Origin of the sequence: Nonomuraea polychroma, from assembly GCF_004011505.1 — a bacterium.
Taxonomy (GTDB): Bacteria; Actinomycetota; Actinomycetes; order Streptosporangiales; family Streptosporangiaceae; genus Nonomuraea; species Nonomuraea polychroma.
This window is the reverse complement of sequence record NZ_SAUN01000001.1, coordinates 5,058,133-5,113,507: the sequence shown is the minus strand read 5'-3', so window position 1 is coordinate 5,113,507 and position 55,375 is coordinate 5,058,133. Positions and strand designations below refer to the sequence as shown.

The following is a 55,375-nucleotide window of genomic DNA, read 5'->3' as shown; positions in this document are numbered from 1 at the left end:
GCCCAGCGTGGAGATGCCCTTCGACGGCTGGGTGGGATTCCGGGCGATCTTCGACCCGTCCACGTACATCACGGTCCGCCGCGCGTCGTTGACGACCGCGACGTGCGCCCACCGCCCGACCGGCAGGGAGTGGCTCCACGACGTGGGGTCGGCGTCCCGGTCGGCCGGATACACGACGTACTGCAGGAACCGCTCGGGCGACAGGTTGAGGCTGCACGTCGGCTCCTCGGGCGACCAGCCGCTGGTCTTGCCCGCGTCGCCGCTGCGGCCCTCCCAGCTCAGGATCCCCATCCACGCGTGGTCGCCGGCGAACGGGTCCGGCAGCTTGATGAACGCCTCGATCGTGTATCCCGACTCGAACCACATGCTGTTGATCGGCGCGGCGGCGGACGACCTGAGCACGGCGCCCCGATCCGGGTTCTTCCCGCCGTCGAAGCGCAGGCTGGCGTGGGCCGGCTGGCCCTTGTGGTGCTCGGCCGACCACTTCAGCACCTCGGGGGCGCTGGCGTGCAGCAACTCCATGGTCAGGTCGTTGCCGCCGCCGGTGAGGTCACGCACGACGGAGCCCGCGGGGACGACCGCGCCGTCCGCGCCCGCGCCGGCGAACCCCTCGCCGTCGAACCGCCAGTACGCCACCGTCCCCCTGGGCATCACGGCCTTCGCCGGCCGGGCCGGAGGCAGGGTGCGCGGGGCGAACCCGGCGAACCGCTCGTCGAAGTCGATCTCGATGCTGAACCGGTCCACGGGCCCGGTCAGCTCGAGGTTCTCCGCCTCCAGCGGCGTGCGGTCCTCCGGGTCGCGCTCCAGCAGCCACGGCGACAGCGTCTCCACGTCGATCACGTTCCGCACCAGGTCGAAGGCGTAGAGGCGGACCATGCCCGCGCCGCCGTAGTAGCGGTCCTGGTAGTTGGCGATGTGCACGTGCACGTCGTGTCCCGCGTCGTTCTTGAGCACCGTGCGCCCGGGCGGCCAGTAGTGACCGTTGAGCGTCAGGAAGATCTGGTCGTTGCGCCGGATCAGCGTGTCCCACAGCCGCTGGCCGTACTGCGACAGCGCCGCCTTGCCCGACGCGTCGGCCCAGGCCAGGTCGTGCGTGGTGAGGATGGCGGGCAGCGTGCGGTTGGCGTCGATGACGCCCTGCGCCCACTGCAGGCCCTTGTCCGAGATCCGCCAGTCCAGCGCCAGCACCAGCCATTGCCTCCCGCCGGCCGCCAGCACGTGATAGCTGTTGTAGCCGTCGGGCGAGGCGCCACGGAACGTCGGCATCCCGGCATACCTGGCCGGGCCGAACACCCGCAGGTACGCGCTGTCGCCGCGCTGGTCGTCGGTGGAGGACCGGACGTCGTGGTTGCCGGCGAGCACGCTGTAGGACAGCTTGCCGTCGATGGCCTTGAACGCGTCGCCGGCCAGGCCGATCTCGTCCTCGGTGCCGTGCTCGGTCACGTCACCCAGGTGCGTCATGAACGCGATGTTCCTGCTCTCGCGCTCGTCCCCGGTGAGGAAGCGGAACGTCTGGCGCAGCGGGGCGGGATCGGAGCGGTCCTCGTCGAAGAGGTACTGCGTGTCGGGCAGCACGCCGATGGTGAACCGGGGGCTGTCCCGGTCGTACCTGCCGCTGCCGCCGCCGGTCGTGGCCTGGGCGGGGGTCGCGCTCATGCTCAACAGGGTGCCGGCGGGCGCGGCGACGGCCGCCTGGAGTAACGTGCGGCGGCCGAGCGAGGGGTGGGTCATGTGTTTCTCCTTTCAGGGTGCCGCGCAGCACCGTGATCGGCTCACATGGCCCGGTGGTGCCACCGGCGCTAACGCCCGCCCTCCGCCGGTGGAAATCTTCACCCGGCCGCGTGTTGCGCCGCCATGACGGCGCCGGATGCCGGCCGGTGTCCGTGAACACGGTGTCCGGACCAGGTAGGTTGGCCGACCATGGAGGAACGCCAACGCCAGCACCGCCCAGGACGCCCCGCCCGCGCCGTAGCCGTGGCAGCGGCTCTTGCCTGCCTCGCCTCCTGCGGCGACGCGGCCCCCGCGGGGGACGCCGCCGGCGGGTCCGGGAGCAGCCGATACGCGGCGTCGTCGCCGGCGACGCCCTCTCCCGGCACGACGGCGAGCCCGTCCGCAGCGGAGGACCTCCCCGCTGCCGACACGCCCGTCCCCAAGGACGCCACCCGGCTGGCCGCCGCCCTGCGCAAGACCACCACCGCGCTGCACGCCGCCATCGACCGCTGGTCCAAGAAGGGCGAGCCGCCTCAGGACGTCCAGCTCCTGGCCCTCTACCAGCAGCGCATCTACCGCCATGCCGCCCGCAACCCCGAGGTCGCCTCGCAAGCCTTCGCCCGCCTGCCCGCCGCGCTCGCCGCCCAGGCCAAGGACAACACGACCGCCATCCGCGGGCTGCTCGCCCTGGCCCACCCCGTCAAGCCGTCCGCCACGTTCAAGGTCGCCGCGCCCCGCCCCGCTGCCGAGCTGCTCGGCTACTTCAAGAAGGCCGAGCGCCGCTTCGGGGTGGAGTGGGAGGTGCTGGCGGCGGTGATGTTCGCCGAGACCAAGTTCGGCCGGGTGAAGTCCGCCAGCCACACCGGTGCCCAGGGCCCCATGCAGTTCATGCCGGGGACGTGGCGCGCGTACGGGATGGGCGGCGACGTCCACGATCACCAGGACGCCGTCATGGCGGCGGCCAACTACCTGCGCGCCAGCGGCGCCCCGGGCAATTACCGCCGGGCCCTGTACGCCTACAACCACTCGCAGGCGTACGTGGACGCCATCCTCCGTCACGCCCGCCAGATCAAGCGGGACGCGAGGAATTACTACGTGTACTACAACTGGCAGGTGTTCGTCCTCACCACGGCCGGCGAGCGCCGCCTGACCGGCCCGGGCAAGGCCGTCTGACGTCAGGTGCAGCCGCACAGGAGTGGGCCCCGGAAAACCGGCTTGATCGCATTTCCGGGGCGCTGCCACCATCCTCGGATGGACGAACAGGAACTGCAGCAGATCGAGGCGAACGTCCGTCTCGCGATCGACCAGCTCGGACCTCTCAGTGACGTGGACTTCGGTCTCAACCAGGCGTCCGTCGAGTGGGTCGAGGGCTTCATCGAGCGCCGGCGTTCCCGGCCGGACTTCGACCTGGAGCGGATCGACGGCCTGATCGGCGTGCTCGGCTCGTTCCTGGGCGCCTGCATCGTCGCCAACACGGGCGGCAGCTGGCACAGGCCGGGCGATGACGGATGGGGCGTGCTCCTTCCCGACGGGAGCACGGCCTTCCCGTTCGCGAAGGTGCACAAGCAGTTTCGCGACGGGGTGGAGGCCGGCGAATCGATCGTCAGCTTCTACCGGATCGCGGTGGACTTCATCGCCACGGGGAAGCTGCGGGAGGCACGCGAGGGCGGCGCCGGCCCGCGCTGACCTTAGGCACCGATCCCGTACACCGCCGTGCCCGCGATCGCGTCGGCGTCGCAGCCGAGCCCGTCGAACAGCTCGTCCGACAACCCCTTGGGCGGTCCCGGCAGGTCCCGGATCCCGTCCCCCGGCTCCGGCAGCCGCTCACGCAGCCGGTCCGGCACGTCCAACGGGGGCTCGGGGGCGGCGCCGTTCGTCAGGGTGTCCTGCTGGATCGACCGCGCCGACAGCGTCCCGTCGGCCTCCAGGACACCGACCGCCACCGTGTACTTGCCGGGCTCCAGCCCGCCCAGCGAGGTGCTCTCCTGCTTGAACAGCTGCGTGGCCGCCGTGGTGACGACCTCGATCGCGGGGTCGGTCGCCGAGCCCGCCGCGTCCGCCGGGACGAAATGCGTGCATCCGATGGCGTCGCCCGGCAGGCCGAGCACCCGTGCCACCGTGTGCAGCAGGTGCTCGGCCTCCTGAAGGGTTCGCGACCCCGCGTCGAAACCGAGGATCATCGGCGCGGCAGGACCCAGATCGGATTGCTGTAGAACCACAGGTCGTTCCACGGGTCGGCGTCGCCGTACACGTCGATCGCCGGCCCGTGCGGGTCCACCGCCGCGCCCAGCAGGCCCGGCGCGCTGCGCTTGCCGTCGGTGCCGCGCAGCCGCACGTACACCGGCCGGTCGATCGCGCCCAGCTGGTACGTGAACGTCACGGTCCCGCTGTTCTTGTTCACCTCGTACGACTGCACGACCTTCGTGTTCGGCGTGGTGAAGGCGTCCTTGTCGGCGGCCGGGCCGGTGACGTCGCCCTGGATGACGTCCACCCGGGCCAGCGTCGGCACGACCTGCGCCCAGTTCGGCCGCCCGGCGAGGGTGATCTCGATGGCCAGCTCGACCCGCGCCCCCTGCCGCACGTGCAGGGTGTCGCCGAGGGTGACCCCGCGCTGCCCGGTCCCGGCCGCCCGCGCCCGCACCACCAGCCCGCTGATCAGCCCGCCGTGGTCCACCCAGACCCGCCCGGCCCGCAGCCCGTCCATGACGGCCCGATAGGCGAAGCCCTGGCTGCCGACGTGCGTCCGGCTGTAGTAGCCGGGCCAGAAGTCGCCGGACCCGAAGTTCGCCACGCCCTTGTAGACGGGGTCCTTGTACTTGCCGTTGGCGTTGAAATTGCTGCCCGGACCGCGGTCGCTGGTGTCGGCGTGCACCCAGTGCGCGTCGGAGTCGGCGGTGATCCACCATGGCTTGCCCTCCGCCAGGAGGCTGTCCCACAACCTGCCCACGGTGGCGGTCATCCAGTCGAAGCCGCTGAAGGTCTTGTAGCTCTCGGCCGGGTACGCGGGGAAGGAGTCCGCGCCCGGGTTGCTGTCGTAGTAGCCGCGCCCGCCGCCCGGGCCGTTCGGCTTGGCGATGCCCGCCGCCTGGTGGCCGGGCGCGCCCTCCATGCCGACCGCGATCGACGGCTGGGCGTCCCGCCACCCGCGGATCTCGTGCGGCGAGTCCAGGCCCTTCCTGGACGGGTGGTTGGCGAGGAACAACGCATCGGGAATGCGCCGCCGCCTGACGGCCTCGGCCAGGAAGTTCAGCCCGGCGATCGCCAGGGCCTCGTTCTGCGGCGTGTTCGACCCGGCGCCCTTGACCGAGCCGTCGAAGGAGTTCTCGAACTCCTTGAGCGTGGAGACCTCGTTCTGGCCCGGGGCGACGAACACCGTGCCGTGCTCGGCGGCCGGGATGTTCCACTCCAGCCCCTGGAAGACCAGCGTGTCCTTGACGGCCTCGCGGGCGGCCACGATGTCCGGGTTGACCTTGTCCACGCCGATCTTCGCGTGCGTCGCGCCGCCGTGGTCGGTGATGACCATCCAGCCCAGCCCGTACGCGTTGCCGTGCCGTACCTGGTCGATGACGCGGTAGATGCCGTCGCTGCTGTACTGGGTGTGGATGTGGTGGTCGCCGGCCAGCCACAGGTACCCGTCCTTCGGCTCCCGCCCGCGCCCGAGGACCTGCTGGTCGTCGTCCGCCGCCGCGGCGCCCGGTGTGCCCAGCACGCCGGCGGCCGTGAGCCCGGCTCCGAGCAGCCCCGCCCGCCGGAACATCCGCCGCCGGGACAACTGCCCCGGCGACAGCTCACCGTCCGGAATCGAAAGGTCCCGCGCCGCCGCGGCATCCCCTTCGATCGGCTGCTCATGGCCGTGATCGTGATCGTGATCGTGATGGTGATGGCCGTGGCCCATGACTCCGTGTTCTCCGTCCCGCCGGAATGAGGGTGCTCCGGCTACGGCGGGAGCGTGGCGGAACCGGATGAAGCGGTCATGAACACCAAGAGATCAACGTATGCCTGTGAGCTGTGGAAATACGGCGGACATCGGCACGCGGGGGAGGCCTGGCGGCGGACGCTTGGCCTCCAGCCGGTCAGCCTCGCCGCGTGGCGAGGATCTCGCGCCCCCGCTCCGGCGTGATCAGGGCCGCGACCTCGGGATCGGCCAGCAGCGCGATCGGTGCGATGTGGTCCTCGTTCATCGGCCGCCACACCGTCAAGGCCTCGCGCAGCAGCGGCCACGGGTCGGCCCCGGGAGCGGCGACGGCGGCGCGTACCGCGGCGTCGAACTCCGCGTTGCCGAACCGGACGCGGAACCCGGGCTCGGCCGCCCGCTCAGGGAAGCCGGAGGTCAGCGGCCGCACCGTGTCGGACCCGAACTGGGCCAGGGCGTCGAGGGTGGAGAGACTGCAATGGCGCGCGGCGAGCTCATGCTCGGGCAGCAGCGCGGGCAGCACCTCGGCCGTCAGGAGATCCTCGTCCGGCCGCCAGGTGGGCTGTGTCTTGCCGTGCCGCAACGCCGACTGGATCGCCTGGCCCGCCTCGTGATCGCCCAGCAGGATCCGCATCTGGAAGAGCAGGAACATCGCCCGGCTCCGCCCGAACCGCGCGGCCTCCGCCAGCACCGCCAGCGGGCCGTCGACCTCGCCCGCCAGGCTCGCCAGCCGGGCCTGCTCGACCTTCTCGTCCCACTCGCGCTGGGTCTGGCACTGCGGGCGGTCCAGGGCGTGGAATCCGGCGTAGAGGTCGTACATCAGCTCATAGAAGGAGCCGTGCCGCTGCGGGCCCATGCCGGACCACGAGAACAGCTCGTAGGCGGCCCATTCGCCGTGCTCGTCCACGTCGTCCGGGTCGAGGAACAACACGCCGGCGTCCGCGTCCCGCGAGATCATCAGCGCCCGGCCCAATAGTCCCGCCTCCTCGTCGTCGTCCTCGTCGTCCGGGTCCGCGTCCTCGTCCTCGTCGTCCTCCCACTCGTCGGGCTCCTCGTAGGCCTGGCACCACATCGGCTCCAGGTCGCGTAACCAGCCGAGGTCTTCGGCGGGGACCAGGTGACCGCCGAAGACGCCGGCCCGGCGCCAGCCGTCGGTGGTCAGCAGGAACTCCCGGAACGACGGCGGCAGCGTGCGCCCCAGCCGCGCCTCCGCCTCCGCCACCTGCGCGTCCGAGGCGGGGGCGTACCCCAGCCAGTTGCCGGTGATCGGCTCCTCGAACGGCAGCGGCTCCTCCTCACGGACGGCGAGCCATTCCTCGCTCCAGCGCTCCAGGAACGGCCTCCAGGCGGTGCGGTCCATGCGGCACTCCTTGACTACGGTGATCATGTCGTGCTCATCTCAGCAGACGCCTCCGACATAGCGGGCGCCAAATTCCGGTCTCCCTGGTGAACCCTCTCGATCAGCCAGTCCGGCCCTCCTGCGAGCCCGATCGCTGATGAGATCCATGGGCCAGGGCGCCCGCCCCGGTCCCGGAGGATTCGGGTTGCAACGGACTCCAGCTGTGAACCGATGACCCTGTGGAGCGACCTGGCGACGGGGGGAGACGCGTGGGGGTGCATGGTGAAGCGGTCGAGCTGCTGCGAGACGCGCTGACGTGGTGGACGCTGCCGGCGGTGGCCTGGGCGGACGTGGCGGTGGTGATCGGCAGGCTGGAGTCCTCGGGCGACGTGGCGGCCGAACTCGGCCACTTGGAGCTGGCGGGGCCGATGCGGATCAGCACCTGGTACGGCGACCAGCCGGTGGTGCCGATGCCGGAGGAACTGCGGGAGCGGGTCAACGAGCTGATCCACACCCTGACCCTCGATGCCGAGGACGCCGATGGAGCCGGTTGACCTGGCCAACCCCGGTCTGATCGTTCACATGTTCGCCACCGCGACCGGCCCAGAAGCCGGGGAGCACGAACGGCGGCTGCGCGGGATCTGGGACGCGCTCGGTGACCGGCTCGAGATGCCCGTGACGCAAGCCGGGAAGATCGAGGTGCGCACCGCGGACGGAGACCTGGGCCGGCAGGCGCTGCTGCGCCGCGAACGCGACGTGCGCTGCCTGAGCGTGGCGTTGACGGGCGGGACCTGGCGGGAGCTGAACGAGCTGTGGCGCGAGTGCGCGGGGGACACCGGCGCGTGGGCCATGGGCGAGTGCCGGTTGTTCGTCGCCTACCCGCGCACCGCGCCGACCGCCCGGCGGACGAACGCGGTCCTGGCGGCGCTGCCCGAGCCTTGTCCGCGAGGCCGGATGACGACGGTCAGAGGCGTGGCGGTGTGGGAGGTCGGCTTCGACGACGACGAGCGCAGCCGGCGGACGTTCGCGATGCTGACGCCGCCCGAACTGGAGCCCAAGCTCGACGCGTGGGCGTGGACGCGGGGGGACGACCGGATGCCGCCGCTGGTGCGGCACCTCATGCACGCCGCCAAGCTTCGCTACCAGTTGCGCGTCTACCGCCAGGGCGAGGACTTCCGCGCCGCCCGCCACCGCGTGGACGAACAGGTGGAGACCCTGCTGAAGACGCTCGGCGGTGACGGCCTGCCGGCCGCGCGGCGCGAACTGGCGGCCCGGCAGACCGCCGAGGCCGGGCTGATCTGGACCCTGACCAGGCTGCGGGAGATACGGACGACCGCGGCGATCGCCCGGCACAACATGCGGGAGCCGAGTCTGCGCGACGACCTGGACCTGGCCGACTGGTTCCTCATGCGCCTGGACGACGATCTCGCCTACGCGGAGGCGACGCGGGAACGCGCCCGCGAGATCGGCGCCATCGCCGACCAGGTGATGGCGGAGCGGTTGCAGCGCAGGGCGGAGGAGACCGAGCGCCGCTGGGAGCGGTTCCGCGTGCTGGAGACGGCCGTGGTCGGGATGTTGCTCATGGTGCTGGCCGCGATTCAGGCGCTGGGCTACCGCGTGCCCGTCCCCGAGAACGTCAAGCCGGTCATCGTGGGAGCGCTGGGCCTGACGGCCTTCGTGCTGACCGTGTTCGGCCTCTTCAGATGGCGGAGGAAACCATGAACCCCGAGGTTCACATCGCCAAGTTCCTGCAGACCCGTGACCTGCGGGAACTGGAGTCCGGCATCGCCGCCTACCACAGGGAGATCGCCCGCGACCCCGATCCGCTGCTGCTGACCGGCCTCGGCAACGCGATGAGCATGCGGTTCGACACGCTTGGGCAGGAGGGGGACCTGGCTGAGGCGGTCGCCCTGCACCGCCGCGCGGTGGCGGCGCTGGCGGGAAAGCCCGGGTTGGCCGAGGCCCAGGCGAGTCTTGCGGCCGTGCTGGGAAATCACCGTCAGGTCGCCGACACTCACCTGGACGAGGTACTGGAGCTGTACGCGTCGGCGCTGCGCGGTGATCTGGTGGACAGGCCGCTGGTGCTCGCCAACCATGGAATGGCGCTGGTGCTCGGCTACCAGATCACGGGCGACAGACGGTTCCTGCTCGACGGCATCGACGCGTTACGCGCGTCCGTGCGAGGCACGGATCCGGACCACGACGCCTATCTGTGGCGGCTGGCCAAGTTGGCCAGCGCCCTGGTGATGGCCAACGACAGTCCGGAGGGCACCGCAGAGCTGAAGGAGGCGCTCGACGTCATCCGGGAGCGGTACGCCGAGGCCCCGGAACCCGTCAAGCAGGAGATTCAACTGCTCGTCGGGGTGGGTCTGCACGCGGATGAGATTCCTGTCATCCCGCCCGAACTGTGGGAGCAGATTCGCCGCGGGATGGCCGACCTTCCCTCAGGCCCGCAAGCTCGTCCGGGTTTCCTGGCGGGCCTGGGCCGCATGCTGATCGAGGACGTGCGCCGATCAGGCAAGCTCGAGCGTGCCGACCAGGCGGCCGAGGTGCTGCGTCAGGCTGTGGCTCAAATGCCGCCCGGCTACTCCGAACTGGCCGAGTTGTACATCGGGCTCGGCGTTGTCCTCGGCCTGCGCATGGAGTTCAGCGGCACGCATGAGGACCTCGACGACATGATCGACGCCCTGCGGCGCGGGGTGGCGGCGGCCAGGCCCGGCGACGACAACGCCGGTATGTACCACTCGGACCTGGGCAACGGGCTGATGCTGAAGTTCCGGCTCGGTGGCGGCCTGACCGTGCTCGACGAGGCCATCGCCTGCTTCCGACGGGGACTGGCCATCTCCCCGGAGCATCCGGAACGGGCCATGGCGTACACCAGCCTCGGCTCGGCGCTGTTCTTCAAGTACGAGCTGACCGGAGACATGCCCGATCTCGACGAGGCGATCGAGAGCCATCGCACGGCCAGGTCACTGACCGCTCCTGAGCACGCGAACTACGCGCTTTATCTGGCCAACTTGGGCGGCGCACTGGAGCAGCGCTACAAGGTGACCCGCCGGGGCGAGGATTCCGAAGAGGCGGCGAAGGTGTTGCGCGAGGCGGTGGCCGCCACACCGGAGACCAGCCCGTACCGGCCCGGCCATCTCGCGAACCTCGCCGAGGTACTGCTCGAGCGCTACAGGTTCACCGGGCAGACCGCGGCGCGTGAGGAGGCCGACGAGCTGTTGCGCGAGGCCGTGGGAACGGTTCACCCGGGAAACATCCAGGCACCCGGCGTCCTCAACAGCCTCGGCTCCGTGCTCATGCAGAGAGACGGGCACATCGACGAGGCGATCGTGGTGCTGCGCCGCGCCCACGACGCCGCTCCGGCCCGCACCTGGACGCGTACCCTCGCGACCGTCAACCTGGCCACCGCGCTGCTGTTGCGCTCCACGTCGGAGGAGACGCCCAAGGCTCAGCTGGCGGCGGCGATCAGGCGGCTGCTGGACCCGGCTGCGGAGAAGGGCACGTGGAGGAAACTGCTGCGCAGGGACCGCCGAGTGAAGGAGACGCCAGACCTGGACGAGGCGGTCGCGCTCTTCACCGAGGCGATCAAGGCGGACCCGCCGGGCGGTCCGGTCGCCTATAACGGGCTCGGCCTGGCGCTCCGCACGCGGTACGCGCTCACCGGCAAGCCCCGGACACTCCTGCAGGCCGTCCACGCCGCCCGCACCGCGGCCGAGACGTCGGCCCCTGACGACTCGACCCGGTCGATCGCGCTGTACTACCTGGCAGAAGTCCTTGTCGAGCAGTGGGAGCTGACCCGGGCGGAGACCGACCGCGACGAGGCGCTGGCCCGCTACCGCGAGGCCACCCAGGTGGAGACCGCCTCGGCCGACTGGCGGGCAAGCGTGGGCAAGCGCTGGGGTGAGGTCGCCATGGAGGCGGGCCTGGCCGGCGAGGCCGTCGAGGGGTTCGCCGTCGCGGTGGCCGCGTTGGACGAGGCGGCCTGGCGCGGGCTGGGCCGCGCCGACCAGGAGCGGATCCTCGGCGAGTACGAGAGCCTGGCCCGCGACGCCGCTGCGGCGGCCATCAGGACCGGCGACGCCGACAGGGCGCTCGAACTGCTCGAACAGGGCAGAGGCGTCATGTTCGCCCAGGTCATCGGCGACCGCGCCGGCCACGACCGCTTGCGCGCGGCGGCGCCGGAACTGGCCGACCGGTTCGGCGAGGTGCAGGATGAGCTGGACGCGGCCGAGCGGATGGACCTGTACGACGACCTGGCCCCGTCCAGCGGCCACGGCACCCCAGGCCTGCCAGGCGTCCCGGGCACGCCCGGCGGCCCCGGTGCCGATCGGCGCCGCCTTCTGGATCATCGGCACACGCTGGCGCGCCGCCGCCGAGAGGTCCTGGAGGAGATCAGGAGGCTACCGGGCTTCACCGGCTTCCTGCGCCCGCCGCGCGCCGCCGACCTGCTGCGCGCCGCCGAGGACGGCCCCATCGCGATGGTGAACGTCAGCCGCCACGGCTGTGATGCGCTGCTCGTGACCACGGAGGGTGTGCGGGTCGTCCCGCTGGACTTCACCGCCTCGGCGGCCCAGGACCAGGCCGACCGGTTCGTCGACGCCCTGCACGGCAAGGTTCTCGACGAGGTCGCCTCGTGCCTGGACTGGTTGTGGACGCACGTCACCGGCCCGGTGCTGGAGGCGCTCGGCCCGCTGCGCCGGATCTGGTGGTGCCCGACCGGTCCGCTGACCCTGCTGCCTCTGCACGCCGCCGGATCGGCGCTGGATCTGGTCGTCTCCAGCTACACGCCCACGCTGCGGGCACTGATCCACGCCCGCGGGCAGTCCGGGCCGCGGGCCGAGCGGCGTGTCCTGCTGGTCGGCGTCCCGGAGGTTCCGGGCGACGCCGCGGTGAAGGGCGTGGTGCGCGAGCTGGAAGCGGCCAGGCGCTGGCTCCCCGGCGCGCGGGAGCTGACGGAGGACGACGCGACCTGCGAGCAGGTGCTCACGGCGCTGGACGACAGCGCCTGGGTGCACTTCGCCTGCCACGCCGCCCAGCTGCTGAACGACCCGTCCCACGCCAGGCTGATCCTGCACGACCGGCCGCTGACCGTGCGCGAGCTGGCCGCCCGCCGCCTCGGCCAGGCGGAGCTGGCGTTCCTGAGCGGGTGCGAGACCTCGCGCGGCGGGGCCGTGCTGACCGACGAGGCGGTGAGCATCGCCTCCGCCATCCAGCTCGCCGGGTTCCCGCACGTGATCGGCACGCTCTGGCCGATCGCCGACGTGCACGCCCCGGCCGTGGTGGACGAGGTGTACGCGATGCTCACGGCCGGCGGCACCCGAGAGCCGCACCCGCACGGCGCGGCGGCCGCACTGCACGCCGCGGTCCATTCACTGCGCCACCGCCGCCCAGACTTCCCGATCTTCTGGGCGCCTTACGTGCACATTGGACCTTGACCACAGGAACGCGCATGGGTCTTGCGCAGGACAGACGTGTCCGGGGACGTACCGCTCGGCGTCCCGGTGGTGTCAAAGGAAGAGGCAGAAAGGATGCCCGTCGGGATCCAGGAGCACGCGGACATCGTCCTGTGGCTGGAACTCGGCCAGAACCGCACCGCACCCCACGGCCCACTCCACGGCCGCGTCCAGATCGTCGACCTTGATATCGAGATGCTGCGAGGCGGTCTGCTCCCCGGGAGCGCTCGGCCACACCGGCCGGACGTAACAGCGCTCGTACTCGAAGTTGAGTGTGAGCGCGGTCGCGTCCTCCGGCGGACGGATCTGCGCCCAGCCGGCCTCCTCAGGCTCGCCTGGTGCCGGGCCCTCTTGTGTGGTCACGGGCAGCCCCAGCAACCGCGAATAGAAGCGCGCCAGCTCGAGCGGTTGTGATGTGCCGATCGTCACGGAATGTGCCTGCAGGGTCGGCGGCATGATCGAGACTCCCTTCGCATGGACTGGACTCACCTGCCACCCAAGCAAATCTGACCCACGTCCGGGAAAGTCACGCCGTGGAGTTCCGGCCCCAGTGCGGTACGTCCTCAACATCGCGAATACGGCGGAGAGCCCAGTAAACGGGCAGCGGGGACAAGACGATGATCGCGGCGGCCACCCAGAGCGTCGGCCGCAGCCCGACCGCCTCTCCCAGTGCCCCTCCCAGCAGCGCACCCAGCGGGAACAGACCCATCAGGAGGACGCGCATGGTGGCGTTGACCCTGCCGAGCATGCGTTCCGGGCACAGGCGCTGACGCAGGCTGACGTTGGCGACCGCGTAGATGATCTGGCCCAGCTCGCCGGCGGCCGTGCCGAGCACGAGCAGGCCGACCGCCCAGCCGGGCCGGGCCAGCGGCACGAGCACCGTGACCGGGCCGGTCACGGCCAGGGACAACCAGATGATCCGGGCGGAGCCGACACGCCGGGCGAGGCGAGGTGTGATCGCCGCGCCGGCCATGGCGGCGACCGCACCGGCCGTGAGCACCATCCCGATCATGGTGGGTGACAGGCAGAGCATGCGCGCCATGAAGACGAAGGTCACCGCCGAGGCGATCGCGAAGGAGAAGTTGCCGGCGGCACTGCAGAGCGCGGTGGCGCGAAGGAGCCCGGTCCGGGCGACGAACGCCAGGCCTTCTCGGATCTCGGCCCCGATCCGGGCCTGTCGCGGCAGCGGGGCCGGCTCCCTCGTCTTGATCGCCAGAAGTGACGCGGCCGACACGGCGAACGTGACCGCCTGGACCAGCACGACGTTCGCGGCTCCCAGCAGCGTGACCGACCAGCCGCCGATTCCCGGCCCGGCGACCTGACCGCAGGCGCGGACGGTCTCCATGGCCGAATTGCCGGCGAGCAGGTCGGACCTGCCGATGACGGACGGGAGGTAGCTCTGGTAGCCGACGTCGAAGAAGACCCTGGCGACGCCGGCCAGCAGCGACACGACCACCAGCTGCGCGATGGTCAGGGTCCCGAGGAACGCGGAGAGGGGGATCGTCGCGAGGAGGGCGGCGCGTACGAGGTCGCCGGCGACGAGGACGGGCCGGCGGCGGCAACGGTCGATCCACGCGCCGGCCGGCAGGCCGATCAGCGCGAACGCGATCGTCCCCGCCGCCGTGACGAGGCCGAGCTGCAGGGGCGAGGCGTCGAGCGTCACGACGGCGAGCAGCGGGATCGCGACGCCACTGACCTGGGCGCCGAGCTGGCTGGTGGTCTGTCCCAGAAGGAGAAGGCGGAAATCGCGGTGCCGGAACGGCATGAGGGGCCTCCAGAGAGCCGGTGGGTGAATCCCCACCCGCAGCTCCGAAGGCGTCGCTAGGGGAGGGGGACACTACCGGCCCACCGGCCGAGAGGTCAAGCCGCGATCGACGGTCCGAGGACTATGACAGGGCGCGGGCGGCGTGGATCAACGGCACGTGGCTGAAGGCCTGCGGGAAGTTGCCCACCAGGCGGCCGTACCGGGGGTCGTACTCCTCAGCCAGCAGCCCCACATCGTTCCGCAGCTCCAGCAGCCGCTCGAACAGGTCCTTCGCCTCCTCCTTCCGCCCCTGCATCGCCATGACCTCCACCAGCCAGAAGCTGCACGCCAGGAACGCGCCCTCCCCGCCGGGCAGCCCGTCCACGTCGTTGTCCTCGGCGATCGGGTACCGCAGCACGAACCCGTCCGACATGAGCTCCTTCTCGACCGCCGCCACCGTCCCCACCATCCGCGGATCGTCGACGGGCAGGAATCCCACGACGGGCATCATCAGCAAGGCGGCGTCCAGCTCCGACGATCCGTACGACTGCGTGAAGGTGTTCCGGCTCGGGTCGTACCCCTTGTCGCAGATCTCCGCGTGGATGACGTCCCGCAGCGTCCGCCACTTCGCCACGGGGCCGGTGCGGCCGAACCGCTCCACGTATTTGACCGCCCGGTCGAGCGCCACCCAGCACATCACCTTGGAGTGCACGAAGTGCCGCCGTGGGCCGCGCACCTCCCACAGCCCCTCGTCGGGCTCGTCCCAGTGGTCTTCCACGTAGTCGAGCAGCTCCCGCTGGATCGTCCAGGCCCGGTCGTCGGCCGACAGCCCGCGGCTGCGCGAGACGAAGAGGCAGTTCATGACCTCCCCGTACACGTCCAGCTGCAGCTGCTTGACGGCCTCGTTGCCGATCCGCACCGGGCGTGAGTCCTCGTAGCCGTCGAGCCAGTCGAGCCGCATCTCGGTCAGGCGGCGTTCGCCGGCGACGCCGTACATGATCTGCAGGTCCTGTGGCCGGCCGGCGATCGCCCGCAGCAGCCACGAGCGCCAGTCCGCCGCCTCCTCCAGGTAACCGTTGGAGATGAGCGCGTCCAGCGTCATCGTCGCGTCGCGCAGCCAGCAGAAGCGGTAGTCCCAGTTGCGCACGCCGCCCAGGTCCTCGGGGAGCGACGTGGTGGGGGCGGCCACGATGCCGCCGGTCGGCGCGTACGTGAGCGCCTTCAGCGTGATCAGCGACCGTACCACCGCATCCCGGTACGGCCCGTCGTAGCTGCATTTGGAGACCCAGTCCGCCCAGAAGGCCTCGGTCTCGTCGAGCTGGTCGTCGTGGTCGATCTGCGGCGGCATCGGCTCGTGCGAGGGATGCCAGGTGAAGATGAACGGCAGCCGGTCGCCCTCCTTGACGGTGAACGTGGCCCGGTGGGCGTAGTCGCCGCCCTTGAGCGGCACGGGGGAGTGCAGCCACGCCGAGTCCGGCCCGCCGATCGCCTGCAGGTGCCCGTTGCTGCGCCGCACCCACGGCACGATCCTGCCGTAGTCGAAGCGCACCCTGAGCACCGTGGAGATCTCCACGGTCCCGGAGACGCCCTCGACGATCCGCACCACGTCGGGGTTGCGGTCACGGGGTGGCATGAAGTCGACGACGCGGACCGTGCCCGTCGGGGTGTCCCACTCGCTCTCCAGGATGAGCGTGTCGGGCCGGTAACGCCGCCGGTCGGCGTGCCTGCGGCCGGTCGGGCCGAGCCACCAGTGACCGTTGCGTTCGCCGCCGAGCAGCGCCGCGAAGCACGAGGGGGAGTCGAACCTGGGCAGGCAGAGCCAGTCGATGGAGCCGTCCCTGGCCACCAGCGCGGCCGACTGCATGTCTCCGATCAGGGCGTAATCCTCGATCCGCATGCCTAGACGCTACTCGGAGATGAGGCGCTCTCGCGGCCGGGTCCGATCAATCATGCCGTTTCATGTCCGGCCCGCCCGCGGAGCCGGCGTCAGCGGGAACCAGCGGGTGAACAGCTGCGTCAGCGGCCCGATGGCCAGCGCGAACACCAGCGTCCCGACCCCCACCGTGCCGCCCAGCAGCCAGCCTGCCGCCAGCACGGTGATCTCGATGAGGAACCGGCCCAGCCGCACCGACAGCCCGAGCCGTACCAGCCCCGTCATGATCCCGTCCCGCGGTCCCGGGCCCATGCCGGCGCCGATGTAGAGCACGGTCGCCAGCGCGATCGCGACGACGCCCAGCGCCAGGTACACACTCTGGAACGCCAGCTGCGCGGGCGTGGGCAGCAGGTAGATCGCGCCGTCGGCGAACAGCCCCAGGAACACCACGTTGCTGATCGTGCCGATGCCCGGCCGTTGCTTGAGCGGGATCCACAGCAGCATCACCAGCGCGCCGACGCCGATGATCACGGTGCCGATCGACACGCCGATCCTGACCGCCACTCCCTGGTGGAACACGTCCCACGGGTCGTTGCCCAGCCCGGACTCCACCTGAAGGCCGATGCCCAGGCCGTACAGGGCCAGCCCGCCGTACAGCCGGGCCAGGCGGGCGGGGAAGGAACTCACTCTCGCAACGGTCGTCTCGCTCATAATGGCCACAGAGTGGCAGGCCATCGACTTGCTAAAACAGGGCCAATCACGAAAAGTGGCCTTATGAGGCATCTCTCGGCGGCCCAGGTGGCCCGGCTGGTCAACGTCGACCCCGGCGCCCGCCCGTACTATCGCGCGCTCGCCGACGGCGTCCGCAACCTGATCATGGACGGTCAGATCCCGGTACGCGTCCGCATGCCCGCCGAACGCCACCTCGCCGAGATCCTCAAGGTCAGCCGCACCACCGTGACGTCGGCGTACGACCTGCTGCGCGAGCGCGGCTACCTGGAGAGCCGGCAAGGCTCGGGCAGCTGGACGGCCCTGCCGGACCCGGCCACCACGCCGGACAACCCGTGGCTCAGCACCGACGGCGACGGCCTCGTCCAGCTCCACGCCGCCGCCCCGCCCGCGCCCTCCGCCCTCCGGAGCGCGATGCTGGAGGCGGTCGAGGACCTGCCGAGGTACGGCATGGGCAACGGCTACGACCCCATCGGCCTGCCGGCGCTCAGGGAACGCATCGCCGCCCGCTACACCGCCAGAGGGCTGGCCACCCGGCCGGAGCAGATCGTCGTCACCACCGGCGCCCAGCACGCCATCCAGCTCGTGTTCGGCCTGCTCGTCGGCCCCGGCGACCCGGTGCTGGTGGAGTCGCCGACGTACCCGCACGCGATCGACGTGGCCCGGCAGCGTTCCGCCCGGATCGTCCCCGTCGGGATCTCGCACGAAGGCTGGCAGACCGACCTGCTGATCGGGGCCATGCGCCAGTCCGGGGCACGCCTGGCCTACCTCATGCCCGACTTCCAGAACCCGACCGGCGCCCTCATGGACGACGCCACCCGCGCCGCCGTCGTCGGCGCGGCCCGGCGTACCGACACGCTGGTGCTGGTGGACGAGACCTGGATGGAGCTGGCGCTCGACGAGGTGCCGCACACGTCCCCCATGGGCTCGTTCGACACCGACAGCCGCGTGATCAGCATCGGGTCGGCGTCGAAGTTGTGGTGGGGCGGGCTGCGCATCGGCTGGATCCGCACCACGGCGGCGCTCGCCCGGCGTCTGGCCGTGCACCGCTCGGCCGTGGACATCGCCAGCCCGGTCCTGGAGCAACTGGTGGTGGCGCGGCTGTTCGACCGGCTGGAGGAGACCCGCGCCGAACGCCGCCGCACCCTGCGGGCCTCACGGGAGACTCTGGTGGCGGCGCTGCGCGAGCAGTTGCCCGAATGGACGTTCACGGTGCCGCGCGGCGGCGGCACGCTCTGGGTACGCCTCAACGGCGACGCCCCGAACGCGATCGCGCCCGGGTCCGGCGCGACTCGGATCGGGCCCGGGTCCGGCGCGACTCGGATCGGGCCCGGGTCCGGCGCGACTCGGATCGCGCCCGGGTCCGGCGCCACCCCCTTGGCCGAGGCGGCCGCCGGCCATGGCGTGCGCCTCGCCCCGGGCCCGTGGTTCGGCTTGGAGGGCACGCTCGAGGGCTACCTGCGCCTGCCGTACACGCAGCCGCCCCAGGTCCTGGCGGAAGCGGTCACCCGCCTGCGCGCCGCCCGCGACCACGGCCCCGTCGGCGCCTCCCGCCCGCCGGACCCGCTCATCATGATGGTGTGAGGGGACAGGCCGCGACCGTCACTCGCCGACGCCCCTGGCCAGCGGCGCGCGCCACTTGAAGCGCATCGCCGCGATCCGCAGCCCGAACGCCAGCACCGCCGCCGACAGCGTCGCCGGCCACCCGTGCAACCCGTACGAGTACACCACCGCCATCGCCCCCGACCCCAGCATCGCCGGAACGGCGTACAACTGCCGGTCGTACAGCAGCGTCGGGATCTCCCCGGCCAGCACGTCACGCAACATCCCGCCGCCCACCGCCGTCACCACCCCCAGCAGGGCGGCGTGCAGCGGGCTCAGCCCGTACTCCAGCGCCTTCTCCGTCCCCACCGCGCAGAAGAGCCCGAGCCCGGCCGCGTCCAGGACCAGGATGGCCGGCATCACCCGGGCCACGTGCGGATGCCAGAAGAACACGATCACCGTGGCCGCCACCGGCACCAGCACGTAGCCGACGCTCTGGAAGGCGGCCGGCCGCACGTTCAGGATGAGGTCGCGAACCACACCGCCGCCCAGGGAGGTCATTCCGGCCAGCACCATCATCCCGACCACGTCGAGCCGTTTGCGCACCCCCATGAGCGCACCGGACAACGCGAAGACGAAGATTCCGACGAGATCCAGAAGCTGAGACACGGCACCCTGTCTACAGGATGAGGTCTATCGGATGGCCTCGGCGTGGTAGTGCTCGGCCATGAGCACCCGCAGCCGCCGCGTGAACATGAACAGCGCCACCCCGGCCGCGATCGCCAGCGCCGCCAGCACCAGGTAGTACGCGGGATCTGACAACACCCGGCTCAGCCGCCCGGTCTGCCCGCCGACCGCGTCGCCCACCGACACCGCGATGAACCACACTCCGAGCATCTGCGACTTGAACGCCTCCGGCGCCAGCTTCGTCGTCACCGACAACCCGACCGGGCTGAGGGACAACTCACCGAACACCTGGATCACGTACACCAGCACGAGCCACCACACCGACACCCGCCCGGCCCCCGCAAGCCCGGCCGCGATCGCCATGACCACGAAGCTCAGCCCCACCGTGATCAGCGCGAACCCGAACTTCTGCGGCGTGCTCACCCGGGTGCCCAGCCGCACCCACAGCGCGGCGAACACGGGTACGAAGATCATGATGAACAGCGGGTTGAACGACTGCGTCGTGGCCGCTTGGATCCGCACCCCGAACAACGACAGGTCGGTATGGCGCTCGGCGAAGAACAGCAGCTTGGTCGGCGCCAGGTCGTAGATCATCCAGAAGATCGCCGCGGCGATGAACAACCAGATGTACGCCTTCATCCGGTCCCGCTCGTCCTCGGTGAGATGGTGACCGCCCATCATGATGTAGCCGAAGTACGCGACCGGCACCGCCAGGATGATCACGGTGATCACGACCGTGAACCGGTCGATGGTGAGCGTGCCCGTCAACGCCCACAGGCCCAGCGCGATCACCGCCGCGCCCGTCCCCAGCCCGGCCAGCCGGCCGAAGCGGCGCCGCTCGTCGGGTGACAGGCGCAGTCCCGGACGCTCGCCGGTGCCGCGCAGGGACCGGCCGCCCCACACGTACTGGGCCAGGCCGAACGCCATGCCGACCGCGGCCGCGCCGAACCCCAGGTGCCAGCGGTCGCCCGCGGCCAGCCAGCCGACCACGAGGGGCGCGAAGAACGCGCCCAGGTTGATGCCCAGGTAGAACAGCGAGAACCCGGCGTCCCTGCGGCCGTCCTCGTCCTCGCTGTAGAGGCGCCCCACCATGACCGAGACGTTGGGCTTGAGCAGGCCCGTGCCGGAGATGATCAGCAGCAGGCCCAGCCACACGAACAACGGCGTCGTCACCGGGATCGCCATGCTGATGTGGCCGAGCATGATGACGAACCCGCCCCAGAACACCGACCTGCGCGGCCCGAGTATGCGGTCGGCGATCCACCCGCCCGGCAACGCCACCAGGTAGACCAGCGCCTGGTAGACGCCGACGACCGCCTGCGCCGTCTCCTCCGACATGCCCAGGCCGTTCCGCGCCGGGGACGCCGCCATGAACGTGGCCAGGATGGCGCGCATCCCGTACCAGCTGAACCGCTCCCACATCTCGGTGCCGAACAGTGTCGCCAGGCCCCAAGGGTGTCCGAAGAACGTCCTGCCGCCCGCCATGGATGAACACCCCCGAATCGCATCCGTTCGATCACTGTACGTGAACGACGCTCACGAGGTCTTGCCGCTACGCGGCGCGTGTGGTGCGATGCATGCCACTCGTGCAAGTGAACACTGACGGGAGAGGCGTGCCATGGCCGAAGTCCTCGAGGTCCGAGCCGAGATCGAGCACCAGATTGCCGGCCGTACCGTATGCCTGCAGCTCCAGCAGGCGGCCGAGCGGCATTCCGACGCACCCGCCTATTCCGACCCCGAGGGTGACGGCTGGCGCACGCTGACGTACGCGCAGGCGCGGCAGCGGGTCCTGGAGATCGCGGCCGCCTTCGCCGCCCTCGGGCTCGAGCCGGGCGACTCCGTGGCGTTGATGATGGTGAACCGGAGCGAGCACGTGCTCGCCGACCTCGGCGCGGTGCACGCCGGCGGCGTCGGCTGCACGGTCTACTCGACGTTCGCCCCCGAGCAGATCGCGTTCGTGGCCGAGAACGTGGGCGCCAAGTACGCCGTCCTCGGCGGCCCGGCCGAGCTGGCCCGCTGGCAGCCGGTGCTCGACCGCCTCACCGGCCTGCGCAGGATCGTCATGCTGGAGGGGGCGCCGTCCGGCGACGACCGGTTCATGGCGTGGGCGGACTTCCTGGAGCTCGGCCGCGCCCGCCTGGCCGACGACCCCGCCCAGGTGGAGGACCGCTGGCGCGCGGTCACCCCCGACGACGTCGTCACCGTCCTCTACACCTCCGGCACCACCGGCATGCCCAAGGGCGTCCCGCTCACCCACGGCAACGTCTTCTACGAGGTCGCCGCCACGGACCGGCTCACCTCGCTGCCCACCTTGGGCACGCAGATCTCCTACCTCACCTATGCGCACATCGCCGAGCGCATCCTCAGCCTCTACCTGCCGCTGGTGAAGGTCTCCCACGTGTACTTCTGCACCGACCTGGCCAACCTGGGCGCCACGTTAGGACAGGTCAGGCCGATGATGTTCTTCGGCGTGCCGCGCGTGTGGGAGAAGATGATGGCCCGGCTGCTCGCCGTGCTCGCCACCCAGCCGGAGGAGCAGCAGGCCGCCGTGCGGTCGGCCATGGAGGCCGGGCGGGCGTACGTCGAGGCCGGCCAGTACGGCCGCACCATCACCTCGGAGATCCGGGAAGCCTACGAGAAGGCCGACGCCTCCCTCCTGTCGATCATCCGCGGCATGATCGGGTTCGACCGCGCCGAGTGGACCGCCACCGGCGCCGCCCCCCTCGCCCCCGAGGTGCAGAACTTCTACGCCGGGCTCGGCCTCAAGGTCATCGACGTGTACGGCATGACCGAGACGACCGGCGCGTTCACCGGCAACAGCCCCGCCTGCTACCGCCTGGGCACCGTCGGCAGGGCCGAGCCCGGCGTCGAGATCCGCATCGCCGAGGACGGCGAGCTCCTCACCCGCAGCCCGCTCAACACCCGCGGCTACCTCAACCGCCCCGAGGCCACCGCCGAGCTGATCGACGCCGACGGCTGGCTGCACACCGGCGACATCGGCACGGTCGACGAGGACGGCTTCTACCGGGTGGTGGACCGCAAGAAGGAGCTCATCATCACCGCCGGCGGCGAGAACATCTCCCCGGCCGAGATCGAGAACCACCTCAAGCAGCACCCGCTGATCGGCCAGGCCCTCGCCTATGGCGACCGGCGGCCGCACACGGTGGCCGTGCTGACCCTCGACGGCGAGGTCGCGCCCGGCTGGGCGCAGGCCCGCGGCGTCACGTTCACCTCGCTCGCCGAGCTGGCCGAGCACCCCGAGGTGCTCAAGGAGGTGGGGGCCGCGGTCGAGGCCGCGAACGCCAAGCTGGCCAGGGTGCAGCAGGTCAAGAAGTGGGCGCTGCTCGGCACCGAATGGACCGCCGAGACCGAGGAGCTCACCCCGAGCCTCAAGCTCAAGAGGCGGATCATCCACGCGAAGTACGCAGACGTCATCGAAGGGCTCTACAGCGAGCCCAATTAAGCGTTTCACTCCCGGCGGATCCGGGGCTTTGCCATTCGGGGTGTGTGTTGTGGTCCTGGTCATTACCGGCTGGTTCCTACCGTCTCGATCATGACCAGAGGACTGCTTCTCGTCTCGCTAGCGGCGGGGGCGCTCACGGCGCCCGCGCCTGCCTCCGCCGCCGCGACCGAACTCGCCATCCGAGCCATCACCGTACGTCCCGCGGAGCCGGTGGTCGGGGCACGCGACTCCATCCGCCTGGTGATCGACGTGGTCGCCAAGGGGGTGCGGGCCAAGAACGGCGTCACCGTCAAGGTGGAGCCGGGCGCCGCGCCGGGGCCGCTGCTGGTGTCCAAGCCGCCGGTCACGGACCCGTCGCCGGCCGCCCCGTCACCGTCCCCGTCGGACCCGTCCTACCCGCCTGCCCCGTCACCGTCGCCGTCCGCCGCCACTCAACCCGGTCCCGGCCGGCCGATCGACCCGAACCAGTCACTCGGCCCGAACGAGTCCCGCCCGCCGATGCAGGCCACGGTACCGAGGCCGAGCTTGGAGCCGCTCCCGAACACCGAGCCGGTCCAGGGTGCGGCCCCGGTTCAGGGCGCGGAGCCCGTTCAGGGTGCGAAGCCCGTTCAGGGTGCGAAGCCCGTTCAGGGTGCGAAGCCCGTTCAGGGTGCGAAGCCCGTTCAGGGTGCGAAGCCCGTTCAGGGTGCGAAGCCCGATCAGGGCGCCGAGCCGGTCCAGGGTGCGGCGCCGGCGCCGGCTTCGAGGCCGCTCCAGGGCGCGGAGCCCGCGGCCGGGGGCGCCGCCCCGGCGGTCCAGGCCGGAAACCCCGAGCTCGGTGCGCAACCCGCTCCCGCCCTGCCGCCGCGGCTCGTGTGGCGACTGGCGGCGAGCCCTCCCGCCCGCATGGCCGACGGCTGGGAGACCTGGCGGTTCCTGCCCGACAAGCGCCTGAGCCGCTTCTATCCGGCGGGCACCTGGACCGTCACCGCCACTGCGCACGGCAAGGACGGGGCGACGGTGACGGAGTACGCGTCGTTCCAGCTCAGGCGGGACACCAAGCTGTCGGAGGTGCAGGTGGAGCGCGCCAGGGGAGCGGTACGCCTACGCGGCTCGCTCACCCGGGTGGACCCGCGCGGCGTCACCGACTACGGCCCGTTCGGCAAGCAGCGGCTGGAGATCCTCTGGCGCCCGGACACCGCCGCCGCCTGGGAGCGGGTCGGTGAGACGATGACGGACGCCGCGGGCACGTTCGTCAGCACGATCTCGGACCGCACGGGAGGCCACTGGCGCGTCCGCTACGCAGGAACGGGACACTTCGCCCCAGATGTCTCAAAATCCCTGCAAATAGCCCAATAGCTGCTTACGTACCATCGTGCGGCGTTGCACAATCGTGATCAACTTTACCGCAACTTTTCCTTACCCTTACGCGTCATTGGCAGATGACGTGCCCGCTTCGGGCGCGTTCGACACGGGGAAGGAAAGTCACGTGAAGATGCGACGTCTCGCCGCCGGCCTGGCGGCCGCGGCCCTGGGCGCCACGGTGGTGACCAGCGCGGCCTCGCCCGCTTTCGCGGACGAGGTGGACCCGGACATCGCCGGCGGCAACACGAGCCTGACGTTCGACGCGAACCCGGAGCCGGCCTGGCGCGGCAAGCCCATCGACCTCGAGGGCAAGCTCTCCGTGCAGTGCGCGGAGGACTACATCAGCGGCTTCGTGTCGGTGCACCACGCCGACACCTGCAAGAAGCAGGAGCGCTGGCACCGCCTCGCCTGGAAGCGGATCGTGATCCTCTTCCAGCCGGACGGCAGCGGCAAGTGGGAGTACGTGGACACCATCAGGACCGGCCGCAACGGCTACTTCCACACCAGCGTGCCGGCCCGCACGTCGGGCACGTGGCGCGCGGTCTTCGAGGGCGCCAAGTGGCTGGAGCCCTCGGAGGGCACGGACTGGGTCAAGGTCATCGGCCACCGCCACCACTAGTCACACCAGAACGCCCGGCCGGCTCCGGCCGGGCGTTCGCCATGTCCGGGCATCAATAGGACACGGCCACCTGCACCCGGTGGTGCGCGCCGCCGCCGGCCTCGTCCACCACCGCCACCGCCAGATCGGCGAACGAGAACACCCGGTCGCCCTCCGCCGGCTCCGGCACCCGCCCGTCCCCGATCCGGTACCGGCCGGTCCGCTCCGCCGCCTCGTCCAGGAAGACCGGCGGCGGCGCGAGCACGACCCAGTCCAGATCCGACTGCTCGTACACCGGCAGCTCCGCCGCGTGCCCCAGCGAGAACGCCCGCGCGTCGCCGGGGAACCCGGGCGTGTCCGCCAGCCGGATCCCGGGCGAGACCTCCAGCAGGCTGCCGATGCCGATCGCCACCAGGCGGCGCACCCCGGCCCGCGACAGCCCCTCGACCAGGGCGCCCGCCGCCGCCGCGTAGAACTCCTCCGACGGCACATCCATCCGGGCCGCCGCCTGGACCGCAGCGTCGTGCCCGGCCGCGGCCGCCGCCACGCTCGCGGCGTCGGTGACGTCGCCGGCGACCACTGCCACCCCCTCGTGCGCCAGGTCACCGTGCTTGCCGGGATCGCGTACCACGGCCGTCACCCCGTGCCCGCGCCCGGCCGCCTCCGCGACCACGCGCCGCCCGGCCCGGCCGCCCGCGCCGAAAACCACGATCTTGCCCATCGCCGCCACGCTCCGTTCCTCTCGTGACGGCCGGACTTCCCGGCCGCCGTCCCGGCAGACGGTAGAGGGCGACCTGTCGCTTTCCGCAACGATAGTTACCTACGATGACGGGCATGGGAGTGCCGCTCGATCCGGACATGTTCGCCGGTTGTCCGCCCGTCGCCGCGCCGATCCGCATCGGCGACAAATGGACCGCGAAGATCATCCGCTGCCTCGAGCCGGGTCCGCGGCGCTTCACCGAGCTTCAGACGCCGCTGCGCGGCATCACCCCGAAGGTCCTCACCGAGTCCCTGCGCGCCATGGAACGTGACGGCCTGCTCACCCGGACCGCGTACGACGAGATCCCGCCACGCGTGGAGTACGCGCTCACCGACCTCGGCCGCAGCCTGCTCGAACCCATGAACGCCGGCTGCGAATGGTCCAGGAGGCACCTGGCCGAGCTCATGCGCGCCCGCGAGACCTGGGAGACCGCCAGGTCGGGGGCATGAGCGCTGATGCCGCGGCCTCAAGCGGAATCGATCTAGAGCCGAATGTGTTGTCGTGCGGAGAAGGGTTGATGGTGAGTGGCCGTCGACGGGCGTCGTAGGCTGGCCCTCTGGCGAACGAACAGGAGGTGACGCCCCGTGTTGCGAGACTCGTTCGGACGGGTGGCGACAGATCTTCGGGTGTCCCTCACGGACAAGTGCAACCTGCGCTGCACTTACTGCATGCCGCCCGAGGGCCTCGACTGGCTGCCCAACGCCCAGCTCCTCACCGCCGACGAGATCGTGCGCCTGGTGCGGATCGGGGTCGAACGGCTCGGCATCACCGAGGTCCGCTACACCGGAGGCGAGCCGCTCCTGCGGCGCGAGCTGGTCGACATCGTGGCTCGCACCGCCGACCTGCGGCCGCGGCCGCAGGTCTCCCTGACCACCAACGGCATCGGGCTGGCCCGCCTGGCCGAGCCGCTGGCCGCCGCCGGGCTCGACCGCGTCAACGTCTCGCTCGACACGCTCGACCCCGGGACGTTCAAGCGGCTCGCGCACCGCGACCGGCACGCCGACGTGATCGCCGGGCTCGCCGCCGCCGACCAGGCGGGGCTGCGCCCGGTCAAAGTCAACGCCGTGCTCATGCGCGGCCTCAACGAGCACGAGGCCGTGCCGCTGCTGCGCTGGTGCATCGAGCAGGGCTACGAGCTGCGCTTCATCGAGCAGATGCCGCTCGACGCACAGCACGGCTGGAACCGCGCGGACATGGTCACCGCCGACGAGATCCTGGGGCTGCTGTCCGCCGGGTTCGCCCTCGCGCCCGACGACCTGGAGGAGCGCGGCAGCGCGCCCGCCGAGCGGTTCCTCGTCGACGGCGGGCCGGCCAGGGTCGGTGTGATCGGGTCGGTGACGCGGCCGTTCTGCGGCGCGTGCGACAGGGTCAGGCTCACCGCCGACGGCCAGGTCCGCAACTGCCTGTTCGCCACCGAGGAGTCCGACCTGAAGACGGCCATGCGGGCGGGCGCGTCCGACGACGAACTGGCCGAACGGTGGATCGCGGCGGTGACCCGCAAACGTGCCGGGCACGGCATCGACGACCCGTCTTTCCTCCAGCCGTCCCGCCCGATGTCCGCCATCGGCGGCTAGGCCCCCGCGGAATGCGCACTCCGCCCCCGCCGCCCCCGCACGGGGCGCGCGGTCACGGCGTGTCGCGCGCACCCGCGAGAGTCCAGGCAGCGTGAGCGGCTCCCTGCCGACGGGTCGGACGAGGCGATGACCCGCGCCGACGTGCCTGGCGACAGGGCGGCGCGCGCCCACGGGAGCGGCGACATGGCGACGCGCACCGACGCCACCCACGGCAAGACCACCCGTGGTGACGCGTCCCACGCCCTCAGGACCGGCGGCGGGAGCGCCCTCGCCGCTGGCGCAGGCGGCGGGACGTAGCCGGTCGAGGGCACCGGCGACCCGAGCGCATAGGCCGACGCTGCGAGCGTTGCCGCGCCTCCGGCTGACGGCTCGGGCGGGGGCAACGTCCCCAGCCGAGGGCGTCGGTTCCTCGGCGCATCAGGCGGAGGGTGTGGGTGATGCGGCGGATCCGGCCAAGGGGCGTTGGGCGAGCGAGGACCGCGGCAGACGGCGGGCGAGAGCGGTGGCTCGCCGGCACGCGCCTGGCGCTGCGCGGGCGCCCGTGGGTCGACTGCGACACAATGGACGATCTGGAGGAGGCTCGCATGAACGTGCTCAACGAATGGACCGCGCTGGCCTGCAAGGAGCTGGGCATCGACCCGGCGGCCGTGGACCGCGACCTGATTCTCGACCTGACCAAGGAGGTCGCCCACGGCGTCGCCCGCCCGGCCGCGCCGCTGACGGCGTACCTGCTCGGACTCGCCCAAGGGGCGGGAACCGCCCCTGAGGATGCTGTGGCGAGACTGACCACATTGGCGAAGAACTGGAGCCGCGCCACCACTGAGACGCTGACAGACGACTGACACTCGAACGAACTCTTGAAGTCAAACCCGCTCCCGCCTGAAAGTTTGCTGTGAATTTCGGCGCGGGAGCGGATGTAAACGATTTCGGGAAAGCGGCCCTACCAACTGCCTGAGGGGCGCCGCTCTAGATCGTCCGGCGGCAAAGGTTTCGCCAGGAAAAGGGCGACGCCGGGTGGTTACGGGGGCAAACCACCCGGCGTCGCTTCATCGGCGTTCCGACGGGGGCCCGGAACGCCGGCACCAGCACTCCGACGGGGGACCGGAGCGCTTGGCTAAAGCGTACACCTACAACCCATGGGATGCGTCAAGACTTAGTCACGACCCGATCTCGCGTCGATGCAGCGGTATCTCGGTTTGGTTAGCCTCAGGGCTCTGAAAGGTAGGAGGCGGGGCAGGCTTCCCTCTCTCATTGGCCCCGATTACGGCTATGTATGGCAAAAAGACCGCCGCCGCGATGAACAGCAGCCGGTACGGCCACGGCAGCGGCACCACCACCGCCAGGATCAGGCAGATCGTGCGGATCCCCATCTTGATGAGGTAGCTGATCTCGCGCTTGCGGATGTCCGCCGACAACGACGGCCTGGCGTCGGTGACCTGGTGGACGTCTGGTTTCCTGCGCCACCCCTTCATCGTGATCCTTTACCGGAGACTCCGTCTTCAGGACGGAGAAAGCCTGCAGAGTAGCGATGGGTGATGCTAAGGTTACGCACGGGTGATGGACGGAGTCGAAGGCACCGGGCGACCGGGAAACGGCTCCTGGCCCGATATCGGTCATCACTCCATCGCGGGCGGCCTGCCGCCTGGGGCGTTGTCAACCGCCCGGACGCTACGGCCGTCCGGCATCCAGCCGGAAGATTCGAGAGCAAGCCCCCTCCCCTCGGGTGGGTGCAGTTGACATGTTCCACCGTAAACCTCGGACGACTGAGGGCGCGACGGCGCCCTCAGGTGGTCACGAAGGTCATGCGATCATGGCCTTCGAGTAAGGAGGATACGGAGATGACCGATCGAACGTACCGGGTCACCGAGATAGTCGGCACGTCGAGAGAGAACGTCGACGAGGCCATTCGCAACGGCATCCGGCGGGCTGCGCAGACCCTGCGTCACCTGGACTGGTTCGAGGTGACCGAGATTCGCGGCTACATCGACGAGGGCGAGGTCGCGCACTTCCAGGTGGGGTTGAAGGTGGGCTTCCGCCTCGAAGACGCCTGAGCGGCGTTCTCAGGGCCTTACGCGAGGCATCCCCAGGGGGCAGGGCGGCGCCGGGCGGCACACTGCGGGCGTGGGGAGCCGTACCGTGGCGTTGGTGGCGGCGCTGACCGTCGCCGTGGCGCCTGCCGCCTGCGCCACCGCACCCCCTCAGACGGCACCCGCACACCGGGAAGGCGCCGCCATCCTGCGCCCGACCCCGGACCAGGTCGCCCGGACGTGCCCCTGTACGAGATGACCTACCACGGCGGCTACGACGCCGAGGCCCCGCTCACCGACGCCGACCTGGCCAGGAAGGACGCCGGCTGGGTCTGCTCGCCGACCGGGCGGGCAGATCCGCGGTCGTCGAGTACGCCGGCAAGCTCCACGTCATCGAGACCGCCTCCTCACCAACATCACGACGGCCGGCACCGACCGGGCCGCCAGGCCGACCGATCATCGCTACCGGAAGCCGGCCGAGGGTGGGCAGGCGGACGCCCTGGAGTTGCTGCGCGGGTTGCCCAGCCGCACACCCGATGGTCCGTCGACTACGACATCCAGGCCGGAACCGCCAGGCTCGTCGCTGGGTAGCGCTGGGATCGCGTCCACATCCTGCGTCTCTCATGACACGATCCGAGCGATTAGATTGGCCGATGTGAGTTTCCGCATTCTCCTGGTGTGTACGGCCAACATCTGCCGTTCGGCCATGGGAGAGGTGATCGCCAGGGCGATGCTCCAGTCCGCGCCCTTGCCCGTGGCGACGGGCAGCGCGGGAGTCCGTGCCCTGGTCGGCCAGCCGATGGCGCCGCACGCGGTCGGCGCGCTGGGCAAGCTCGGCCTCGACGGGCGGGCGCACCGGGCCCGGATGCTCGACCTGGACCTCGTCAGGTCGGCGGACCTGCTGCTGACGATGGAGGCCGGGCACGTCGCCGTCGCGGTTGACCTCGACCCGGCGGCCGCGCACAAGACGTTCACGCTGCCGGAGTTCGCCGCCCTCGCCTCCGGGGCAGGAGGCCGCCGCTACCGCTCCGACACGGTGGAACGTGCCCGCGCGATCGTCCAGTCGGCCGGCGCCCGCCGCAACCGGCGGCGCGCCTTGGAGGTGTATGACCCGTACGGCGGCCCGCCCGAGGGCTACGACGCCTGCGCCAAAACCCTCGGCGAATCCCTCAGCCACGCCCTCGGCGCGCTCCTCGGCCCCCGCTGACCACCAGGCTCCCCTCACATGCGTGCCGCGCGGCCGGCGCGCGCCCGGCCGTTCTGGCGCGGCCGCACCCGGTTCCGCTGGGGTGCCGTCGCGTACGTGCCGTACTTGTCGGCCGATGGCGCCGCCGCGCAGTTGGACACCATGCCGACCACCCGCCCCGGTGTCCGGCCGCTCGGCGAGCTTGTCCGGGGTGATATCGACGGCGACAGCACCCAGTCCAGCGCCGAACCCGCCTCCGGGCACGACCAGCTCTGGGCCGGGCGATGCTGCAGATGGGCAACACCGCCGGCAGCGGCCTGGGGACGACGCGGGACGGTGGTCAAGGCGGGCGCGTTCGGCACGAAGATCCCGGGCGGGGACGTGGACGCGGGGGCGGCGGGCACCCGGCGACGAACCACGGATTGCTGATCAAGGTCGGTGACGGGGCGGAGGCCGCCAAGCAGACCTTGCAGCTCCTGCCGTCGGAAGCCGCCGAGCCGCAGCTGCGTCCGAAGCTGCGCGTCACCTACACCACCCCAGCGTAGGGAGCGCTCCTCACCCAGGGACGCCCGCTCGGGGGCACCTCAACCCGAGCGGCGCGTCCCGTCCCAGCCGGGTCGTCAGCTTGCCTGGCTGACCGTGGACATGTTGAAGTCCGGCACCCGGACCGGCGGCATGACGGTCCGCTGGAAGTAGTCGTTCCACTCCCGCGGCAACGTGCGCTCGCTCGCCCCCACCTCCGTCAGCCGTCCCAGCAGGTCCACCGGGCTCTCGTTGAACCGGAAGTTGTTGACCTCGCCCACGACCTCGCCGTGCTCCACGAGGTAGACCCCGTCCCGGGTCAGCCCGGTCACGAGCAGCGTCTGCGGATCGACCTCACGGATGTACCACAGGCAGGTGACGAGCAGCCCGTGCTGGGTGGAGGCGATCATCTCCTCCAGCGACCGGCCGCTCTCGGCCCCCGTCATGATGAGGTTGTCGATGCCGGGCGTCACCGCCAGCCCGCTCAGCTGGGCCGAGTACCGCGTCTGCAGCAGCGCCTCCAGCCGCCCGTCCTTGATCCAGTCGGTCGGCTCCAGCGGCAGCCCGTTGTCGAAGACCGAGCTCTGCCTGCTGGAGGCGTGCGCGGTCACGAACGGCGCGCACGCGATGCCCGCGGCGGCCGGATCGCTCGACAAGGTCACCGGCAGCCTGCCGAGCTGCTCGCCCACCCGGGTGCCGCCGCCCGGCTTGGAGAACACCGACCGCCCGTCCAGCGCGTCCCTGGCCCCCGCCGACCAGAACAGGTAGATCATCAGGTCGGCCACCGCGCTGGGCGGCAGCAGCGTCTCGTAGCGGCCGGCCGGCAGGTCCACCCGGGTCTTGGCCCATTCCAGCCGCTGCGCCAGCGAGGAGTCGAGCGCGGCCACGTCCACGTCCGTGAAGTCCTCCGTGGACACGCCGGTCCACGCCGACCGCTTCAGGTCGGCCGACTTGGCGTTGAGCTCCAGCCGCCCGGTCGGCTGGTCGTGCCGCAGCCGCACCCCCGTGGACGTGCCGAGGAAGGTCGAGGTGAGCGAGTGCTCGGCGAAGCCGTACAGCTTCCTGCCGCCCGCCTCCGCTGCCGCGAACGCCTCGCCGAGCGCCGGCGCGAACCCCTCGAACACCCCGATGTCGGTCGGACGCACGTCCGAGCCCCAATCGGCCGACTGGGGCACGCCCTCGACGAGCGGGCGGGCGTCCTCGGCAGGCTGCGCGTCCCGCGCCGCCGCGTCCGCCGCCGCCACGATGTCCGCGAGCTGCTCCTCGCGTACGGACGCCCGCGACACCACCCCCACGCCCTCGCCCGCGATCGAGATCACGGTCAGCCGGGACGAGCGGGCGACGCCGTTCGTGGTGAGCGTGTTGCCCGCGAAGCGCAGGTTGGCCGTGGACCCCTCGTCCACGAGCACCACGCAGCCGTCGTTCTGGGAGAGCTCCAGCGCCCTCTCCACGATCTCTTGGGGTGTCACTTTCCGCCCTCCTGCACGGTGTTGAGGATCCGCACGCCCTTGAACAGCGCCGACGGGCATCCGTGGCTGACCGGGGCGACCTGCCCCGGCTGGCCCTTGCCGCAGTTGAACGCCCCGCCCAGCACGTACGTGTCCGGTCCGCCGACCGCCTCCATCGACCACCAGAAGTCCGTGGTCGTCGCCTGGTAGGCGAAGTCCCTGATCTGCCCGGCCAGCTTCCCGTGCGAGATCCGGTACGCCCGCTGCCCGGTGAACTGGAAGTTGTAGCGCTGCATGTCGATCGACCAGCTCTTGTCGCCGACGATGTAGATGCCCCGCTCGACCCCGGCGATCAGCTCCTCGGTCGAGGGCCCGTCCGGCGCCGGCACCAGCGACACGTTCGCCATGCGCTGGATCGGCATGTGCCCCGGCGAGTCGGCGAAGGCGCACCCGTTGGACCGCCCGAGCCCCTTCATCAGCGCCATCCGCCGATCCAGCTGGTAGCCGACCAGGATGCCGTCCCTGATGATGTCGAAGCTCTGCCCCTGCACGCCCTCGTCGTCGTAGCCGATCGTGGCCAGGCCGTGGGTGACGGTCCGGTCGCCGGTCACGTTCATCAGCGGCGAGCCGTAGACCAGCTCGCCGAGCTGGTCGAACGTGGCGAAGCTGGTGCCGGCGTAGGCCGCCTCGTAGCCGAGCGCCCGGTCCAGCTCGGTGGCGTGGCCGATCGACTCGTGGATCGTCAGCCACAGGTTGGACGGGTCGATCACCAGGTCGTAGTCGCCCGCCTCGACCGACGGCGCCGCCAGCTTCTCCGCCAGCAGCTCGGGCAGCTGGTCCAGCTCGGCCGGCCAGTCCCAGCCGGTGCCCGTCAGGTATTCGTAGCCGCGCCCGACCGGCGGCGCGATCGTCGACATGTCGTCGAAGCCGCTTTCGTGCGCCTTCATCGCGTTGAGCTTGGGGTGCACCCGCACCCGCTGCTGCGTGGTCACCGTGCCGGCCGTGTCGGCGTAGAACTTCTGCTCCTTGACCTGCAGCAGCCGCGCCGACACGTGGTCGGCGCCCTTCATCAGCCCGGCCGACCACGCCGCCAGCAGGCCCACCTTGTCGGCCTGCGGCACGTCGAACGGGTCCACGTCGTACGACGACACCCACACGGCCTCGGCGTGCACCGGCTCCGGCGCCAGCTCGATCGGCTCCCTGTTGATGGGCGCGCTCACCTCCGCCACCCGCACCGCCTGCTCGGCCACCACCGCGGCGGCCTCGGGCGTCAGGTGGATGCCGGCGGCGAACCCCCACGTGCCGCCCTTGACCACCCGCACGGCGTAACCGAGGTCGTCGGCGTCCATGGCGCCCTCGAGCCGGGTGTCGTAGAGGCTGAGCGTCTCGGCTCTGACGCGTTCGAGCCGGAAGTCGGCGTGCTCGGCGCCGAGGTCGCGAGCGCGTTGCAAGGCGGCGTCCGCGAGCTGCCGCAGCGGCAGCTCCAGGAAATCGGGATCGATCTGGCGCATGTCCACGATCCTAACCCCGTGATCTTGTGCCACCCGGACAAGTCGATACCGGCGGGTAGGAGATAACGTCAGGTTTCATGGCACGCTCAGTACTCGTCACCGGGGGCAATCGCGGCATAGGCCTCGCGATCGCCCGTGAACTCGCCGCGGCAGGCGACGCCGTCGCGGTCACCTACCGATCGGGGGAGCCGCCCGAGGGCCTGTTCGGCGTGCGCTGCGACGTCACCAGCACGGCCGACGTCGAGGCCGCCTTCGACAAGGTGGAGGCCGAGCAGGGCCCGGTCGAGGTCCTGGTCTCCAACGCCGGCATCACCAAGGACACGTTGCTGGCGATGATGAAGGAAGACGCCTTCACCGACGTCATCGACGCCAACCTGACCGGCGCCTACCGTGTCGCCAAGCGGGCCATCCGCCCGATGATGAAGCTCAAGCGCGGCCGGATCATCCTCATCTCCTCCGTCGTGGGCCTGTCCGGCCAGGCGGGACAGGCCAACTACGCCGCCTCCAAGGCCGGCCTGGTCGGCTTCGCCCGCTCCCTCGCACGCGAGTACGGCTCGCGCAACATCACGGTCAACGTGGTCTCGCCCGGCTTCGTCGCCACCGACATGACGGCCGATCTCGACCACGAGAAGATCGTCGCGAACATCCCCCTCGGGCGGCAGGCGGCCCCCGAGGAGATCGCGCGCGTCGTGCGCTTCCTGGCGAGCGGCGACGCCTCCTACATCACCGGTGCCGTGATCCCGGTCGACGGCGGACTCGGAATGGGGCACTGACGTGGGCATTCTCCAAGGCAAGCGGATCCTGGTGACCGGCGTGCTCACCGACGCGTCGATCGCGTTCTCGGTGGCCAAGCTGGCGCAGGAGGAGGGCGCCACGGTCGTCCTCACCGGGTTCGGCCGGTTGAGCCTGGTGGAGCGCATCGCCAAGCGCCTGCCCTCGCCGGCGCCGGTGCTGGAGCTCGACGTCCAGAACACCGAGCACCTCGACACCCTGGCCGCACGGGTGGGCGAGCACGTCGACGGCCTTGACGGGGTCGTGCACTCGATCGGCTTCGCCCCGCAGACCGCGCTCGGCGGCAACTTCCTCAACACCTCGTGGGAGGACGTCGCCACCGCCCTGCAAGTGTCGACGTACTCGTTCAAGTCCCTGGCCGTGGCCTGCCTGCCGCTGATGAAGGAGGGCGGCGCGGTCGTCGGTCTCGACTTCGACGCCTCCAAGGCATGGCCCGTCTACGACTGGATGGGCGTCGCCAAGGCCGGCCTCGAGTCCTGCAGCCGCTACCTGGCCCGTGACCTCGGCAAGCAGAACATCCGCGTCAACCTGGTCGCCGCCGGCCCGCTGCGCACGATGGCCGCCAAGTCGATCCCGGGCTTCAAGGAGTTCGAGGACAGCTGGCCGGAGAAGGCCCCGCTGGGCTGGGACCTGTCCGACACGATCCCCGCCGCCAAGGCGTGCGTGGCCTTGCTGTCCGACTGGTTCCCCGCCACCACCGGCGAGATCGTCCACGTGGACGGCGGCGTTCACGCCATCGGCGCCTGACCCTGCGCGAGCCGGTCGAGGATGTCCTCGACGTCGATGCCGTGACCGAAGTCCAGGCTGATGGCGACGTCGCGGCTCACGAAGATGGCTTATGCCAGGCGGTGGCGGCCGCTGCCGACGCGGGCCGGCTCGAACGGGATCGACTCCACCTGCTCCGCACGCTGCCGCCGCTGCTGCACGATCCGCGTCGCCAGCACCGCCGAGCCCAGCATGGCGATCGTCAGCACCGTCCCCAGCACGTCGGAGGCCGGCGGGGTGGGCCGGATCACCTGCTGGTCCTGCATCGGCACCGTCAGCTCGTGCGCGAACGGGTTGGGCCACAGCAGGTCCACCCGCGGCTCGTCCGTGTCGGCGGTCGGCCGCTCGGACACCGGCCGCTCGTTGTCCATCTGCTGCGGCCGGCTCTCCGGCGGCCTGGGCTCGCCGGTCGCCACCGCGGAGGAGTCCTTCTCGCCGTCGTGGGAGGTGCGGTCGGGGGACGGCGTGGGGCGCGGTGACACCTTGTCGTGCCCCGACTTGTCCTCGCAGGCCAGCACGGGGAGGCAGACGTCGCCGAGCCCTTCGGGCACCAGCCCGGTCTTGGACGGGGTGGCCGACGGGCCGGCGGTCTTGGAGGGGGAGGGTGTGCCGGTGGGGACCGCGGTGCCGACCCGTCCGAGCACGTCGTCGGTGGTCTTGTCCACCCCGCTCGTCACCGGGTCGGTGGTGCCGCCGGTCAGTGAGTCGACCGTGTCGGTGACCGTGTTGACGACGTCGCAGAGGGTGTTGGTCACCCCGGACAGCAGGCCTCCCTCGCGCGTGCAGTCCTGGCCCGTGGCGGATCCCGTGGACACCGTGGCCGAGGCCGCGGCCGGGGCGGTCGACAGCGCCACCGCGAGAACTCCGGCCGAGATCGCGGCCCTGCTCCCCATCCGTCCCCTCCTGCGTCGCCTCCGAAGGAAATCTTTATGGATATCGCTCGTCAGGCGCAGGCTTTTCGCGGGTAACGTTGCGATTCGGTATCGACTAGTGATACGCGAGTGTTGCTCTCGTTCGTGATCAGTCGAGTGACGACACGTCATCGAGGGCCTCTCGGATCTCTATGGGCAGCACCACGTCTTCGGCCGGCAGGGCCCCGGTGAGCTGCGCGTGCGTACGGGCGCCGACGATGGCCGAGGCCACGCCCGGCTGGTCGCGCACCCACGACAGGGCCACGGCCAGAGGCGACACCCCCAGCCCGTCGGCGGCGGTCATCACGGACTCGACCACCCGGCGGCTCCTCTCGTCGAGGTAGGGGCGCACGAAGTCGGCGAAGTGCGGCGTCGCGGCCCGGGAGTCGGCCGGGATGCCGGTGCGGTATTTCCCCGTCAGCACCCCGCGGCCCAGCGGGGACCAGGCCAGCACCCCGACGCCGAGGTGGGCGGCGGCGGGCAGCAGCTCGCGTTCGGGCTCGCGGGCCAGCAAGGAGTATTCCACCTGTGCCGCGGTGATGGGGATGCGTCCGGGGATCATCTTCTGGGTGACCGCCGCGGCCGCCAGCTGCCAGCCGGTGTAGTCGCACACGCCCGCGTAGACGGCCCGGCCGGAGGCGACGATCGCGTCGAGCGCGGCCAGCGTCTCCTCCAGCGGCACCTCGTCGTCGTACGTGTGCAGCTGCCACAGGTCGACGTAGTCGAGCCCGAGGCGGTTGAGCGAGTCGTCGACCGCGGCGATCAGGTGGCGCCTGGAGGCGTCGCGCGGACGCCGGCCCGCCGGCGTCACCACGGCCTTGGTGGAGATCACCAGCTCCGAACGCGGCACCGAGTCGCGCAGCAGCCTGCCCAGGAGCCGCTCGGCGTCGCCGCCGGTGTAGACGTCCGCCGTGTCGACGAGAGTGCCGCCCGCGTCCACGAACGTGCGGAGCTGGGCGGCCGCCTCGTCCGCGTCGGTGTCACGGCCCCAGGTCATCGTGCCGAGCCCCAATCGGGACACCGACAGGCCGCTGTGGCCGACATAGCGCTGCTCCATGATCCCGCCAGGTTACCAACAAGAAACCTGCTCATCAGGCTGCCGCCCGGCTGTCGTTGGTGGCCATCGCCATAGCGGCGGCCCCCCTCGCAGGTTTCTCATTGGCCGTCCGGGCGGCATCGTCCGCCCGGCTTCGACACTGTGATCGACGCCTGCGACACTTGCGGGGTGACCACGCTGCTTCTGGCCCGGCACGGGCTGACCGACCTCACCGGGCCGGTGCTCGCCGGCCGCACCCCCGGGGTGCGGCTGAGCGAGGCGGGCCGGGCGCAGGCTGCCGCGCTCGCCGTGCGCATCGCCGGCGTCAGGCTCGACGCCATTGTCTCCAGTCCGCTCGAACGCTGCACGGAAACGGCCGAGGCGGTGGCCGAGGGCCGGGAGCTCGGTGTGGAGATCGACGAGCGGTTCATCGAGTGCGGCTACGGCGGCTGGACCGGCCGGCCGCTGAAGGAGCTCGCCCGGGAGCCGCTGTGGCAGGTCGTGCAGGCCCACCCCAGCGCGGCGGCTTTCCCGGATGGGGAGTCCTTGTCCGGAATGCAACATCGCGCCGTCTCGGCGGTCCGGGAGTGGAATCAACGCCTGGGGGAGAAGGCTGTCTACCTGGTTTGCAGCCACGGCGACGTGATCAAGTCGATCGTCGCCGACGCTCTGGGCCTCCACCTCGATCATTTTCAGCGGATAACGGCTGATCCGGCGGCTCTCACCGTCATTCGCTATGCCCCCTTGCGCCCCTTTGTTCTCAGGCTCAACGATATGGGGGAATTGCGGCTTCCCGAGGATTCGGAGGAGAAAGACGGGGGAGAAAACATCACCGGGAGCGATGCCGCCGTCGGTGGCGGGTCCGGAACCACGTAAGGTCAGGCTATGCCGGTCTTCGACTACGACCCACCAGAGAGGTTCGTCGCCGGTGCCCTCGGGCAGCCGGGCGCGCGGGCGTTCTTTCTGCAGGCCAGGGCCGAGGGCAGACTGACGACGGTGGCGCTGGAGAAGCTTCAGGTCGCCGCGCTCGCGGGCAGGCTTGACGAGTTGCTCGACGAGGTGCTGCGTCTCAGCGGGGGCACCGCACACGTGCCGGCACTGGCGCCGGCGGACCTGACCGACGACGAGCCGCTCGACGTGCCGGTCGCGGAGGACTTCCGCGTGGGCACCATGGCACTGGCGTGGGACGCGGAGAGATCTCAGGTGGTGATCGAGGCGCAGGAGGTCATCGACGAGGACGATCTCGAAAGCCCGGACCCCGCGGTGCTGCGGGTGCGGATCAGCGCGGGCGCCGCGCGCGCCTTCACCCAGCGGGCCCTGCAGATCGTCGCGGCGGGCCGCCCGCCGTGCCCGTTGTGCGGGCAGCCACTCGACGCCACTGGACATGTCTGCGTACGCCTCAATGGATACCGCGGGGGTGAGGCGGCTACGTGAGCGAGCGAAGCGAGGGAACAATCAGACGCAGCACCTTGGTCACGAGGCCGACGAAGGAGGCCTTGTGACCGCTCCGGAGAGCGAACCGGCCGTCAAACCGTCCAACCCGCCGGGCATGCACGACGAGGAGGCCCTCACGCTGCTCCGCGACGGCCGCCTGGAGGTGGCGGGACGCCTCGTCGAGGCCACCAACATGACGCTCTACTGCTCGGTCAAGCTGGGCGAGCGCTCGGCCGCCTGCGTCTACAAGCCCGTACGTGGCGAGCGCCCGCTGTGGGACTTCCCCGACGGCACTCTGGCTGCGCGCGAGGTCGCCGCCTACGAGGTGTCGCAGGCCACGGGGTGGCGCATCGTGCCTCCGACGGTCTACCGCGAGGGCCCCTTCGGCCCTGGCATGGTGCAGCTGTGGATCGACACCGAGCGTGAGATCGACCTGATGCGGCTGGTCAAGAGCCGCAATCCGGTGGTGCGCCGGATGGCGGTGTTCGACGCGGTGGTCAACAACGCCGACCGCAAGGGCGGTCACCTGCTCCCGCTGCCGACGGGGCACGTCTACGGGGTGGACCACGGGGTGTGCTTCTCCGTCGAGGACAAACTGCGCACGGTGCTCTGGCAGTGGCGTGGCAAGCCGCTCGCCAGGGAGGCCGTGGCCGTGCTGGCCAAGCTGGAGCGTGACCTGGAGTCGGGCGCGCTGGGGCGCAGGTTGCGCGAGCTGCTGACGATGGCGGAGGTCGAGGCCACCTGGCAGCGGGTCAGGCGGCTGCTGGACACCGGGGTGCACCCGTATCCGTCGGAGGGCTGGCCCGCGATTCCCTGGCCCCCCATCTGATCGTCAGCGCCTGTTTAATACCCTTTGCCCATGTGCACGCTGATCGTGAGAACCGGGCAGCCGCTGACCCTCATGGGTGTGAGAGACGAGTTCGCCGACCGGCCCTGGGAGGGACCGGGCGAGCACTGGCCGGACTACCCGGGCGTGATCGGCGGGCGCGATCTCAAGGCCGGCGGCACCTGGCTGGCCCTCCACCCGGCGGCCCGCCGCGCCGCCGCTCTCCTCAACGCCTACGGCAGGCCCGCGCCCGAGACCACGAAGGTCTCGCGGGGCGACCTGGCGCTGCGTGCCGCGTACACGGGCGAGCTGCCCGACGTGGACCTGACCCGCTACGACCCTTTTCACCTGGTGCTCGCCGACCTGGCGCGGGTGCGGCTGCTGAGCTGGGACGGCGAGCGCACCACCGTCTCCGCCCTGCCCGACGGCACCAGCATGATCGTGAACTCGGGCCTGGACCCGGCCAATGAGCGTGTGATCGCGTACCTGCCGAGGTTCGAGACCGAGGTCTGGCGGGAGCTGATCACGGCGGAGCCGTCCGCGGACCCGGGCGCGCTCATCGTGCGGCACGAGTTGCCCGACGGCCGGGTCTTCGCCTCCCTGTCGGTGATGGAGGTGGCGCTCGCGCCGGACGGTGTGACGTACGACTTCACCGACCTGACCGCAGATCGGGACGGATAGGCTCAGGGACATGAGATCGTGGTCTGCCCAGAACGTTCCAAAGCTCCCTGGTGAGAGCATTCCGCTGCGTCTCTACGACACCTCGGCCAAGCAGGTGCGGCAGACCGATCCCGGGCCGACCGCCAGGATGTACGTCTGCGGCATCACCCCCTATGACGCCACGCACCTCGGCCACGCCAACACCTACCACGCCTTCGACCTGGTCGGCCGGATGTGGCGGGACGCGGGCCACGAGGTTCACTACACGCAGAACGCCACCGACGTGGACGACCCGCTGCTGGAGCGGGCCGCCCAGACCGGCGTCGACTGGCAGGACCTGGCCGAGCGGGAGATCGAGCTGTTCCGCGGTGACATGGAGGCGCTGCGGATCCTGCCGCCCCGTGAGTACGTCGGCGTCACCGAGGTCGTCGGCAGGGTGGCGGAGCTGATCGCCAAGCTGTCGGCCAAGGGCGTCACCTACGTCCTGGACGGCGACGTCTACTTCAGCGTGGCCGACGCCCCCAAGTTCGGCCAGGTGTCCGGTTACGACGAGCAGGAGATGCTGGCCCTGTTCGGAGAGCGCGGCGGCGACCCGGACCGGGCGGGCAAGCGCAACCCCCTGGACTGGGTGTTGTGGCGGGCGGAGCGGCCCGGCGAGCCGGCCTGGGAGTCGTCGCTGGGCAAGGGCCGCCCGGGCTGGCACATCGAGTGCACCGCCATCGCCCTGGACAACCTCGGCGCCGGCTACGACGTCGCCGGCGGGGGCTCCGATCTGATCTTCCCGCACCACGAGTGCGGCGCCTCCGAAGGGCACGCGGCCACGGGGGAGTGGCCGTTCGCCAAGTTCTACACGCACGCCGGCATGGTGGGCCTGGACGGAGACAAGATGTCGAAGTCCAAGGGCAACCTGGTCTTCGTCTCCAAGCTGCGCCAGGAGCACCACCCGATGGCGGTCAGGCTCGTGCTGCTGGCCCACCACTACCGCGCCGACTGGGAATACGTCCCCGGCCTGATCGCCGAGGCGGAGCGCAGGCTGGCCCGGTGGCGCTCGGCCGTCGGGCTGGCCTCCGGGCCGCACGCCGGGGAGCTGCTGACGCGGGTGCGCGAGCGCCTGGCCGACGACCTCGACACGCCGTCGGCGCTGGCCGCGATCGACGACTGGGTCGAGGCCGCGCTCACCGGCGGCGGCCCGGATCCTGATGCCCCCGCCCTGGTCAAGGACTTGGCGGACGCGCTGCTCGGCATCGCGCTCTAGCGAGGCGGTCACCGCTGGGCGTCCTTCCGAGGGCGGCTTGCCCGTCCCGGGAAGGACGCCCGCCCATGCCTGGTCCGGGAATCCTCTGGTCCGGTCTGAGAACCAACCCCCGGATCTGATCATCACACCCCGCATGAGATCGTTTCACCGAGCCGGCGCGTGGCTGGCGGCGCGGGCGTCCTTTCGGGAGGAGGCGCCCGGAACGGCGGGTCCCTTCGGGAGGGTGGAGGGGCCTGGGCCGGACGGCGTGTGAGGACACCGGATGTGCGGCGGACGGGGGCTAGAGCAGGCAGCTCCCGGCGGGGACGATCTCGGCCGACATGTTGCGCTCCATCATGCGCAGCGCCGCCCGGCCGAGGTCGTGGTGGATCGGCGCCACGCAGTCGGGCGGCACCATGATGGAGAACTCCCTGATGTAGCCGTCGAGCGCGCTGTACAGGATGCACTGCTCGGTCACCTGCCCGGCCAGCAGCACCGTCCCGGCGCCCAGCCGCCGCAGCAGATACTCCAGCGCCGTCCCGTAGAACGCGCTGTGGCGCACCTTCGGCAGGAACGCGCAGTCGGCCGGCGGCACGATCGGCTCCACCAGATCCGGGCGCCGCCCGCGCAGCGCCCGCTCCACGATGTCCTCCCGCGTCGCGGCGAAATCCCCGTAGTGGTCGTTGACGTAGATCAGGTCGACGTCGTCGTGCTCGTGCGCACGGGTGACGAGCGCCGCCAACGCCGACACCATCGGCGCGACGTTGCCGGCGAGCTGATCGGCGTCCTTGTGGTCGTACGGGTTGAGCATGTCGACGACCACCATCGCGGTCCGCGCCACGCTCAGGTCCGGACCTGCTCGAGCTGCTCGATCGCGGCCAGTTCCGCCGAGAACCACTCGATCGTGCGGCGCAGCCCCTCCCGCGCGGGCACCTGGGCCCGCCAGCCGAGCCGCTCGGCAGCCAGCGTCGTGTCCGGCCGCCTGACCTTGGGATCGTCGGCGGGCCGGTCGACGAACACGATCTCCGACGACGACCCGGCCAGATCCCTGATCGTCGAGGCCAGCTCGAGCATGGTCAGCTCGTCCGGGTTGCCGATGTTGACCGGGCCGGCGAAGTCGCTGCGCGCCATGGCGAGGATGCCCGACACGGTGTCGTCCACGTAGCAGATCGAGCGGGTCTGCGAGCCGTCGCCGGTGATGGTGATCGGCTCACCGGTCAGCGCCTGCCGGATGAACGTCGGGATCGCCCGCCCGTCGAACGGGCGCATGCGCGGGCCGTACGTGTTGAAGATCCGCACGATGCCGGTGTCGGTGCCGCGCGAATGGCGGTAGGCCGTGGTCAGCGACTCGGCGAAGCGCTTGGCCTCGTCGTAGACGCTGCGCGGGCCGACCGGGTTCACGTTCCCCCAGTACGTCTCCTTCTGCGGGTGCTCCAGGGGGTCGCCGTACACCTCGCTGGTCGAGGCGAGCACGAATCTGGCGCCCTTCTCCCTGGCCAGCCCCAGCGCGTGCAGCGTGCCCACGCTGCCCACCCGCAGCGTCTCGATCGGATAGCGCAGGTAGTCGGCCGGCGAGGCGGCCGAGGCGAAGTGCAGGACGAGGTCCAGCCGGTCCGGCACATGTACGAAACCGGTCAGGTCGCACTCGATGAGCCGGAACTCCGGCCGGTCCATCAGATGCTCGACGTTGCGCGGGCCGCCGGTGAGGAAGCTGTCCATGCAGACGACCTCCGCCCCCTCCTCCAGCAGCCGCTCGCACAGGTAGGAGCCGAGGAACCCGGCGCCCCCGGTGACCAGAGCCCTCATGACGTGACCTCCAAGGCAGCGTCCACGACTTCGGAAACCTCGATTTTCAGCAGGCCGGGATCGACCCGCTGGCCGTGCGGATCCCCGCAGCGCCCGGCCCACAGCGCGACGTGGCGCCAGCCGGGCGGCGGGCCCCACAACGCCGGCGAGACCGGCCCGAACAACACCACCGACGGCACGCAGAACGCCGTCGCCAGATGCGCGACGCCGGTGTCGCCGCAGACGACCAGCCTGGCCCTGCTGACCAGGTCGATCAGGTCGGCCATGCGCGTCTGCCCGGCCAGCATGCGCTCGGGCGGCAGCCCGGCCAGCTCGGCGACCTTCCTGGCGATCGGCACCTCATTGTCGGTGCCGGTGACGACCACGTCGTCCAGCGCGGCCGCGACCTTCGCGAACCGCTCGGGCGGCCAGCGCCGCGCCGGATAGGCCGCGCCCGGGTGCACGATCGCCGGCCCCGTGCGGTCGGAGATGCCGAGCGTCAGGTCCGCGGGGTCGGCCGGGATGCCGTGCCACTCCAGCAGCGAGCACCAGCGCCGCACCTCGTGCACGCCGTCCTGCCACGGCGGGCCCGTGCCGAAGCTGATCAGCCGCCCCGGCTGGGCGCGCCGCAGCGCGTCGATGCTCTCCGGCCCCTTCCCGTGCAGGTTGACCGCGATGTCCGGCCGCTCGAACGGCAGCCTGTCCATCGGCAGCGGGCCGGGACCGGACACGTCCACCTGGTCGTCCACCGCGCCGATCAGCGGCAGCAACGCCTCCAGCGCGCGCGGCGCGGCGAGAGTGATCCGGTGCCGGGGGAACGCCTGGCGCAGCGCCCGCAGCGCGGGCACGGCCGTGAGCAGGTCGCCCAGGCCGAGCCCGCGCAGCACCAGCAGTTCTAGGGCCATGACGTCTCCGTCGAGGGGCACACGACGAGCTCTCTCACCTCGCATCCGGCCGGCTGCCGCAGTGCGAACACCACGGTCTGCGCGACGTCGGCCGGATCGTTCAGCCCGGCCTCGGGGCCTGGTTTGTACTGTTCCGGCCGCCCGTCGAAGAAGGCGGTACGCATGCCGCCCGGGATCAGCAGGGTGACCCCCACCTCGCCGCGCAGCTCGACCGCCAGCGCCCGGGTGAGGCCGACGACGCCGAACTTCGACGCCGAGTACGCCGACGCGTCGCTGAGCGGCCGCAGCCCCAGCGTCGAGGCGCAGGTGACGACCTTGCCGCGGGTGTGCTTCAGGTACGGCAGCGCCGCCCGCACGACGGACGCCGTGCCGAGCAGGTTCACCTTGATGACCCGCTCCCAGTCGTCGGCGGGCACGTCCTCCAGCCGGCCGCACGCGTCGATGCCCGCGGCCGTCACCACGCCGTCCAGGCCGCCGGCCCGCTCGGCCAGCTCGCGTACCGCCCGCTCGGCCTCGCCGCGGTCGGACAGGTCCGCGGTGACGTAGTCGAATCGCTGGTCCGGCGCACGGACGTCGACGACGAGCGCCCGCCAGCCCTCCTTCTCCACGGCCTCGGCGGTGGCCAGACCGAGCCCGGAGGCTCCCCCGGTAATCAAGATGTTCACTGGATCTCCCTGATCAGATTGGTTGTCGAACGTCCCGGCAGGGTGCTCAGCACGACGATCTCCGCGCCGAGCCGGGCCAGGACCTCGGATTCGGGCAGGACCTCCCCCTCGTAGTCGCCGCCCTTGACCCACACGTCCGGGCGCAGCAGCTCGATGGCGCGGGCCGGGGTGTCCTCCTCGAACACCAGCACGGCGTCCACGCAGGCGAGCGCCCTGAGCACCTCGACCCGGTCGCGCGCGTCCACGATGGGCCGGTCGGGGCCCTTCAGCCGGCGCACCGACTCGTCGGAGTTGACGCAGACGACGAGCGCGTCGCCCAGCGCCCTCGCCCGCCGCAGCAGGCTCACGTGGCCCGCGTGCAGCAGGTCGAAGCAGCCGCCGGTGGCGATCAGCCGGCCGCCGTTGGCGTGGGTGAGCCCGGCCACCTCCAGCGCCGTGCGCGGCCGGTCGCCGAGCCGCTGCTCCTGCACCTTGACGGAGGCGGCGCCGCCGCGCTCCACGAAACGGGACGCCTCGCCGACGCCGATCGCCACCGCGTCGGCCGCGCCGGCGCCGTCGCGCAGCGCCAGGGCGGCCGCGCCGGCCAGCCGGTCGCCCGCGCCGCAGGCGTCCTGGCCGCCGGCCCGCACGGGCGGCGGCACCCGGGTGAGCGGGCCGCCCTCGATGGCCAGCGTGGCCCCGTGCGCGCCCGTCGTGACGGCCACCGCCCTGGCCCGCAGCTCCCGCACCAGCCGGCGGGCGGCCTGGTCGGGGCCGCGGTAGGCGGACGGGCACAACACCCGCGCCTCGGCCTCGCTCGGCGTCAGCAGCGCGCAGCCGGGCATCGGCTGCTCACCTCGCGGGTGCGGGTCCCACACCACGGGCACGCGCGTCTCGCGCAGCAGCTCGCGCGCCATTCTGGCCACGCCTCTGCCGTAGTCGGACACGAGCACCGCGCCGGCCGCGGCGATCGCCTCGGCCGCCGCCTCGCTGGGGGCGTACCTGGCGGTGCCGTCGCCGGTGTCCAGCCTGACCAGCGTCTGGCCCCTGGCCCTGACGCGGGTCTTGCGCACGGTGCCGCCGCGCAGCGGCAGCCGTATCAGGTCGAGCTCCTCCGACAGCAGCCCGCACAGGCGGTGCCCGTCGGGGTCGTCGCCGATCGCGGTGATCAGCACGACGTCGGCGCCGTCGCGGGCGGCCAGCAGCGCGGCCAGGCCCGCGCCGCCCGGGCGCGCCTGCTCGGCGGCGATGTCCACCACGGGGACGGGCGCGTCCGGGCACAACCGCTCCGCCTCGCCCTCGACGTCCACGTCGAGCAACGTGTCCCCGAGCACCACGAGCGGGCCGGCCTCCAGCGGGCTGTGATGGGTGTCCTCACTCCGTTGCGGATCCCTCACAGCGCCTCCTCCACCGCATCGCACAGCAAGTGGATCAGCGCGAGATGCACCTCCTGCACGGTCGCCGTCTCCTTCGCGGGCACGGCCACCGCGTCGTCGCACAGCGCGGCCAGCGGGTTGGGCGCCGGCCCGGTCATGGCCCACGCCAGGGCCCCGACGTCCTGCGCCGCCCTGGCAGCGGCCAGCACGTTCGGGCTGGTGCCGCTGGTGGACAGGCACAGCAGCACGTCGCCGGGCCGGCCGTGCGCGCGCACCTGGCGGGCGTAGACCTCCTCGGCGCCGAAGTCGTTGGCGATCGCCGTCAGCGACGAGCCGTCGGCGTGCAGGGGGATCGCCGCGAACGGCCGCCGGTCCTCCCTGAACCGGCCGACCAGCTCGGCCGTCAGGTGTTGCGCCTCGGCCGCCGAGCCGCCGTTGCCGCAGGCCAGCAGGCGGCCGCCGGAGTCCAGCACACCGGCCAGCTTCGCGCCCCACGCGCGGACCCCGGCCGCCTGGGCGTCGACCTTCTCCAGGGTGTTCCAGAGCTTTTCCAGATGAGTGTCCACGATCAACCCCCCAGGGCCGCCAAGCCGCACAGCTTGCCGTCGATGACCTGCGTGTACACGGTCTCGGTCCGCTCGGCCACGTGCGGCCAGCCGTACCTCTCCCGGGCGCGCCTGGCCCCCGCCGCGCCGAGCCTGGCCCGCTTGTCCGGGTCGCCGAGCAGGTCCTTCAGCGCTCTGGCCAGCGCGCGCGGGCGGCGCGGCGGCACCAGCACGCCGCAGCCGGCGACCGTGTCCAGGTGCCCGCCGACCGCGGACGCCACGACGGGGACGCCGCACGCCATCGCCTCGACCGGGACCATGCCGAACGGCTCGTACCACGGCACCGTCACCACGACGTCGGCCGAGCGCATGAGCGCCGGCACCTGCGCGCGCGGCACGCTGCCGATCACGTGGACCCGCTCCTCGAGGCCGTATCCGGCGGCCAGGTCGCGCAGCCTGACGGACTCCTCGTCGTCCGGGCTGCCGCCGGCGATCACCAGGTCGGCGCCGGGCAGCTGGCGCAGCGCCGCGATGACGGTGTCCACGCCCTTGCGCGGCACCATCCGGCCGATGCACAGGATCATCTGTCCCGCCGGGCGTGGTGAGCAGCCCGCGCGTGTCAGCGCCGCCACCGGGGCCACGGGCCCGTCCGGGCAGAACGCCGCCAGGTCCACTCCGCACGGCACGATGGTGATCCGATGTTCGGGCACGCCCATCGCGCACAGCTCGCCCACCTCGTCACTGCAGGTCGCGAGCACCGCGTCGGCCCGTTTGCCGATCTCGCGCTCGGTGTCGAGCCGGTGCGCGGGGCTGGTGTCCGCCTCGCCCTGCCAGCGCCGCTTGACCGTGCCGAGCGCATGGAAGGTCTGCACGACAGGGATGCCGTCGGCCGCCTGCAGCGCCGCCTGCCCGCTCATCCAGAAGTGGGCGTGCGCGACGTCCGGCGGGTCGACCGCCCAGGCGTCGGCGAGGCGGTCGGTGAACTCCGGCATGTACGGCGGCAGCTCGTCCTTCGGTATCGGCACCGGGGGACCGGCCGGCACGTACTCGACCGTGACGCCGGGAGCCAGGGGCACCGACGACGGCTGCGACCTCGACGTGCGCCGGGTGTGGACGACGATCGTGTGCCCGCGCTCGGCCAGCGCGACGGCCAGAGCGGCGACGTGCACGTTCTGGCCGCCCGCATCGACGCCGCCGACAGCGGCCAGCGGGTCCGCGTGCTCGGAGATGAGATCGACCTTCACTGAGTCAGCTCCCTCACTGCCTTGACCACCTGCTCACTTGTGACCTGGGACAGGCATGGGTGTCCGGGGACCGGGCAGGTGCGCGCCCTGCTGTCCCTGCAGGGCGCCTGCTGGTCGCCGAGCAGCACCGCGGGAACCCCGTACGGGGCCCACCGCGCCGCCGGGACGACGGGGGCGAACAGGCTCACGACCGGCGTGCCGACCGCCGCCGCCAGATGCGCGGGACCGGTGTTGCCGGCCACGAGCACGCTGGCGCGTTCCAGCACGGCGGCCAGTTCGGCGAAAGTGGTCGCGCCGCCGAGGTCGGCCGCGTCGTCGCCGGCCACATAGGCGGTGAGGTCACGTTCCGTGCCGGTCACGACCACTCGGTGCCCGTCCTCCGCCAGCTCCCGCACGGCCTGCCGATGCCTTTCGGCCGGCCAGGTCCTCGCGGGCGCCGACGTCCCCGGATGCACCACGACGTACGCGCCTTTGCCGGTGCCGTCGTTGGCACCCTTGCCGGCACCTTTGGCGGCACCCTTGCCGGCATCGGCGCCGACGCTGAGCAAATGCCCCGTAAATTTGTCTATATCCGGCAATGGCCGTTGAACTGCGAGTTTGCCGTCATCGCCCGCCGGCAGCTCGAACCCCGCGGCGCGGGCCACCGCCAGCATCCGCTCGGCCTCGGGCACGTCGACGCTCTCGTCGACGACGTGGCGCACGTCGAGCAGCGAGCCGGGGTAATCGTTGCTGATCGCGGTGATCCTGCGGATGCCGGCCAGCCTGAGCAGCAGTGCCAGCGGGAGCGCCGACTGGTGGAACGAGGTGAGGAGCACCGCCTCGTCGACCCCATGCAGCCGCCCGACCAGGTCGGCGACCTGCGCCTTGGTCACGGGCGGGGGAGTGTGGTCGATCCACGGCGCCCGCCACTCCACGACGTGATCCACGCCGGGCAGCAACTCCGCAGCCGCCCTGCCACGTGGGCCGGCCAGGAAGACGACCTCGTCGGCCAGCGTGCGCACGGCCCGGACGGCGGGCCCGGCCAGCAGCACGTCCCCGGCGTCGTCGAGCCGCGCCACGAGCACGCGCCCCCGGCCGCCGGCGCTCTTGGCGGCGGCCCGTTCCGTCTTCTCGGCGGTGGCCGTGGCCTTGGCCGCGGGGCCGCACCTCGCGGCGCCCGCCGTCACGCACGGACCCGCACCGTACAGCACCGCTCCCGGCACGCGAGCGCTCATCGCCGCACCCTCCATTCCCCCCGAAGCCGGTGCGCGCACGCGACCGGCGGGATCACCACGCTGGTGACGACCATCCGCCACACCTCATCGGGGGTACGCGGCCCCGGCGCGATCCGCCGCCACGCGAACTCCGCCGTCAACCCCGCCCACACGACCCCGGCGACCCCGGCCAGGACGGCCGACCCCCGACCGGGCACCCGCGCGCCGGCCCCGGCGAGGCGGTCGCTCGACCGGCGGGCACGCAGGGCGGCGAGCCCCGCCAAGGTCACCGCCGCCAGCCCGGCCGCCGTGGTCACCCCGTGGGCGCGCAGCCGTCCGCGCCCGCCGCCGATGGCCTCACGCCATCCCGGCCCGTGCACCCGCCGCATCAGCGCGTCGTCGGCGTTGCCCCGCTGGAAGCGCACGCTGGCCCAGAACCCGTCCTGCCGTACCGGATGAGCCGTCACCCGCTCGCCCCGCACGAGCCGGTGGCCTGCCTGCGCGACCCGCAGCGCAAGGTCGGCGTCCTCCCGATAGGCGCGCGGAAAACGCTCGTCGAATCCGCCGACCGCCTCCAGCACCGACCGCCGGTAGGCCATGTCGGCCGTCACCCACAGCGCGTCCGCCAGCCCGGCGGTGTTGCGCTCGGCGTCGGTCGGCCGGCGGCCGGACGGCAGCGGCACCACGATGCGCCCCTGGCTGCCCGCCACGTCCTCGGGCAGATCCACCAGGTCCTTCCAGACCGCCTCGGCCCACCCGGGCTCGGGGATCACGTCGTCGTCGAGGAACACCACCCAGGGCGTGTCCGCGGCCCGCCACCCGGCGTTCCGTGCCGCGGCGGGCCCCCCGCCGCCCGATCGGACGACGCGTACATGCTCAAAACCACTGATGGCGGGCAGCGTCACACCACGCTCCTTCGTGCGACTGCCACCGCCACGACGGAGAGTACCCGTTCGATCGCCATCCGTAACGCGATCGTCCACCACGATCACCGGCACCCCGGGGCCCACAGCGGCCACGGTGTCGCCGAGCGACGGCCGTCCGATGGTGGGGATCACGACGGTGATCACGAGGCGAACACCTCCCCGCGCCGCACCACGTACGGCCCGAGCACGAGCACGTCCACCGGCGCGGACCCGAAGCATTCGAGCGCGTCACGCGGGTCGTCCACCATGGGCCGACCCGCGGTGTTCAGGCTCGTGTTGACGATCACGGGCAGCCCCGTGCGCGACTCGAACTCCGCCAGCACCCGCGCCATCAGCGGCTCGGCGGCGGGGGAGACGGTCTGGATGCGCGCGGTCCCGTCCACGTGCACCACCGCCGGGATCCGCGCCGCCCAGTCCGGGTCCACGTCGTGCACGAACAGCATGTACGGCGACGGCACAGGCCCGCGCCCGAAGATCTCGGCCGCCCGCGACTCCAGCACCATCGGCGCGATCGGCCGGAACTGCTCGCGTCCTTTGACGTCGTTGAGCCGCTCGGTGTTGCGCGCGTGCCCGGGATGGGCCAGCAGCGACCGGTGCCCGAGCGCCCGGGGCCCGTACTCGGCCCGCCCCTGGAACCAGGCGACGATCTTGTCGTCGGCCAGCTCGGCGGCCACGGCAGCGGCCAGGTCGGCGGGCCGGCTGTGCGGCACGCGGGCCACGTCCAGCCACGCCCCCAGCTCCTCGTCGGTGAAACCGCGTCCCAGTGCCGCGGTGGCCATCGGAGCGATCGGCTCGCCGTGGGCCTGCGCCAGGTGCAGCGCGCCGCCCAGCGCGGTGCCCGAGTCGCCGGCGGCGGGCTGCACCCACACCTCGTCGAACGGTCCCTCGTCCAGCAGCCGAGTGTTGGCCACGCAGTTCAGCGCGACACCGCCGGCCAGCGCGAGCCGTCGCTCGCCGGTCCGCTCGTGCAGCCAGCGCACGAGCTCCATGAGCACCTCCTCCAGCCGGGCCTGCACGCTGGCGGCCAGGTCGGCGTGGTCGGAGGTCCACGAGGCGCCTTTGGGCAGGGCCTTGGCGTAGACGTTCCAGTCGACCGGCTCGACGCGGAACCCGCCGTCGCCGGTCGTGTAGACGACCTCGCGCAGCGCCTCCAGATGGCGGGGCACGCCGTAGGAGGCCATCGCCATGACCTTGTACTCGTCGCTGGAGCGCAGGAAGCCGAGGTGCTGCGTGACGTCCTCATACATGAGGCCGAGCGAATGCGGCAGCTCCTGGGTGGCCAGCACGTCCAGCTCGCCGTCGCGGTAACGGCCCGCGAGGTGGGAGACGTTCTCGCCACGGCCGTCGCACACCAGCACCGCGCAGTCGCGCCACGGCGATGCGAGCCCCGCCGAGGCGGCGTGCGCCACATGGTGGGGCACGTAGGAGACCTGGCCCGGGTCCAGTCCCGGCAGCGCGGTGGCGAGGAACAGCGGGGCCCGCACCGCGTACGTCGTGCGCAGGTCCTCCCAATCGCCGTCCGGACGCTGCGTCACCAGGGCGGGGTCGTAGGAGTAGGCCACCGCGTCGATGTCCTCGGGGGCGAGGCCCGCCTTGCGCAGGCACCAGGCGGCGGCCAGCTCGGGCAGTTCCCACGCCGAGAACGCCAGCGGCCGCTTGCCGTGCTTGCGGCGGCTGAAGCGCTCCTCCTCCGCCGCGGCCACGATCCGTCCGTCGACGACCAGCGCCGCCGCCGGGTCGTGAAAGATCGCGTTGATGCCGAGAAATCGCATCTTTCCTCCCCCACAGATGTCGTGAACCGCTACCGAGAGAAGCGGTCCTCAAACCTGCGGCAACTCTCCGAGATGCGGAAACGGGTGCAGCGGCCTGCACTTGGTCACGGTACGTAGTTGTTTGCCGGGGATGTCCCCGGGTAGCTGGCCGACATGCGACGGAGGTGAAAGGTGTTCGAAATGCGACGTCCCGGCGCCGTGCTGTTCGACCGGGACGGGACCTTGATCAGGGACGTGCCGTACAACGGCGACCCGAACCGGGTCGAGCCGATGCCGGGCGCACTGGAGGCGCTGGTCCGGCTGCGCCGCGCTGACGTGCCGGTGGCCGTGGTCACCAATCAGTCCGGCGTGGCCAAGGGCCTGGTATCCCCGGACGAGATGGACCAGGTGAACGCGAGGGTGGAGGAACTGCTCGGCCCGTTCGACGCGTGGGCGATCTGCGTCCACGACGACGCCGACGGCTGCACCTGCCGCAAACCGGCGCCCGGGCTCGTGATCAGGGCCGCTGCCGTGCTCGACGTGAGCCCGCGCGACTGCGTGGTCGTGGGCGACATCGGCAGGGACATGGAAGCCGCCAGGGCCGCCGGCGCCAGGGGCATCCTCGTCCCCACCGAGGTGACGCGGCCGGAGGAGATCGACCAGGCTCCCGAGGTCGCTGACAACCTGATCGAGGTCGTGGATCGGGTGCTCACCGACGCCGAGGACCCGGTGCCCGCCGGAGCCCGCATCGCCGCGCCATGGGCCCGCGCCATGGGCTGGAGCCGCTGGTGAGGATCCTCATCTGGCACGTGCACGGAGCGTGGACGAGCGCCTTCATCCGCGGCGGGCACACGTACGTGCTGCCGCTCGTCCCTGATCGGGGTCCCGACGGGCGGGGGCGAGCGGCCACCTACGACTGGCCGGACAGCGCCCGCGAGGTCCCGTGGGACCGGCTCCGCGACGAGCCCATCGACGTGGCCGTCTACCAGCGGCCGCACGAGATCGACCTGGCCCGCGAATGGCTCGGCCGCGACGTGCCGGGCATCTACGTCGAGCACAACACGCCCAAGGGCGACGTGCCCCACACCCGGCACCCGCTGGCCGATCGCACCGACATCACGCTGGTCCACGTCACCCACTTCAACGAGCTCTACTGGGACAACGGCAAGGCGCCCACGCGCGTCATCGAGCACGGCGTCCCCGACCCCGGCCATCTCTACACGGGCGAGCTGCCCCGGGCCGGCGTCGTGGTCAACGAGCCGGTGCGCCGTACCCGGGTCGCCGGCACCGACCTGCTGCCCCGCTTCGCCGAGCGGGTCCCGCTCGACGTCTTCGGCATGCGGGTGAACGGGCTGCCGTACCGCGCGTACGAGGACCTGCCGCAGCACCTCATGCACGCCGAGCTGGCCAAGCGGCGCGTCTACCTGCATCCCTACCGGTGGACCTCGCTCGGTCTGGCCCTCATCGAGGCCATGACCCTGGGCATGCCGGTCGTCGCGCTGGCCGCCACCGAGGCCGTCGAGGCGGTGCCGCCGGAGGCCGGCGTGCTGTCCACGAAGGTCCACGTGCTGGCCGACGCCCTGCACGCGTTCGCCGCCGACCCGGAGAGCGCCGCGCAGGCGGGCAAGGAGGCGCGGGCCGCCGCGCTGGCCCGCTACGGGCTCGGCCGGTTCCTGTCCGATTGGGACCGCCTGCTCGCTGAGGTATGACCCCGGACGGCATGGGTAGGCGCGAACGTCATGATGATGATGCTCGACTGGACACGCAGAGCCGCCTGCCTTGACCTGGACCCGGAATTGTTCTTCCCGATCTCGATGGAAGGGCCGAGCCAGTCACAGGTCGAGCGGGCCAAGTCCGTGTGCCACGGCTGCGCCGTGCGCGAGCCGTGCCTGGAGTACGCGCTGGCCACCCGGCAGGCGTACGGGGTCTGGGGTGGCACCGACCCGGAACAGCGACGGGAGCTCAGCCTGGCAGGGCCGCCGCGAGAAAGCGTTCCCGCTCAGCCGCTTCGAGGCGATCGCTGAACAGCACGCCGTCCAGGTGGTCGGTCTCATGCTGCAGCACCCTCGCCAGCACGCCGAGCGCGCGCACCGTCACGGGCTTGCCGAACATGTCGCGGCCCCGCGCGGTGACCATGTAGGAACGTTCCAGAGGCCACCACACGCCCGGCGCCGACAGGCACGCCTCGTCGGCGACGATCCGCCGCTCCGACAACTCGAGCCGCGGATTGACCAGATGGCCTGATCTGCCGTCGTACGCGTAGACCACCACGCGCACCGGCTCCCCGATCTGCGGCGCCGACAGCCCGGCGCGGCCGGCTCCCGCCCGCATCGTGGCGGTCAGCGACTTCACCAGCCGCCTCAGCTCCCGATCGAAGTCATGGATCGGCGCCGCGACCGCGCGCAGCACCGGATCGTCGAACGTGCGAATAGGCCGGACCGTCACCCCGCCACTCCCCGATAAGCGCGTCGTCACGGTGAACGTTTCCCGCGATCGCCTCCCGCCAACCGCGAACGCCCGTGCTTGTAGCACAGCGGTAACAAGAGAGACCCGTGGGCGAAACCACCCGAAAGCAGTATCGGAGGGTGATCTCACTTGCGTCACACGTGCCTGTGATGCCTGGCCGGGTGCTCGGGGCCCGGCCAGGCATCTTCGTATCCCCGGAGGTAACCATGAGCGAGCCTCGCGAGCGAATCAACGGACACAGCACCGCAGCGGTCATGCGGCCGACGCAGGAGGCTATGAGCGAGCTCTGCGAGCGAATCGATGAACACAGCACCGCAGCGGTCATGCGGCCGACGAAGGAGGGCTCATGACCGCGCTTCCCCTCGAAGGCGGCGTCGCCCCGGAAACGGCGCCGGACGCACTGGCGGGCTTCACGGTCGGCGTGACCGCGACCCGGCGGCGTGAGGAGTTCGGCGCGCTGCTGGAGCGGCGCGGCGCCCGGGTGGTCAGCGCCCCCGCGATCCGCCTGGTTCCCCTGGCGGAGGACACCGATCTGCTGGCCGCCACCAGACTCGCCCTCGAAGCGCCGCTCGACGACGTGGTGGTCACCACGGGCGTCGGTTTCCGCGGCTGGATGGCCGCCGCCGAAGGCTGGGGGCTCTCGGCCGACCTGAGCCGGCACCTGTCCGCCGCCCGCCTGCTCACCCGCGGGCCCAAGGCCAGGGGAGCGGTGCGGGCCGCCGGCCTCAACGACCACTGGACCCCGGCCACCGAGTCGTGCGAGGAGGTCAAGCAGTACCTGCTCGCCCAGGACCTGCGCGGCCGGCGCATCGCGGTGCAGCAGCACGGCGAGCCGCTCGACGACTTCGTGGCCGCGCTGCGCGAGGCCGGCGCCGAGGTGATCGAGATCCCGGTCTACCGGTGGCTGCCGTACCGCGACGTCTCGCCGCTGCGGCGCCTCATCAGCCAGACGATCTCCGGGTCGGTGGACGCGGTGGCCTTCACCAGCGCGCCGGCCGTACACGCCATGCTCGGCATGGCCCGCGCCGAGGGGCTGGAGGACGCGCTGCTCGCGGCGTTCGGCGGGCCGGTCGTGGCCGCCTGCGTGGGGCCCGTCACCGCCGGGCCGCTGACCGCGCGGGGCGTGCCGACGCTGCAGCCGGACCGTTCGCGGCTCGGCGCCCTCGCCCGCGCCCTGGCCAGGCACCTGCCCGAGCACGGCGTCACCAGGCTCTTGGCCGGCGACCACCACCTGGAGATCCGCGGTCACGCCGTGGTCGTGAACGGCGAGCTGCGGCCGCTGCCGCCCGCCCCGATGGCGGTGCTCAAGCGGCTGGCCGACAAGCCCGGGCACGTGGTCTCCCGCGCCGACCTGCGTACCGTGCTGCCCGGCAGCATCGCGCGTGACTCGGCCGAGCACGCGGTGGAGATGGCCATCACGCGGCTGCGCCGCGCGCTCGGCCCGAGCGGGATC

Annotated in this window: 55 protein-coding genes (2 of these 55 running past the window's edge); 28 read left to right on the top strand and 27 right to left on the bottom strand. The window is 71.6% G+C overall.

All coding sequences use genetic code 11. The annotated features are described in order from the left end of the window. Positions 1-1,731, bottom strand: the 5' portion of a protein-coding gene (locus EDD27_RS23375) for a LamG-like jellyroll fold domain-containing protein (RefSeq protein ID WP_127934271.1). It extends 129 nt beyond the left edge of the window; 1,731 of the gene's 1,860 nt are visible here — the first part of the coding sequence; it begins with the start codon at positions 1,729-1,731; its stop codon lies beyond the left edge, outside the window. A 189-nt stretch (positions 1,732-1,920) separates the two neighbouring features. On the opposite strand from EDD27_RS23375, the gene EDD27_RS57895 reads away from it, so the two are divergent. Continuing rightward, a complete protein-coding gene (locus EDD27_RS57895; protein ID WP_127934270.1) occupies positions 1,921-2,883 on the top strand; it encodes a lytic transglycosylase domain-containing protein in 963 nt (320 codons plus the stop codon). 78 nt (positions 2,884-2,961) lie between these two features. Continuing rightward, positions 2,962-3,396, top strand: a complete 435-nt coding sequence (locus EDD27_RS23365; protein WP_127934269.1) for a hypothetical protein — start codon at positions 2,962-2,964, stop codon at positions 3,394-3,396. Between the two features lie 2 nt (positions 3,397-3,398). Here EDD27_RS23365 and EDD27_RS23360 read toward each other — a convergent pair whose 3' ends face one another. The 3 genes from EDD27_RS23360 to EDD27_RS23350 all read right to left on the bottom strand — a co-directional run bounded on the left by EDD27_RS23360 (position 3,399) and on the right by EDD27_RS23350 (position 7,010). Then, a complete protein-coding gene (locus EDD27_RS23360; RefSeq protein WP_127934268.1) occupies positions 3,399-3,890 on the bottom strand; it encodes a hypothetical protein in 492 nt (163 codons plus the stop codon). Further along, positions 3,887-5,605, bottom strand: a complete 1,719-nt coding sequence (locus EDD27_RS23355) for a histidinol-phosphatase (RefSeq protein ID WP_127934267.1) — start codon at positions 5,603-5,605, stop codon at positions 3,887-3,889. Before EDD27_RS23355 ends, EDD27_RS23360 begins: the two co-directional genes overlap by 4 nt. A 178-nt stretch (positions 5,606-5,783) precedes the next feature. Next, positions 5,784-7,010: an SMI1/KNR4 family protein gene (locus tag EDD27_RS23350; RefSeq protein WP_127934266.1), complete on the bottom strand. Its 1,227-nt coding sequence runs from the start codon at positions 7,008-7,010 to the stop codon at positions 5,784-5,786. 227 nt (positions 7,011-7,237) lie between these two features. On the opposite strand from EDD27_RS23350, the gene EDD27_RS23345 reads away from it, so the two are divergent. From EDD27_RS23345 to EDD27_RS23335, 3 genes are read left to right on the top strand one after another with little or no spacing between them, the layout of a single operon-like run. Beyond that, the gene (locus EDD27_RS23345; RefSeq protein ID WP_127934265.1) at positions 7,238-7,516 is read left to right on the top strand and encodes a CATRA system-associated protein; all 279 of its coding nucleotides are present in this window, start codon (positions 7,238-7,240) and stop codon (positions 7,514-7,516) included. Next, positions 7,503-8,684: a CATRA conflict system CASPASE/TPR repeat-associated protein gene (locus EDD27_RS23340; RefSeq protein ID WP_127934264.1), complete on the top strand. Its 1,182-nt coding sequence runs from the start codon at positions 7,503-7,505 to the stop codon at positions 8,682-8,684. The genes EDD27_RS23345 and EDD27_RS23340 overlap by 14 nt, the downstream gene beginning before the upstream one ends. Then, positions 8,681-12,403, top strand: coding sequence for a CHAT domain-containing protein (locus EDD27_RS23335; protein WP_127934263.1), 3,723 nt, complete (start codon positions 8,681-8,683; stop codon positions 12,401-12,403). Before EDD27_RS23340 ends, EDD27_RS23335 begins: the two co-directional genes overlap by 4 nt. Before the next feature lie 72 nt (positions 12,404-12,475). Here the strand turns inward: EDD27_RS23335 and EDD27_RS23330 are convergent, their stop codons facing one another. The 4 genes from EDD27_RS23330 to yczE all read right to left on the bottom strand — a co-directional run bounded on the left by EDD27_RS23330 (position 12,476) and on the right by yczE (position 16,725). Then, positions 12,476-12,877, bottom strand: a complete 402-nt coding sequence (locus EDD27_RS23330; protein WP_127934262.1) for a VOC family protein — start codon at positions 12,875-12,877, stop codon at positions 12,476-12,478. Between the two features lie 70 nt (positions 12,878-12,947). After that, entirely contained in the window at positions 12,948-14,186 is a 1,239-nt protein-coding gene (locus tag EDD27_RS23325) for an MFS transporter (RefSeq protein WP_127934261.1), read from the bottom strand. A gap of 121 nt (positions 14,187-14,307) precedes the next feature. Then, the gene (locus EDD27_RS23320) at positions 14,308-16,062 is read right to left on the bottom strand and encodes a glycoside hydrolase family 15 protein (RefSeq protein ID WP_127934260.1); all 1,755 of its coding nucleotides are present in this window, start codon (positions 16,060-16,062) and stop codon (positions 14,308-14,310) included. Between the two features lie 60 nt (positions 16,063-16,122). After that, a complete protein-coding gene (yczE, locus tag EDD27_RS23315) occupies positions 16,123-16,725 on the bottom strand; it encodes a membrane protein YczE (protein WP_421915687.1) in 603 nt (200 codons plus the stop codon). A gap of 87 nt (positions 16,726-16,812) precedes the next feature. On the opposite strand from yczE, the gene yczR reads away from it, so the two are divergent. Continuing rightward, complete coding sequence (yczR, locus tag EDD27_RS23310) at positions 16,813-18,351, top strand: MocR-like transcription factor YczR (RefSeq protein WP_127934258.1); 1,539 nt, start codon at positions 16,813-16,815, stop codon at positions 18,349-18,351. A gap of 18 nt (positions 18,352-18,369) precedes the next feature. Here yczR and EDD27_RS23305 read toward each other — a convergent pair whose 3' ends face one another. Together EDD27_RS23305 and EDD27_RS23300 are read right to left on the bottom strand one after the other, a co-directional pair. Continuing rightward, complete coding sequence (locus tag EDD27_RS23305; RefSeq protein WP_127934257.1) at positions 18,370-18,978, bottom strand: trimeric intracellular cation channel family protein; 609 nt, start codon at positions 18,976-18,978, stop codon at positions 18,370-18,372. A gap of 24 nt (positions 18,979-19,002) precedes the next feature. Beyond that, entirely contained in the window at positions 19,003-20,481 is a 1,479-nt protein-coding gene (locus tag EDD27_RS23300; RefSeq protein WP_127934256.1) for a peptide MFS transporter, read from the bottom strand. A 133-nt stretch (positions 20,482-20,614) separates the two neighbouring features. Here EDD27_RS23300 and EDD27_RS23295 point away from each other — a divergent pair, with 133 nt between their 5' ends. The 3 genes from EDD27_RS23295 to EDD27_RS23285 all read left to right on the top strand — a co-directional run bounded on the left by EDD27_RS23295 (position 20,615) and on the right by EDD27_RS23285 (position 24,422). Beyond that, positions 20,615-22,459 carry an AMP-dependent synthetase/ligase gene (locus EDD27_RS23295; protein WP_127934255.1) on the top strand — a complete coding sequence of 615 codons (1,845 nt, stop codon included), beginning with the start codon at positions 20,615-20,617 and terminating at the stop codon, positions 22,457-22,459. Positions 22,460-22,549: 90 nt separating this feature from the next. After that, positions 22,550-23,797: a hypothetical protein gene (locus EDD27_RS23290; protein ID WP_127934254.1), complete on the top strand. Its 1,248-nt coding sequence runs from the start codon at positions 22,550-22,552 to the stop codon at positions 23,795-23,797. Positions 23,798-23,927: 130 nt separating this feature from the next. Further along, positions 23,928-24,422, top strand: coding sequence for a hypothetical protein (locus tag EDD27_RS23285; protein WP_127934253.1), 495 nt, complete (start codon positions 23,928-23,930; stop codon positions 24,420-24,422). Between the two features lie 52 nt (positions 24,423-24,474). On the opposite strand, the gene EDD27_RS23280 is transcribed toward EDD27_RS23285, so the two are convergent. Continuing rightward, entirely contained in the window at positions 24,475-25,122 is a 648-nt protein-coding gene (locus EDD27_RS23280; protein WP_127934252.1) for an NAD(P)-dependent oxidoreductase, read from the bottom strand. Positions 25,123-25,235: 113 nt separating this feature from the next. On the opposite strand from EDD27_RS23280, the gene EDD27_RS23275 reads away from it, so the two are divergent. The 3 genes from EDD27_RS23275 to EDD27_RS23265 all read left to right on the top strand — a co-directional run bounded on the left by EDD27_RS23275 (position 25,236) and on the right by EDD27_RS23265 (position 27,577). Beyond that, a complete protein-coding gene (locus EDD27_RS23275; protein ID WP_127934251.1) occupies positions 25,236-25,610 on the top strand; it encodes a winged helix-turn-helix transcriptional regulator in 375 nt (124 codons plus the stop codon). Positions 25,611-25,745: 135 nt separating this feature from the next. Then, a complete protein-coding gene (gene moaA, locus EDD27_RS23270; RefSeq protein ID WP_127934250.1) occupies positions 25,746-26,735 on the top strand; it encodes a GTP 3',8-cyclase MoaA in 990 nt (329 codons plus the stop codon). A gap of 584 nt (positions 26,736-27,319) precedes the next feature. Beyond that, positions 27,320-27,577 (top strand): DUF6457 domain-containing protein, encoded by a 258-nt coding sequence (locus EDD27_RS23265; RefSeq protein ID WP_127934249.1) that lies wholly within the window; start codon positions 27,320-27,322, stop codon positions 27,575-27,577. Between the two features lie 315 nt (positions 27,578-27,892). Here EDD27_RS23265 and EDD27_RS23260 read toward each other — a convergent pair whose 3' ends face one another. After that, complete coding sequence (locus EDD27_RS23260; RefSeq protein ID WP_127934248.1) at positions 27,893-28,207, bottom strand: DUF3099 domain-containing protein; 315 nt, start codon at positions 28,205-28,207, stop codon at positions 27,893-27,895. Between the two features lie 366 nt (positions 28,208-28,573). Here EDD27_RS23260 and EDD27_RS23255 point away from each other — a divergent pair, with 366 nt between their 5' ends. The 5 genes from EDD27_RS23255 to EDD27_RS57890 all read left to right on the top strand — a co-directional run bounded on the left by EDD27_RS23255 (position 28,574) and on the right by EDD27_RS57890 (position 30,493). After that, the gene (locus EDD27_RS23255; RefSeq protein ID WP_127934247.1) at positions 28,574-28,786 is read left to right on the top strand and encodes a dodecin; all 213 of its coding nucleotides are present in this window, start codon (positions 28,574-28,576) and stop codon (positions 28,784-28,786) included. Between the two features lie 70 nt (positions 28,787-28,856). Then, positions 28,857-29,021 carry a hypothetical protein gene (locus EDD27_RS54525; protein WP_164903761.1) on the top strand — a complete coding sequence of 55 codons (165 nt, stop codon included), beginning with the start codon at positions 28,857-28,859 and terminating at the stop codon, positions 29,019-29,021. 396 nt (positions 29,022-29,417) lie between these two features. Then, entirely contained in the window at positions 29,418-29,969 is a 552-nt protein-coding gene (locus tag EDD27_RS23250; protein WP_127934246.1) for an arsenate reductase/protein-tyrosine-phosphatase family protein, read from the top strand. A gap of 18 nt (positions 29,970-29,987) precedes the next feature. Further along, positions 29,988-30,377 carry a hypothetical protein gene (locus tag EDD27_RS23245; protein WP_127934245.1) on the top strand — a complete coding sequence of 130 codons (390 nt, stop codon included), beginning with the start codon at positions 29,988-29,990 and terminating at the stop codon, positions 30,375-30,377. Then, positions 30,371-30,493: a hypothetical protein gene (locus EDD27_RS57890; protein ID WP_277750746.1), complete on the top strand. Its 123-nt coding sequence runs from the start codon at positions 30,371-30,373 to the stop codon at positions 30,491-30,493. Before EDD27_RS23245 ends, EDD27_RS57890 begins: the two co-directional genes overlap by 7 nt. 75 nt (positions 30,494-30,568) lie before the next feature. Here EDD27_RS57890 and EDD27_RS23240 read toward each other — a convergent pair whose 3' ends face one another. Together EDD27_RS23240 and EDD27_RS23235 are read right to left on the bottom strand one after the other, a co-directional pair. Then, positions 30,569-31,939: a metallopeptidase TldD-related protein gene (locus EDD27_RS23240; protein ID WP_241564207.1), complete on the bottom strand. Its 1,371-nt coding sequence runs from the start codon at positions 31,937-31,939 to the stop codon at positions 30,569-30,571. Next, the gene (locus EDD27_RS23235) at positions 31,936-33,429 is read right to left on the bottom strand and encodes a TldD/PmbA family protein (RefSeq protein ID WP_127934243.1); all 1,494 of its coding nucleotides are present in this window, start codon (positions 33,427-33,429) and stop codon (positions 31,936-31,938) included. Before EDD27_RS23235 ends, EDD27_RS23240 begins: the two co-directional genes overlap by 4 nt. A gap of 77 nt (positions 33,430-33,506) precedes the next feature. Between EDD27_RS23235 and EDD27_RS23230 the strand changes: the two genes are divergently transcribed. Together EDD27_RS23230 and fabI are read left to right on the top strand one after the other, a co-directional pair. Then, complete coding sequence (locus EDD27_RS23230) at positions 33,507-34,202, top strand: beta-ketoacyl-ACP reductase (RefSeq protein ID WP_127934242.1); 696 nt, start codon at positions 33,507-33,509, stop codon at positions 34,200-34,202. Position 34,203: 1 nt separating this feature from the next. Beyond that, positions 34,204-34,968 carry an enoyl-ACP reductase FabI gene (gene fabI / locus EDD27_RS23225; protein ID WP_127934241.1) on the top strand — a complete coding sequence of 255 codons (765 nt, stop codon included), beginning with the start codon at positions 34,204-34,206 and terminating at the stop codon, positions 34,966-34,968. Between the two features lie 89 nt (positions 34,969-35,057). On the opposite strand, the gene EDD27_RS23220 is transcribed toward fabI, so the two are convergent. Next, positions 35,058-35,879: a hypothetical protein gene (locus EDD27_RS23220; RefSeq protein WP_127934240.1), complete on the bottom strand. Its 822-nt coding sequence runs from the start codon at positions 35,877-35,879 to the stop codon at positions 35,058-35,060. Positions 35,880-36,006: 127 nt separating this feature from the next. Beyond that, a complete protein-coding gene (locus EDD27_RS23215) occupies positions 36,007-36,954 on the bottom strand; it encodes an aldo/keto reductase (protein WP_127934239.1) in 948 nt (315 codons plus the stop codon). Positions 36,955-37,122: 168 nt separating this feature from the next. Here EDD27_RS23215 and EDD27_RS23210 point away from each other — a divergent pair, with 168 nt between their 5' ends. The 5 genes from EDD27_RS23210 to mshC all read left to right on the top strand — a co-directional run bounded on the left by EDD27_RS23210 (position 37,123) and on the right by mshC (position 41,108). Next, positions 37,123-37,809, top strand: a complete 687-nt coding sequence (locus EDD27_RS23210; RefSeq protein ID WP_127934238.1) for an MSMEG_4193 family putative phosphomutase — start codon at positions 37,123-37,125, stop codon at positions 37,807-37,809. A 9-nt stretch (positions 37,810-37,818) separates the two neighbouring features. Next, positions 37,819-38,367 (top strand): DUF3090 domain-containing protein, encoded by a 549-nt coding sequence (locus EDD27_RS23205; protein WP_127934237.1) that lies wholly within the window; start codon positions 37,819-37,821, stop codon positions 38,365-38,367. Positions 38,368-38,431: 64 nt separating this feature from the next. Continuing rightward, entirely contained in the window at positions 38,432-39,196 is a 765-nt protein-coding gene (locus EDD27_RS23200) for an SCO1664 family protein (protein WP_127934236.1), read from the top strand. A gap of 30 nt (positions 39,197-39,226) precedes the next feature. Continuing rightward, complete coding sequence (locus tag EDD27_RS23195) at positions 39,227-39,874, top strand: NRDE family protein (RefSeq protein ID WP_127934235.1); 648 nt, start codon at positions 39,227-39,229, stop codon at positions 39,872-39,874. Positions 39,875-39,884: 10 nt separating this feature from the next. After that, the gene (gene mshC / locus EDD27_RS23190) at positions 39,885-41,108 is read left to right on the top strand and encodes a cysteine--1-D-myo-inosityl 2-amino-2-deoxy-alpha-D-glucopyranoside ligase (RefSeq protein WP_127934234.1); all 1,224 of its coding nucleotides are present in this window, start codon (positions 39,885-39,887) and stop codon (positions 41,106-41,108) included. Positions 41,109-41,388: 280 nt separating this feature from the next. On the opposite strand, the gene EDD27_RS23185 is transcribed toward mshC, so the two are convergent. The 10 genes from EDD27_RS23185 to EDD27_RS23140 form a co-directional block, all read right to left on the bottom strand. Beyond that, the gene (locus EDD27_RS23185; RefSeq protein WP_127934233.1) at positions 41,389-41,928 is read right to left on the bottom strand and encodes a cysteine hydrolase family protein; all 540 of its coding nucleotides are present in this window, start codon (positions 41,926-41,928) and stop codon (positions 41,389-41,391) included. A 2-nt stretch (positions 41,929-41,930) separates the two neighbouring features. Further along, positions 41,931-42,893 carry a UDP-glucuronic acid decarboxylase family protein gene (locus tag EDD27_RS23180; RefSeq protein WP_127934232.1) on the bottom strand — a complete coding sequence of 321 codons (963 nt, stop codon included), beginning with the start codon at positions 42,891-42,893 and terminating at the stop codon, positions 41,931-41,933. Then, on the bottom strand, positions 42,890-43,777 hold the full coding sequence (locus tag EDD27_RS23175) for a glycosyltransferase family 9 protein (RefSeq protein ID WP_127934231.1): 888 nt from the start codon (positions 43,775-43,777) through the stop codon (positions 42,890-42,892). The genes EDD27_RS23180 and EDD27_RS23175 overlap by 4 nt, the downstream gene beginning before the upstream one ends. After that, the gene (locus tag EDD27_RS23170; RefSeq protein WP_127934230.1) at positions 43,768-44,442 is read right to left on the bottom strand and encodes an SDR family oxidoreductase; all 675 of its coding nucleotides are present in this window, start codon (positions 44,440-44,442) and stop codon (positions 43,768-43,770) included. Before EDD27_RS23170 ends, EDD27_RS23175 begins: the two co-directional genes overlap by 10 nt. After that, positions 44,439-45,818, bottom strand: a complete 1,380-nt coding sequence (locus EDD27_RS23165) for a PfkB family carbohydrate kinase (RefSeq protein ID WP_241564206.1) — start codon at positions 45,816-45,818, stop codon at positions 44,439-44,441. The genes EDD27_RS23170 and EDD27_RS23165 overlap by 4 nt, the downstream gene beginning before the upstream one ends. After that, positions 45,815-46,363 carry a D-sedoheptulose-7-phosphate isomerase gene (locus EDD27_RS23160; RefSeq protein ID WP_127934229.1) on the bottom strand — a complete coding sequence of 183 codons (549 nt, stop codon included), beginning with the start codon at positions 46,361-46,363 and terminating at the stop codon, positions 45,815-45,817. Before EDD27_RS23160 ends, EDD27_RS23165 begins: the two co-directional genes overlap by 4 nt. Positions 46,364-46,365: 2 nt before the next feature. Then, on the bottom strand, positions 46,366-47,586 hold the full coding sequence (locus EDD27_RS23155) for a glycosyltransferase (protein ID WP_127934228.1): 1,221 nt from the start codon (positions 47,584-47,586) through the stop codon (positions 46,366-46,368). Beyond that, a complete protein-coding gene (locus EDD27_RS23150; RefSeq protein ID WP_127934227.1) occupies positions 47,583-48,800 on the bottom strand; it encodes a glycosyltransferase family 9 protein in 1,218 nt (405 codons plus the stop codon). The genes EDD27_RS23155 and EDD27_RS23150 overlap by 4 nt, the downstream gene beginning before the upstream one ends. Beyond that, positions 48,797-49,684: a glycosyltransferase family 2 protein gene (locus EDD27_RS23145; protein ID WP_338324660.1), complete on the bottom strand. Its 888-nt coding sequence runs from the start codon at positions 49,682-49,684 to the stop codon at positions 48,797-48,799. The genes EDD27_RS23150 and EDD27_RS23145 overlap by 4 nt, the downstream gene beginning before the upstream one ends. Positions 49,685-49,845: 161 nt before the next feature. Next, complete coding sequence (locus EDD27_RS23140) at positions 49,846-51,477, bottom strand: carbamoyltransferase family protein (protein ID WP_127934225.1); 1,632 nt, start codon at positions 51,475-51,477, stop codon at positions 49,846-49,848. A 180-nt stretch (positions 51,478-51,657) separates the two neighbouring features. On the opposite strand from EDD27_RS23140, the gene EDD27_RS23135 reads away from it, so the two are divergent. From EDD27_RS23135 to EDD27_RS23125, 3 genes are read left to right on the top strand one after another with little or no spacing between them, the layout of a single operon-like run. Beyond that, positions 51,658-52,248, top strand: a complete 591-nt coding sequence (locus tag EDD27_RS23135) for a D-glycero-alpha-D-manno-heptose-1,7-bisphosphate 7-phosphatase (RefSeq protein ID WP_164903760.1) — start codon at positions 51,658-51,660, stop codon at positions 52,246-52,248. Continuing rightward, positions 52,215-53,165, top strand: coding sequence for a glycosyltransferase (locus EDD27_RS23130; RefSeq protein WP_127934224.1), 951 nt, complete (start codon positions 52,215-52,217; stop codon positions 53,163-53,165). Before EDD27_RS23135 ends, EDD27_RS23130 begins: the two co-directional genes overlap by 34 nt. A 30-nt stretch (positions 53,166-53,195) precedes the next feature. Further along, on the top strand, positions 53,196-53,480 hold the full coding sequence (locus EDD27_RS23125) for a WhiB family transcriptional regulator (protein WP_479680929.1): 285 nt from the start codon (positions 53,196-53,198) through the stop codon (positions 53,478-53,480). On the opposite strand, the gene EDD27_RS23120 is transcribed toward EDD27_RS23125, so the two are convergent. After that, on the bottom strand, positions 53,419-53,901 hold the full coding sequence (locus EDD27_RS23120) for a peptide deformylase (protein ID WP_127934223.1): 483 nt from the start codon (positions 53,899-53,901) through the stop codon (positions 53,419-53,421). The genes EDD27_RS23125 and EDD27_RS23120 overlap by 62 nt on opposite strands. Before the next feature lie 367 nt (positions 53,902-54,268). On the opposite strand from EDD27_RS23120, the gene EDD27_RS23115 reads away from it, so the two are divergent. Then, positions 54,269-55,375 carry the 5' portion of a uroporphyrinogen-III synthase gene (locus EDD27_RS23115; protein WP_127934222.1) on the top strand. It continues 60 nt past the right edge of the window, so only the first 1,107 of its 1,167 coding nucleotides appear in the window; its start codon is at positions 54,269-54,271; its stop codon lies beyond the right edge, outside the window.

Coding starts and splice junctions, on each gene's coding strand:
- EDD27_RS57895 (WP_127934270.1), top strand. CDS start 1,921: ATGGAGGAACGCCAACGCCAGCACCGCCCAGGACGCCCCGCCCGCGCC.
- EDD27_RS23365 (WP_127934269.1), top strand. CDS start 2,962: ATGGACGAACAGGAACTGCAGCAGATCGAGGCGAACGTCCGTCTCGCG.
- EDD27_RS23360 (WP_127934268.1), bottom strand. CDS start 3,890: ATGATCCTCGGTTTCGACGCGGGGTCGCGAACCCTTCAGGAGGCCGAG.
- EDD27_RS23355 (WP_127934267.1), bottom strand. CDS start 5,605: ATGGGCCACGGCCATCACCATCACGATCACGATCACGATCACGGCCAT.
- EDD27_RS23350 (WP_127934266.1), bottom strand. CDS start 7,010: ATGATCACCGTAGTCAAGGAGTGCCGCATGGACCGCACCGCCTGGAGG.
- EDD27_RS23340 (WP_127934264.1), top strand. CDS start 7,503: ATGGAGCCGGTTGACCTGGCCAACCCCGGTCTGATCGTTCACATGTTC.
- EDD27_RS23335 (WP_127934263.1), top strand. CDS start 8,681: ATGAACCCCGAGGTTCACATCGCCAAGTTCCTGCAGACCCGTGACCTG.
- EDD27_RS23330 (WP_127934262.1), bottom strand. CDS start 12,877: ATGCCGCCGACCCTGCAGGCACATTCCGTGACGATCGGCACATCACAA.
- EDD27_RS23325 (WP_127934261.1), bottom strand. CDS start 14,186: ATGCCGTTCCGGCACCGCGATTTCCGCCTTCTCCTTCTGGGACAGACC.
- EDD27_RS23320 (WP_127934260.1), bottom strand. CDS start 16,062: ATGCGGATCGAGGATTACGCCCTGATCGGAGACATGCAGTCGGCCGCG.
- yczR (WP_127934258.1), top strand. CDS start 16,813: ATGAGGCATCTCTCGGCGGCCCAGGTGGCCCGGCTGGTCAACGTCGAC.
- EDD27_RS23300 (WP_127934256.1), bottom strand. CDS start 20,481: ATGGCGGGCGGCAGGACGTTCTTCGGACACCCTTGGGGCCTGGCGACA.
- EDD27_RS23295 (WP_127934255.1), top strand. CDS start 20,615: ATGGCCGAAGTCCTCGAGGTCCGAGCCGAGATCGAGCACCAGATTGCC.
- EDD27_RS23290 (WP_127934254.1), top strand. CDS start 22,550: ATGACCAGAGGACTGCTTCTCGTCTCGCTAGCGGCGGGGGCGCTCACG.
- EDD27_RS23280 (WP_127934252.1), bottom strand. CDS start 25,122: ATGGGCAAGATCGTGGTTTTCGGCGCGGGCGGCCGGGCCGGGCGGCGC.
- EDD27_RS23275 (WP_127934251.1), top strand. CDS start 25,236: ATGGGAGTGCCGCTCGATCCGGACATGTTCGCCGGTTGTCCGCCCGTC.
- EDD27_RS23265 (WP_127934249.1), top strand. CDS start 27,320: ATGAACGTGCTCAACGAATGGACCGCGCTGGCCTGCAAGGAGCTGGGC.
- EDD27_RS23260 (WP_127934248.1), bottom strand. CDS start 28,207: ATGAAGGGGTGGCGCAGGAAACCAGACGTCCACCAGGTCACCGACGCC.
- EDD27_RS23255 (WP_127934247.1), top strand. CDS start 28,574: ATGACCGATCGAACGTACCGGGTCACCGAGATAGTCGGCACGTCGAGA.
- EDD27_RS23245 (WP_127934245.1), top strand. CDS start 29,988: ATGCGTGCCGCGCGGCCGGCGCGCGCCCGGCCGTTCTGGCGCGGCCGC.
- EDD27_RS23235 (WP_127934243.1), bottom strand. CDS start 33,429: ATGCGCCAGATCGATCCCGATTTCCTGGAGCTGCCGCTGCGGCAGCTC.
- EDD27_RS23230 (WP_127934242.1), top strand. CDS start 33,507: ATGGCACGCTCAGTACTCGTCACCGGGGGCAATCGCGGCATAGGCCTC.
- EDD27_RS23220 (WP_127934240.1), bottom strand. CDS start 35,879: ATGGGGAGCAGGGCCGCGATCTCGGCCGGAGTTCTCGCGGTGGCGCTG.
- EDD27_RS23215 (WP_127934239.1), bottom strand. CDS start 36,954: ATGGAGCAGCGCTATGTCGGCCACAGCGGCCTGTCGGTGTCCCGATTG.
- EDD27_RS23205 (WP_127934237.1), top strand. CDS start 37,819: ATGCCGGTCTTCGACTACGACCCACCAGAGAGGTTCGTCGCCGGTGCC.
- EDD27_RS23195 (WP_127934235.1), top strand. CDS start 39,227: ATGTGCACGCTGATCGTGAGAACCGGGCAGCCGCTGACCCTCATGGGT.
- mshC (WP_127934234.1), top strand. CDS start 39,885: ATGAGATCGTGGTCTGCCCAGAACGTTCCAAAGCTCCCTGGTGAGAGC.
- EDD27_RS23180 (WP_127934232.1), bottom strand. CDS start 42,893: ATGAGGGCTCTGGTCACCGGGGGCGCCGGGTTCCTCGGCTCCTACCTG.
- EDD27_RS23175 (WP_127934231.1), bottom strand. CDS start 43,777: ATGGCCCTAGAACTGCTGGTGCTGCGCGGGCTCGGCCTGGGCGACCTG.
- EDD27_RS23150 (WP_127934227.1), bottom strand. CDS start 48,800: ATGAGCGCTCGCGTGCCGGGAGCGGTGCTGTACGGTGCGGGTCCGTGC.
- EDD27_RS23140 (WP_127934225.1), bottom strand. CDS start 51,477: ATGCGATTTCTCGGCATCAACGCGATCTTTCACGACCCGGCGGCGGCG.
- EDD27_RS23135 (WP_164903760.1), top strand. CDS start 51,658: ATGCGACGTCCCGGCGCCGTGCTGTTCGACCGGGACGGGACCTTGATC.
- EDD27_RS23130 (WP_127934224.1), top strand. CDS start 52,215: ATGGGCCCGCGCCATGGGCTGGAGCCGCTGGTGAGGATCCTCATCTGG.
- EDD27_RS23125 (WP_479680929.1), top strand. CDS start 53,196: ATGATGATGATGCTCGACTGGACACGCAGAGCCGCCTGCCTTGACCTG.